Source organism: Enterobacter sp. KB-221C9, from assembly GCF_041320715.1.
Classification (GTDB): Bacteria; Pseudomonadota; Gammaproteobacteria; order Enterobacterales; family Enterobacteriaceae; genus Enterobacter; species Enterobacter asburiae_D.
This window is the reverse complement of the sequence record NZ_JBGIWG010000007.1, coordinates 57,672-113,955: the sequence shown is the minus strand read 5'-3', so window position 1 is coordinate 113,955 and position 56,284 is coordinate 57,672. Positions and strand designations below refer to the sequence as shown.

The window sequence follows — 56,284 nt, the reverse complement described above, 5'->3', positions numbered from 1 at the left end:
ATTGGCGCTGTGGGCTAAAGGGCGATTACCGATGGAATCGGGCCAATTTAAGCAACCCGTTTTCCGTCAGAACGTTTACCAGCCCGGCACCGCCCCGCCGTTAAAGATCGTCTCAGCCGCTTTTGCTACTTCAGGTGACTGATACGACTGGACAAACGCCTTCACGTTCTCCGCGTCCTTGTTGTCCTCACGCGTCACCACGATGTTCACGTACGGCGAGTTTTTGTCTTCAATAAAGACGCTGTCATGCACCGGCGAAAGCCCGGTTTGCTGAATATAGGTAGTGCTGATGATGGCGACATCCACTTTCGGGTCGTCCAGCACGCGCGGCAGCTGCGCCCCTTCCAGCTCCATGATTTTCAGGTGTTTCGGGTTGGCGGTAATATCCAGCGCCGTTGGCAGCAGCCCGGTGTCCGGCTTCAGGGTAATAAGCTTCTCTTTTTGCAGCAGCAACAGCGCGCGGCCAAGGTTGGTCGGATCGTTTGGAATGGCAATGGTTGCTCCGTCCTTCAGGTCAGACACGGATTTGATTTTGCGGGAATAGCCGGCCATCGGGAAGACGAAGGTGTTCGCCACGGCCACCAGCTTGTACCCATGCGCCTTGTTATCTTCTGCGAGGAACGGGCGATGCTGGAAGACGTTGGCATCCAGTTCTCCCTGGTTGGTGGCATCGTTGGGCAATAGCGAGCCGCTGAAGCCGACCAGCTCCACGTCCAGACCATATTTCTCTTTTGCCACCTTTTTGGCGACTTCCGCCACGTCCTGTTCAGCGCCGTTGATGACGCCGACCTTAATGTGTTTGGCATCGCTGCCACTTTGATCGCATCCCGCCAGCAGCAGACCCGCGAGAACCAGAGCACCCAATCGACGTTTCACAAGACAGTTCCTTTTGATAAATGGTGTAGTGACTATATCGACAACGAGACGCTGAAATAAAAACCGAAAAAGAATCAATAAGAAGGATACGTTATATGCGGCCTATTGTCGGGTGGCGCTACGCTTACCCGACCTACGCGCGGAGGTGTTGTAGGCCCGGTAAGCAAAGCGCCACCGGGCGATGGAGTCACGCCTGCCGACGCAGCGGCGCCTCACGTAAAAACCACGACAGCGCAAACGCCAGCACCATAATCCCCGCCGCCAGCAGGAACACCGCGTGAATGGCCGAGCCAAACGCATCGAGATAGTCCAGCCTCAGGGCGTCTGGCAAATGATGAATGGCGGTCGGGTTCAGCTCGCGCGGCAGTTCCGCCCCTTCAGGCAGCCTGTCGACCAGCCCTGACTGCAGAACGTTCGTGAACACCGCGCCAAACAGCGCGACGCCAATGGCCCCGCCAATGGAACGGAAGAGCGTGACGCCAGAGGTGGCTACGCCGTATTGATCCGCCGACACGCTGTTTTGCACCGCCAGCACCAGCACCTGCATCACCAGGCCCAGCCCCATGCCCAGCACGCTGGTAAACAGGTACAGCTGCCAGGTCGGAGACGCGATAGAAATGCGGGTCAGTAAAAACATTCCCACCACGCCGAGCAGCGTGCCGAGGATCGGGAACAGACGGTATTTCCCGGTACGGCTGATGATCCGCCCGCTGATAATGGAGGTCAGCAGCAGCCCGCCCATGAGCGGGATCAGCTGCAAACCGGCCTGCGTCGGGGTCGCATCTTTGACGACCTGCAAATAGAGCGGCAGGAAGGTCACCGAGCCAAACAGCGACATGCCGATGATAAAGCCAATCAGGCTGCAGAGCAGGAAGCTGCGGTCGCGGAACAACGACAGCGGGATGATCGGCTCCCACGCCAGCCGCTCCTCATAGATAAACCCGGCAATGCCCGTCAGGCCAAAGGCCAGAATGCACCACAGCTGCGGGTCGCTCCACTGGCGAACGGTGCCGCCTTCGGTGGTAAACAGGATGATGCACAGCAGTGCCATGCTGAGGTAAATCGCCCCCAGATAGTCAATCTCATGCTTGCTGCGCCGCGCGCTGCCGTGGAACACCGCACCAATCACCAGCAGGGCAAACAGCCCCAGCGGCAGGTTGATGTAGAAAATCCAGCGCCAGGAGACGTGCTGGACGATAAACCCGCCGATCAGCGGCCCAATGACCGTCGCCAGCCCGAATACGCCGCCAAACAGCCCCTGATAGCGCCCGCGATCGGCAGGCGGGATTACGTCCGCCACGGCGGCCATGCTGATGACCATCAGGCCGCCGCCGCCCAGCCCCTGCAGGGCGCGCATCAGCACCAGCTGGGTCATGTTTTGCGCCAGCCCGCACAGCGCGGAGCCCACCAGGAACAACACAATCGCGATTTGCAGGACGATTTTACGCCCAAACAGATCGCCGAACTTGCCGTACAGCGGCACCACGATGGTGGAGCTGAGAATATAGGCCGTCACCACCCAGGAGAGCTTATCCAGCCCCCCAAGCTCGCCGACGATGGTCGGCAGCGCGGTAGAGACAATGGTCTGATCCAGCGCCGAAAGCAGCATCACCAGCAGCAGCGCGCTGAACAGCAGCTTAATCGACGGCGCTTTTTGCGCGGTTGGGGTCATGACGTCGGATTCCATAAGAGATCGCTTGAAATTAATTAATCGCATAATTAATATTTGTGGAAGTGATGAATAAGATCAAGAGGCACCGTGGTCATGCCAGCATTAAAAGACAATTCTGAACCGCGCCGCCCCGGCCGCCCTCGCGGGGGTAAACGCGTCACCGCCAGCCGCGAACAGCTGCTGGATATCGCCCTGAACCTCTTTTCCCGTCAGGGGATCGCCAACACCTCACTCAACGCCATTGCCAAAGAGGCGGGCGTCACGCCCGCGATGCTGCACTATTACTTCAACTCCCGAGAGCAGCTGCTGGATGCGATGATTGAGGAGCGTTTTCTGCCGTTACGCGAGAGGATCGGATCGATTTTCGCCGATAACCGGGATTGGCCGGTGAACGCCCTGACGGAAATGGTTAAGGTGCTGGCCGAACTGGCGGAACAGCATCACTGGTTTGCCCCGCTGTGGATGCAGGAAGTGATTGGCGAAATGCCGGTACTGCGCACCCATCTCCAGGCGCGGTTTGGCGATGAAAAATATCAGGCGACGCTCGCCACCATCAAAGGCTGGCAGCAGGAAGGGAAGCTGAATAATGAACTGGCACCGGAACTGCTGTTCACCACGCTGCTGAGCCTGGTGCTGGTGCCGTTCTCACGCATGCGCAATGACGAGAGGCTAAAATCCCTCTCGCCGGAAATCATTGTCCGTCATGCGCTTGCCGTAATCGGCACCGGGATAGGCGGTTAAAGCGCTTTTGCCAGATAGTGGCGCTGCATGCCCGCAAAAGGGTAATCCTGCAAAGACATTTGCAGCTGGTACCCCTGTTTTTCATAGAACGGGCGCGCCTGGAAGCTGGCCGTATCCACCAGCGCGTGCCTGCAGCCTTTGCGTCGGGCTTCGTCTTCGGCCGTTCTGATGAGCTGGCTGCCAACGCCGGATCCGCGCACGGTCTCGCTGACCCACAGAAAATCAATATTCAGCCAGTCGCCTTTACGCACCCCAATTAGCCCGCCGAGCATGATGCCTTTTTCGTCCCGCACGTAAACGCCAATATCCCCGCTGAAGGTCGCCAGATCTAAAAACTGCCCGTTATACGATCTCAGCCCCGTTAATAACTCTTCTTTTTCTTCCGGCGTAACTTTTTCAGTGATGCTCAACTGCATTTTGTTCTCCTTATTTTGAGCGCAATCTGAATATCTCACAGCTTCACCTTCATAAAAACTCCTTATTTCCTCCATTGTTTAACCCTGGAAATATTCATTCAATATGTAAATAAAAAAAGCCTTTCCAATACGCACCCAAAACGTATACTGAGAACGATCATTCTCACTTTTACACGGTAGCCGACGATGAGTACGAAACTGGAAGAAAGACAAAAACAACGTCAGGACGAAATCATCACCGCCGCGCGCCGCTGCTTTCGCGCCAGCGGATTTCATGCCGCCAGCATGTCGCAGATCGCCAGCGAGGCGAAGCTTAGCGTCGGGCAAATTTACCGTTATTTCAGCAACAAAGACGCGATTATCGAAGAGATGATCCGCCGAATCATCGACTCGCGCATCGAGGAAATGCAGGGTAAAACCCTGGTAGAAGGGATGCCGCAGGCGCTCGCCTGGCGACAGACCCTCAACGAAGATGACGATGCGCTGATGCTGGAAATGTCCGCTGAGGCCACGCGCAATCCGCAGGTGGCAACGATGCTGATAGAAGCCGAATCGCGCATGTTCGCCAACGCCTGCGCGCATCTGAAAAAACAGTTTCCCCACCTGAGCGACGAGCATATTCGCTGCTGCGTGGAGATTACCGCCGTGATGATTGAGGGGACGATTTATCGTCGACTCACGCCATTAAAAGTACCGTCAGAACAATTAGAGCCTCTTTATCAGGATATTTTAAATATGCTTTTCTCTGCGAAGTAATCGCATATGAATAATTAGCGGGAATAAGTAATTCCCCATTTTTACATTTCTGGCTCAGCCAGAGATGCGGTATCGCTGTGCCTTTAAATAGCCCTCCTCCCTGTTAAGCGATTAACGGGGCAGGCATCGTTCACCCTGGAAAAAGATTATGAAAACCATAACAACCTCCATCGCGGCATTACTCCTCCTGACAGGGTGCGATAATGCGCAAACATCTGCTCCCCAGCGTCCTCTTCCGGACGTGGGGATTGTCACCCTCATGAGCCAGCCGGTGTCCGTCGTCAGCGAGCTGACGGGCCGCACCACCGCCGCCATGAGCGCCGAAGTGCGCCCGCAGGTGGGCGGCATTATTCAGAAGCGGCTGTTCACCGAAGGCGATACCGTTAAAGCCGGACAGGCGCTGTATCAAATTGACCCTTCCAGCTACCGCGCCGCCTACGATGAAGCCGCCGCGGCGCTGAAGCAGGCCCAGGCGCTGGTAGCGGCCGATTGCCAGAAGGCCCAGCGCTACGCGCAGCTGGTGAAAGACGACGGCGTGTCGCGTCAGGACGCAGAGGACGCGAAGTCCACCTGCGCGCAGGACAAGGCCAGCGTTGAGTCAAAGAAGGCCGCGCAGGAGAGCGCGCGCATTAACCTCAACTGGACCACCGTCACCGCGCCGATTGCCGGACGCATCGGCATCTCCTCCGTCACGCCCGGCGCGCTGGTGACCGCCCAGCAGGATACCGCGCTCGCCACCGTTCGCGGACTGGACAGCATGTACGTCGATCTCACGCGTTCCAGCGCCGATCTGCTGCGTTTACGCAAGCAAACCCTTGCCACCAATAGCGATACGCTAAGCGTGTCGTTAATCCTTGAAGACGGCAGCACCTACAGCGAGAAAGGCCGTCTGGCGTTAACCGAAGTGGCGGTGGATGAATCGACCGGCTCGGTCACGCTGCGCGCCGTCTTCCCGAACCCGCAGCATCAGCTCCTGCCGGGCATGTTCGTTCGAGCCAGGGTGGATGAGGGCATCATGAACGACGCAATCCTCGCTCCGCAGCAGGGCATCACCCGCGATGCCAAAGGCGCCGCCACCGCGCTGGTGGTCAATGCCAGCAACAAGGTCGAGCAGCGTCAGCTGGAGACGGGCGACACCTACGGCGACAAATGGCTGGTGCTGAGCGGCCTGAAGGCGGGCGATAAGCTGATTGTGGAAGGCACCGACAAAGTGACCGCCGGGCAGGAAGTGAAAGCCGAAGAGATGAAAGCCAGTGGAGGAAACGCCTGATGTTTTCCCGCTTCTTCGTGCGTCGCCCGGTCTTTGCCTGGGTCATCGCCATTCTTATCATGCTCGCCGGGATGCTGGCGATCCGCACGCTGCCGGTGGCGCAGTACCCGGACGTCGCCCCGCCGTCGATCAAAATCTCCGCCACCTACACCGGCGCCTCCGCGCAGACGCTGGAAAACAGCGTGACGCAGGTGATCGAGCAGCAGCTCACCGGGCTGGATAACCTGCTCTACTTCACCTCCACCAGCAGCTCGGACGGGTCGGTGAGTATTAACGTCACCTTCGAGCAGGGAACCGATCCGGACACCGCGCAGGTGCAGGTGCAGAACAAGGTCCAGCAGGCGGAATCGCGCCTGCCGACCGAGGTGCAGCAGTCCGGCATTACCGTCGAGAAATCGCAGAGCAACTTCCTGCTGATCATGGGCGTGTACGACAAAACCGACGCCGCCAGCAGCTCGGATATCGCCGACTGGCTGGTGAGCAATATGCAGGACCCGCTGGCGCGCGTGGAGGGCGTCGGCAGCCTGCAGGTGTTCGGGGCGGAATACGCGATGCGCATCTGGCTCGACCCGGCGAAGCTGGCGTCGTACTCGCTGATGCCGTCCGACGTGCAGAGCGCGATTGAAGCGCAGAACGTACAGGTTTCCGCCGGTAAAATCGGCGCGCTGCCCTCGTCGAACGCCCAGCAGCTGACCGCCACCGTGCGCGCCCAGTCGCGCCTGCAGACGGTGGATCAGTTTAAAAACATCATCGTGAAGAGCCAGTCCAGCGGCGCGGTCGTGCACATCAGCGACGTCGCCCGCGTGGAGATGGGCAGCGAAGATTATACCGCCACCGCGAAGCTCAACGGCCACCCGGCGGCGGGTATGGCAGTCATGCTTTCACCGGGCGCGAACGCGCTCAACACCGCCACGGCGGTGAAAGATAAAATCGCCGAGTTTAAAAAGTCGATGCCGGAAGGCTACGACGTGGCCTACCCGAAAGACAGTACCGAGTTCATCAAGATCTCCGTTGAGGACGTGATTCAGACCCTGTTCGAAGCCATTATCCTCGTGGTGGTGGTGATGTACCTGTTCCTGCAAAACATCCGCGCGACGCTGATCCCGGCGCTGGCGGTGCCGGTGGTGCTGCTGGGCACCTTCGGCGTGCTGGCGCTGTTCGGCTACTCCATTAACACCCTGACGCTGTTTGCGATGGTGCTGGCGATTGGGCTTTTGGTGGATGACGCCATCGTAGTGGTGGAAAACGTCGAGCGTATTATGCGCGACGAGGGGCTGCCCGCGCGGGAAGCCACCGAGAAATCAATGGGAGAAATCTCCGGCGCGCTGGTCGCCATTGCGCTGGTGCTCTCTGCGGTATTCCTGCCGATGGCCTTCTTCGGCGGCTCCACCGGGGTGATTTACCGCCAGTTCTCGGTCACCATTATCTCGGCGATGCTCCTCTCCGTAGTGGTAGCGTTGACCCTGACGCCCGCGCTGTGCGGTTCGATTCTGAGCCACACGGCGCCGCATAAAAAGGGCTTCTTCGGCGCGTTTAACCGCTTCTACAGCAGGACCGAGCGCGGCTATCAGAACAAGGTGCTTCGCGCTCTGCGCCGTTCCGGCGGTATGCTGGTTATCTACGCCCTGCTCTGCGGCGCGATGGGCTTCGCCATGCTTAAGCTGCCGGGCAGCTTCCTGCCGACGGAAGATCAGGGCGAAATCATGGTGCAGTACACCCTGCCGGCCGGTGCGACGACGGTACGTACCGCCGAAGTCAGCCGCCAGGTGCGCGAGTGGTTCCTCACGAAAGAGAAAGCCAACACTAACGTGATCTTCACCATTGAAGGCTTCAGCTTCAGCGGCAGCGGCCAGAACGCCGGAATGGCGTTTGTCTCCCTGAAAAACTGGTCAGAGCGTAAAGGCGATGAGAATACCGCTCAGGCCATTGCCCTGCGCGCCACGCAGGAGCTGAGCACTATCCGCGATGCGACCATCTTTGCCATGACGCCGCCTGCGGTGGACGGTCTGGGCCAGAGCAACGGCTTTACCTTTGAGCTGATGGCCAGCGGCGGCACCGACCGCGACGCGCTGCTGAAGCTGCGTAACCAGCTGATTGGTCAAGCCAACCAGGACAGCTCACTGCACGCCGTGCGCGCTAACGATCTGCCGCAGATGCCGCAGCTTCAGGTGGATATCGACAACAACAAGGCCGTGTCGCTGGGGCTGTCCCTGAGCGACGTGACCGACACCCTCTCCAGCGCCTGGGGCGGGACCTACGTGAACGATTTTATCGACCGCGGCCGCGTGAAAAAGGTCTACATCCAGGGCGACAGCGACTATCGCGCCGTGCCGTCGGATCTCAACAAATGGTATGTGCGCGGCAGCGACAGCACCATGACCCCGTTCTCCGCCTTCGCCACCACCCGCTGGGAGTATGGCCCGGAAAGCCTGGTGCGCTACAACGGCTCGGCGGCGTATGAGATTCAGGGCGAAAACGCCAGCGGCGCGAGCTCCGGCACGGCGATGAGCACAATGGAGCAGCTGGCGAATAATCTGCCGTCCGGCAGCACCTGGGCGTGGAGCGGTTTGTCGCTGCAGGAAAAACTGGCGAGCGGTCAGGCGATGAGCCTCTATGCCCTCTCCATCCTGGTCGTGTTCCTGTGCCTGGCGGCGCTGTATGAGAGCTGGTCGGTACCGATTTCGGTCATCCTGGTGATCCCGCTTGGCGTGCTGGGCGCGGCCGTCGCCGCCTCCCTGCGTGGCCTGAACAACGACGTCTATTTCCAGGTGGCGCTGTTGACCACCATTGGCCTGTCGTCGAAGAACGCCATCCTGATTGTCGAGTTTGCCGAAGCCAAAGTCGCCGAAGGGTACTCCCTGACCCGCGCCGCCCTGCGAGCCGCTCAGACGCGCCTGCGACCAATCATCATGACCTCGCTGGCGTTTATCGCAGGGGTGACGCCGCTGGCCGTGGCAACCGGTGCTGGTGCCAACAGCCGCGTGGCAATTGGTACCGGCATTATCGGCGGGACGCTGGCCGCGACGCTGCTGGCGATTTTCTTCGTCCCCTTATTCTTTGTACTGGTGAAACGTCTGTTCTCCGGTAAGCACGCGAACCGGAGGTCATAATGTTTCGTGTCTCTGTTTTAGTCTTAGCCCTGCTGAGCGCAGGCTGTGTGTCGTTAGATCCAACCTGGCAACGCCCGGACGCCCCCGTCCCGGCAACCTTACCCGGCGCCCACGGCGAAGCCACCGCCGTGGTGAGCCAGTGGCAGCAGGTGATGAACGACGCGCGGCTGAAAAGCGTGGTGACGATGGCGCTGAACAGCAACCGCGACGTGCAAAAAGCGATTGCGGATATCGACGCCGCCCGCGCCCAGTACGGTGAAACGCGCTCGTCCCTGTTCCCGACGGTGGACGCGGAGCTGAGCCACACCCGCAGCCGCACGCTGGCGAGCGGCGTGACCACCAGCGACGAAGCCAACGGCGCGGTCTCCAGCTTCGAGCTGGATCTGTTTGGCCGCAACCAGAGCCTCTCCCGCGCCGCGCGTGAAACCTGGCTTGCCAGCGAGTTCACCGCGCAGAACACGCGCCTGACGATGGTTAGCGAGCTGACCACGGCCTGGGTGACGCTGGCGGCGGATAACAGCAACCTGGCGCTGGCGAAATCCACGATGGAGAGCGCGGCGAATTCGCTGAAGATTGTGAAGCGCCAGCAGGAAGTGGGCGTCGCGGCGGCGACGGACGTCAGCGAAGCGATGGCGGTTTACCAGCAGGCGCGCGCCAGCGTGGCGAGCTACCGGACGCTGGTGATGCAGGACAAAAACGCCCTTAATCTGCTGGCGGGCGATACGGTGCCGGAGAACCTGCTGCCCGGCACGCTGGAGAGCCTGAACGATAACGCCATCACGCTGATCCCGGCGGGCGTCAGCTCCAGCGCGCTGCTGCGTCGCCCGGATATTCAGGAGGCCGAGCATAACCTGCTGAGCGCCAACGCCAATATCGGTGCGGCGCGGGCCAACTTCTTCCCGACCATTTCGCTGACCGCCAGCGCGGGCGTCGGCAGCGATTCGCTCTCCTCCCTGTTCAGCCACGGGATGAAGGTCTGGTCGTTTGCACCGTCCATCACCCTGCCGCTGTTTAGCGGCGGGAACAACCTGGCACAGCTGCGCTACGCGGAAGCGGAGAAGAAGGGACTGATCGCCACCTACGAGAAAGCCATCCAGAGCGCGTTTAAGGACGTGGCCGACGCGCTGGCGCGACGTGAAACCCTGAGCGAGCAGCTCGATGCCCAGCGCGAATACGTCGCGGCGGAGCAAAAAACGCTGGACGTGGCAACGCGCAGCTATAAGGCGGGCGCGGGGGATTATCTGACGGTGCTGACCGCGCAGCGGTCGCTGTGGTCGGCGCAGGAATCGCTGATCGCGCTGCAGCAAACCGACCTGGAAAACCGCATCACGCTGTGGCAGTCGCTGGGCGGGGGGATCCAGTAACCTTATCGGTGGGCGATTCTCATGCGCAAAAAAGAGAAAATCATACTTTCGGCTGGAATCGCTACACTGAATGTAACGATATATTTCATGGGAAGCATGTGACTTCTAAAGGGGGTTGTTGATGAAAGCTGCGCACCTGGTCTGCCTGCTGGTTTGTCTGCTCTTCGCCGCGTTTGTCCATGCTCAGGAAAAGGAGGATCCGGCGAAAGAGGCGCAAATAAAGCAGCAGGTCCTGAAAGATATTAAGAAAACCTGTACGCCACAGAAAAAGCAGAGCGATAAGGCCTGGCAGGAGATGATTTTGTCCTCCGAGGCCAATCAGCTGCTGATCAAAAACGCCATCACCGCCGTCAAGCGCGACAACCTGGACGCCTACTGGGCCGCAATTGGCCAGGTGGATTGTATGGAAGATTATTGAGGGCTGGAAACGTGCTTCTCGCCGGGTGGCGGCTGCGCCTTACCCGGCCTACACAATATTTTTAACGCTTACGCATGTCCGGAATGATCAAATCCCCACGCAGAACGTAGGACCCGAGCATCTGCGTTTTCTCCGTCAGCCAGCTGACAATGCGCGCCGCCATGGCGTCCATGGAATATTCAATCGCCGGGATCACCGGAATACCCGGCAGGTGCAGCGATCCGGCAAGGCTGAAGACCATAATGTCGTCCGGTACCGATTTGTTAAACGCCTGCAGCTGCGGGATCACCCGCTGGGCTTCCTGCTCGTCCGCCACCAGCAGCGCGTTGAAATTCAGGGTGCTGGCGTTGTTAAGCAGCTCCTGCAGCGCAACGGATGAGGAGGTGGCGTCCATAAAGACCAGGCTGCGATTGAAGGGCAGGAAATTTTTCTCCAGCGCATGCTTGTAGCCGAGCAGCACCTGGTCGGCAAAACCGCTGCCGTGCGGGTGGATGAGCGCAATCTGGCGTCGCCCCTGGCTGGTGAGGTAGTTACAGGCGGTTTCGGCGGCAAAGGCGTGATCGAACTGGATGCTGTTGGCGTTATCAGACTCCATACAGTCGACCAGAATGACGTTTTCCATATCCACGTCCAGCGGAAAACGGGCGCCAATCACCAGGATATCATCACAGAGCCCGCAGGAGAGTTCTTCAAGGGCGTGCATCACTTCCGCTTTGCTGTGCGCGAAGCGCAGCAGGAGGTGTTTTTGATGCTGGCTGAGCTGTTTTTCCAGCGCGTAGAGATAACCGGTGGTCTGGTTAATGTTTTCCTGCGCGCAAATGACCCCGATACAGCCCGTCGACTGGCTCAGCAGCGACTGGGCGATCACGTTAGGCCGGTAGTTCAGCTCATCCACCGCTTTCAGTACGGCCTGACGGCTGGCTTCCTTTACGCCACGCGACCCGCTCAACACTCGCGATACCGTGGCTTTAGACACCCCGGCAAGACGTGATACATCATTGATTGTCGACATCTCTTTCCCCTGACAGGCTTACCTCGCGCCTGCAAATTCCATGACCGCTTCGGCTCACATTATAGCCAGAACGGAGTATATCCGTTTCCGTTTTCCATGGAAACCGATTTTCCGTTTCCACTCAAAATGATGTCAAAACAGCCAAATTATGTGATGCGCATCCGGTTAATTAGCCTCATAAGCAAGGGATCTTGATGGGTATCACACTTCTGTCTTTTATGAATGGAAACCGGTTTCCGTATAATGTCCAATCATCCTCGCAATAACTTTTTACATTTAGAGGATGGTTGTCGATGTTCAAGATTATGCTGTGCTGCTCTGCCGGGATGTCCACCAGCCTGCTGGTCAGCAAAATGGTCGATGTCGCGAAAGAACGTGGTTTGCCGGTGAAGATTGATGCGTACGGTGTTTCCGAATTTGATACGCAGTTTCCGCAATACCAGGTTGTCCTTCTCGGACCGCAAGTGAAATACATGTTACAGACGCTCTCAGACAAGGCGGCAACGCAAGGCATTCCGGTACAGCCCATCGACATGATGGACTACGGCATGCAGCGTGGCGATAAAGTACTGGACTATGCTCTGTCGCTCATCGAAGCGGCACACTAAAAGGTGTTCACATGAGTTCGTTATATCAATCCATGGTCGCGGTAATTGAGCAGTCAATTACCCCGCTGGCCGCCAAGCTCGGCCAGCAAAAGTATGTGATTGCCATCCGCGACGGCTTTACCGCCGCGCTGCCGTTTATGATCATCGGCTCGTTTATGCTGGTGTTCATCTTCCCGCCGTTCTCGGCGGATACCACCAACAGCTTCGCCCGCGGCTGGCTGGATTTCTCCCAGACCTACCGCGAGCAGCTGATGCTGCCGTTTAACCTCAGCATGGGCGTGATGACCTTCTTCATCTCGGTGGGGATTGGGGCGAGCCTGGGGCGTCAGTTTAACCTCGACCCGGTGATGTCCGGCCTGCTGGCCTTTATGGCCTTCCTGCTGGTCGCCGCGCCGTATGCCGATGGCAAAATCTCGACCCAGTATCTCTCCGGCCAGGGCATCTTCACCGCGCTTATCACCGCCATCTACTCTACCCGCGTGTATGCGTGGCTGAAGCAGAACAACGTGACCATCCGCCTGCCGAAAGAAGTGCCCACCGGCGTGGCGCGTTCGTTCGAGATCCTGATCCCGGTGATGGTGGTGATCGGGACGCTGCACCCGCTGAACCTGTTCATTGAAGCGCAGACCGGGATGATCATCCCGCAGGCGATCATGCACCTGCTGGAGCCGCTGGTGTCCGCCTCTGACTCCCTGCCCGCCATTCTGCTCTCCGTGCTGCTGTGCCAGATCTTCTGGTTCGCCGGTATTCACGGCTCGCTGATTGTCACCGGCATCATGAACCCGTTCTGGATGGCGAACCTCTCCGCAAACCAGGCGGCGCTGGCTGCAGGCGCGGCGCTGCCGCACGTTTACCTGCAGGGTTTCTGGGATCACTACCTGCTGATTGGCGGCGTAGGCTCCACGCTGCCGCTGGCGTTCCTGCTGCTGCGCAGCCGCGTTACCCACCTGCGCACCATCGGCAAAATGGGCGTGGTGCCAAGCTTCTTTAACATCAACGAACCGATTCTGTTCGGCGCGCCGATCATCATGAACCCGATGCTGTTTATCCCGTTCGTGTTCGTTCCGCTGGTCAACGCCTGCCTGGCGTACGGCGCAACCAAACTCGGCTGGCTGGCACAGGTTGTGTCGTTGACCCCGTGGACCACCCCTGCACCGATTGGCGCCTCGTGGGCGGCGAACTGGGCGCTGAGCCCGGTGGTGATGTGCCTGGTCTGTATGGTGATGTCCGCGCTGATGTACCTGCCGTTCCTGCGCGCCTATGAGCGTACGCTCATCAAAAACGAAGAGCAGAAAGCCCAGGCAACCGTCGGCGCCGCCGAAACCGCCAGCAATTAAGTCAAAGAGGAAGAGTCATGAAATACGCATTTCCCGATAATTTCTGGTGGGGCAGCGCAAGCTCCGCTCTCCAGACGGAAGGGGCAAGAGAAGGGGAAACCACGTGGGATTACTGGTTTGCCCGCGAGCCGAACCGTTTTCACAACGGCGTGGGGCCGCAGCAGACCTCCACGTTCTATCAGCACTGGAAAACGGATATTCAGCTGTTAAAGCAGCTGAACCACAACAGCTTTCGCACCTCGATTAGCTGGGCGCGCCTGATCCCCGACGGCATCGGTGAAGTGAACCCGGAAGCGGTCGATTTTTACAATCAGGTCATTGATGAGCTGAATGAACAGGGCATCACGCCGTTTATCACCCTGTTCCACTTCGACATGCCGATGGCGATGCAGGACATCGGCGGCTGGGAAAACCGCGACGTGGTGGACGCCTACGCCCGCTATGCGCAGATCTGCTTCGAGCTGTTTGGCGATCGCGTGCTGCACTGGTTTACCTTCAACGAGCCGATCGTGCCGGTGGAAGGCGGTTATCTGTACGACTTCCACTATCCGAACGTGGTGGATTTCCAGCGGGCAGCCACCGTGGCGTATCACACCGTGCTGGCCCACGCGAAGGCGGTTCAGGCCTACCGCGCCGGGCATTACGCGGGGGAGATTGGCATCGTGCTGAACCTGACGCCGTCGTATCCGCGCTCGCAGAACCCGGCAGACGTGAAGGCGGCGCACATTGCGGACCTGATGTTTAACCGCAGCTTCCTTGACCCGGTCCTGCGAGGGGAATACCCGGCAGACCTGGTCGCGCTGCTGAAATCCTACGATCAATTACCCGCCTGTAAACCGGAAGACGGCTTCCTGATTGCGGAAGGGAAAATCGACCTGCTCGGCGTGAACTACTATCAGCCGCGTCGCGTGAAGTGTCGCGACAGCGCGGTGAACCCGCAGGCGCCGTTTATGCCGGAGTGGTTCTTTGATAGCTACGAGATGCCGGGCCGCAAGATGAACCCGTACCGCGGCTGGGAAATCTACGAGCCGGGTATTTACGATATTCTGGTTAACCTGCGCGACAATTACGGCAACCCTCGCTGCTTTATTTCTGAAAACGGCATGGGCGTCGAAAATGAGCAGCGCTTTATTGAAAACGGCCAGATTAACGATCGGTACCGCATTGATTTTATTTCCGAACATTTATCCTGGCTGCATAAGGGTATTAGCGAAGGGTGCAATTGTCTTGGCTATCATATGTGGACGTTTATTGATAACTGGTCGTGGTGCAACGCGTATAAAAATCGCTACGGATTTATCCAGCTCGATTTAAAGACGCAGCAGCGCACCATCAAGAAAAGCGGAGAGTGGTTTGCCGCCACCGCCTTAAATAATAGTTTTGATAAAGAGTAATGATGATGATCGCACTAGAAGAAGCCGTAATGGAAATTATCGTCAATGCCGGACAGTCCCGCAGCCTGTGCTTTGAGGCACTGCACGCGGCGCGTCAGGGCAACATAGACGAAGCTAAAAGCCTGCTGCGCGAAGCCGACGGCTACGCGCGCCAGGCGCACAAGATGCAGACCAAACTGATCGAGCAGGATGCGGGCGAAGGCCGCCAGCCGATGACGTTAATCATGGTGCACGCGCAGGATCATTTAATGAATTCTTTATTAGCGCGTGAATTATCCGAAGAAATTATTCATTTATATCAGAGATAGTCTATGGCGAAATAATTACTGTAATGCCTCTGTACCCTAAATAGAATTCCACTTGTTCTGATGATAGCGACATACTCTGTCAGATCGGAGCGGGATGGTTATTGTCTGAATAAAATTAAACTATATTGAGATAACCATGAATACGATTAAAAAACTTCCATTAACCATGGCGGTTATCGCCGCGCTTTGCCCAATTTCCGTGCTCGCGCAGGAATTCACGCAGGAGCAAATCGACGCCATTGTGGCGAAAGCGGTGGATAAAGCCCTGGCCGAGCGTCAGGCCAAAATGGATGCGGCGGTCGCCAAAAAAGCGGACGTGGTGACCGAGCCGCAAAGCGCGGCGCAGTCCCCGGATATGGCGATCCCGTTCGGCATTAAATTTACCGGCTACGCCCGCTACGGCGCGCACTTCCAGGCCGCCGATCAGAAATACGTGGCGGTGGACGGCTCCTACAACGGCGCGTCCGCGATCGGTCGTCTGGGCAACGAAGGCAACGGCGGGGAATTCCAGCTCTCCAAGGCCTTCAAGGGTGAAAACGGCGCCATCTGGGACATCAACGTGATGATCGACCACTGGGGCGACGAAGTTAACCTGAAAAAAGCCTACGCGGGGGTGACCAACATTATGGCCTCTAACCCGAACGCCTATTTCTGGGCCGGTCGTGACTTCCACCAGCGTCCGCAGCAGGGCATCAACGACTACTTCTGGATGAACCACGACGGCCAGGGCGCCGGGGTGAAAAACTTCGACATCGGCGGCGTGCAGTTCGACGTGGCCGCCGTCGCGGCGGTGGAATCCTGTAGCCCGGAAGTGATGGAAGACGAAGCGAACCCGTCGCGCATCACCTGTACCGGCGGTTCCGGCACGGGCGACAAAGGCAACTACGCCGCGACCTCAAAAATCCACGGCATGAAGCTCGGCCCGATCGACGTGGAGCTGTACGCCAACTACGGCTTTGACTCCAAGGCGGTGGAGAGCGATGAGCGTCTGAACGCCTGGCAGGGCGGCGTGGTGCTGAGCCACACCAACGACAGCGGCGTGAACAAGGTGATTGCCCGCTACTCCGATAACGCGGACAACAGCGTGTTCAACAAAACCGAGGATCTGACCACGGTCTACGCCAGCTTCGAAGGGCTGTACAAATTCACCCAGGCGACGCAGGTGGAGTACATCCTCGCCTTCCACGACTACGACAACAGCCGCGATAAGACCGACAACCGTAAGAACTACAACGCCATCGTGCGTCCGATGCACTGGTGGAACGACGTTCACTCCACCTGGCTTGAAGCGGGCTGGCAGCACGTTGATTACGACAACGGCGGCGACAACAAGGGCTGGAAGCTGACACTGTCGCAGAACATGTCTATCGCCATGGGGCCGGAGTTCCGCCCGATGCTGCGCTTCTACGTGACCGGCGGCAAGGTGGATAACGCACGCACCGCGCGCGTAAACGGCACCAAAGACGAAACCCTCGACGACTTCAACGTCGGCGCGATGTGGGAGGCGTGGTTCTAGTACAGCGACGTTTGTTTCGCCCGGCGGCGCTGCGCTTGCACGGGCCTACAAAACCTTGTAGGCCGGGTAAGCGCAGCGCCACCCGGCAAGATCCCATGTTATGCTACAAAAAAACCAACATAGCAGGGGAGAACATGGGTTCCACACGTAAAGGGATGCTGAACGTCCTGATCGCCGCCGTTTTATGGGGCAGTTCCGGCGTTTGCGCGCAGTACATCATGGAGAAAAGCCACATTTCTTCGCCTTACCTGACCATGGTTCGCCTGCTGTTTACCGGCGTGATCCTGCTGACGCTTTCTTTCGTTCACGGCGACAAGATTTTCTCGGTCATCAAGCATCGCAAAGACGCCCTCAGCCTGCTGATTTTCTCACTCGTCGGCGCGCTCACCGTACAGCTCACCTTCCTGCTGACGATTGAAAAATCCAATGCCGCCACAGCCACCGTGCTGCAGTTTCTGTCGCCGACCATCATTGTGGCGTGGTTCGCCCTGGCGCGGAAAAAGCGTCTCGGCGTGTTTGTGCTGTCGGCCATTTTGACGTCGCTTGTCGGTACGTTTCTGCTGGTCACCCACGGCGACCCAACCTCGCTCTCCATCTCGCCTGCCGCGCTGTTCTTCGGCATCGCCTCGGCGTTTGCCGCCGCGTTTTACACCACCTATCCGTCAACGCTTATCGCCCGCTACGGCACGCTGCCGATTGTTGGCTGGAGCATGTTGATTGCCGGATTGATGCTGACGCCGTTCTACGCCGGACGCGGCACCACCTTTGTGATTGACGGCAGCCTGCTGCTGGCGTTTTTCTACCTGGTGGTGATTGGCACGGCGCTGACGTTCAGCCTGTATCTGAAAGGCGCGCAGATGATCGGCGGGCCGAAGGCGAGCATTCTGAGCTGCGCCGAGCCGCTGAGCAGTGCGCTGTTGTCGGTGATTTTGCTGGGCGTGGCGTTCACCCTGCCGGACTGGCTGGGAACGCTGCTGATTGTGTCGTCGGTAGTGTTGATTTCGATGGATTCGAGAAGACGGGTTCAGACATCGGCGTAGCCTGATGCCCCCACCCAAACCCTCTCCCACGGGAGAGGGAGAAAGCACTACTTCGCCTTAACCTTCCCCGCCACCAGCAGCGCCGTCAGCAGCATCAGCGTGCCGGAAATCACCAGCGGTGACGTCAGCCCCAGATGGTCGAGCGCCACGCCGCCAATGGCCGCACCGCAGGTATTCGCCAGCTGGATCACCGCCACCTGAATCGACCCGGCTTTCTCCGCCTGATCGGCCAGCGTTCGGGTGATCCACGTCGACCAGCCGACCGGGATCAGCGCAAAGGCAAAGCCCCAGATAATTGCAATCGCAGAGGCCACCCACTTATCGCTACCCCACAGCACCAGCACCGCTGCACTGACAGCCAGTACCAGCGGCGCACCCGCCAGCGCCACCTTCAGGGAGCGCTTCAGGAACTGGGACGACAGCGAGGTGCCGACAAAGCTGGCGATACCGAAGCTCAGCAGCACCAGCGTCAGGCCGTCGACGTCAAAGCCCGCCATGGTCATAAACACCGGGCGGATGTAGGTGAAGAAGGCAAACTGCCCGGCAAAGGCCATAAAGATGGCGGTCATCCCCGCCAGCACGCCGGGGCGCTTCAGCAGCACAAACATGTTCTGCTTGTGGTGCGCCGCTTCGCCCGGCAATGACGGCAGCGCTTTCCACACCCAGATAATGCACAGCAGCCCCATCACCGCCGCGGCGTTAAAGACGTTACGCCAGCCGATAATCCCGCCGAGGAAACTGCCGAGCGGTGCAGCGATCACCAGCGCGATAGAGACCGCACCGAAGATAACGGACAGGGCTTTTGGCACCGTACGCGCGGGCACCAGGCGCATGGTCAGCGAGGCCGACATCGCCCAGAAGCCGCCGAGCCCGAGCCCCAGACAGGCGCGACCGAGCAGCAGCAGGGTGAAGCTTTCCGCGAAGGAGACCAGCAGGCAGGAGAGCGTCAGCAGCACGCTGAACAAAATGACCACCTTGCGGCGGTCGATGGTGCCAATCACCTGGGTGATAAACAGGCTGGCGAACATCGCCACGAAGGCGGTGACGGTAACGGACTGCCCCGCCACGCCTTCAGAAATACCCAGGTCCTGCGCCATCGGCGTCAGCAGGCTCACCGGCAGAAACTCAACGGTAATCAGGCAGGCGACGCAGAACGCCACGGCGAAAACGGCCGACCAGTTGGGGCGAGAAACCTCTTTGGTCTGCGGTCTGGTCGTGGGCTGGATATGTTCTGTCATGGCGTCACCTGAAGATAAAAACGTGCGGAAAAGTCGCGCAGTTTATCATCAAAAGTGTGACGGATTTAACGATTTGACAACTTTTGTCGTTTTTAATGGGCCTGGAGGGAGATCGTCACCGACTGATACCTTTTCAGCATAACGAAAATGAAAATTCAGTATCCACATTTGAGGTGAAACAATCATAGCGTCTGAAAAGGAGAAACTATGAAAACACGTACTTTATCTCAAAATCTTACCGTCAGTGCTGTCGGCTATGGTGCCATGGGCCTGAGTGAATTTTATGGCCAGACTAATGACAAAGCCTCACTGCAGGTATTGCATAGCCTCATCGATCTGAACGTGACGTTTATTGATACCGCAAATTTATATGGCCGTGGTCATAATGAAAGACTAATCGGTCATTTTCTTGCCGGGCTGGATAAAAGCACTCGCGAGCAGTTCAAAATAGCCACGAAGTGCGGCATCGATCGCTCGCCTGACGAGTCTTACGCCCGCACCATCAACAATACGCCTGACTATATCATCCGCTGCTGTAATGAGTCCCTCAAGCGGCTTGGCGTTGAACGCATCGATCTCTTTTACCTTCACAGATTGAGCAACGAAACGCCGGTCGAAGAAAGCATGGATTGCCTGAGTGCGCTCGTTAAAGAGGGCAAGATTAACCACATCGGCCTTTGCGAAGTGTCGGCTGCAACGCTGCAACGCGCCCATGAAGTCCATCCGGTCACCGCGCTGCAAACGGAATATTCTCTGTGGACACGCGATATCGAGGAAAGCATTCTGCCGGTCGTTAAAGAGTTAGGTATTGGTCTGGTGCCCTACTCGCCTCTTGGCAGAGGCTTCCTGACGGGAAAATACCTCAACAATAGCGAGTTTGCAGAAGGTGATTTCCGTAGAAATAACGAACGTTTTGTTCAGTCCAGCCTCGATCATAATCGCCAGCTGCTTGATATCATCCACCCGCTGGCGGCGAAGTACGGCTGTACCGCAGGTCAGATTGCCCTTGCCTGGCTGTTAGCGCAATACGATCGGCTGGTTCCCATTCCTGGCACTAAGCACCTCAACTATCTGACCGAGAATGCGCAAGCAGCCGACATTGTGCTTGATATGAACGACATTGAATCATTGAACAACCTTCATCGTCGGATAGCGATCAAAGGCGAGCGCTATTCCGCCGAGGGTATGAAGGGCGTGAACGCCTGATACCTCATCATGAAATAAAAAAACCGGGTTAACCCGGTTTTTTTATGTCTACAGATACGCCGTGCCGTTAGCGATAAACGCTCAACGCGACGCCTTCCCCACCGCCTACGCACAGTGCGGCGACGCCACGCTTGCCGTCGTTACGGACCAGGGAATGAACCAGCGTCACCAAAATCCGGCAGCCAGATGCGCCTATCGCATGCCCAAGCGCGATGGCCCCGCCGTAAGGATTGATACGATCCGGGGAAATCCCAGCCTGCTGAATCACCGCCAGCGCCTGGGCGGCAAACGCTTCGTTGGATTCAAGGTGATCGACATCCTCAGGCTTCCATCCCGAGCGGGAAAGACAGTCGGCAATGGCTTGAATCGGAGCTGCGCCCATTAATGCCGGCTGGATACCGGAATTGGTAAACACGCCCAGCGAAGCCAGAACCGGCAAGCCACGCGCTTCGGCGGTATCACGCGTACAAAGCAGCACCGCAGCGGCACCGTCATTCAGCGATGACGCATTTCCCGCCGTCACCGTTCCCTCTTTTCGGAAGACAGGCCTCAGCTTCGTCAATTTTTCAATACTGGTTGCACGCGGCCCTTCATCCCTCTCCACGCAAATCGTTTCGCCTTTTCGCGTCAGCCACTCAACCGGCACAATTTCGCGCTCAAAAATGCCGCGCGCCTGCGCTTCAAGCGCATTGTGGTGAGAGATAAGGGCATACTCATCCTGCATTTCGCGGCTGATACCAAACTCCGTCGCAACATTCTCAGCGGTGATACCCATATGATAATCGTTGAAGGCATCCCAGAGCCCGTCAGAAACCAGGCTATCTTTGAGAGTGATATCACCCAGCCGCGTTCCGCTACGTGACGTCATGGCGATATGCGGCGCGTTGGACATACTCTCCTGACCGCCGGCGATAACAAACTCAGCCTCACCCGTCTGAAGCGCCTGCATGCCTAGATGGACCGCCTTTAGCCCGGAACCACAAACCTTATTGATTGTCAGACATTGCGTTTCTACCGGTAATCCGGCATTCAGGGCCGACTGCCGGGCCGGATTCTGACCGCAACCCGCAGTAAGTACCTGCCCCATAATGACCTGAGAGATATCACCGGCCTCTACGCCAGATTCTTTCAGGAGCGCCTGAATGACCCGACTTCCCAGGTCAGAGGCGGAATGCTCCGCAAGCGCGCCCTGAAATGCGCCCGTCGCCGTGCGGCGGGCTGCAATAATGACAACCTCGCTCATGCGCCTTCCCCTTTCAGTCCTGGCAAGGTATGACCCGTCGCGGCCATTGCCGCCCGGTATGCAGTAAGACCATTCATACAGGCGGGAACGCCAGCATACACCGCCATCTGTATCACGATTTCAAGCAGCTCTTCCGGCGTCACGCCTGTGTTGAGCGCGCCTCTCATATGCAGTTCCAGCTGCGGCATGGCATTACCCAGCGTCACAAGCGAGGCGACGGTCAGCATTTCGCGCGTTTTGAGATCCAGTCCCGGACGCCCCACCACATCCCCGAACGCATAGTCGGTAATCAGGGCGGGCAGCCCCGGGTCCAGCTCGCTCAGGCGACGGGTGACTTTATCCGCGAGTCCCGCTTCAAGACGGTCCATAATCTCTCTGCCATAGCGCGTGCGGTCATTAATTTGACTCATAAGATTTCTCCAGAGGGGACTGTTTTGCGGTCAACGTTGCAGGAATAACCGCGACAAGCAGAACGGACAGGCCGATGGCCGTGCCGGCGACGATATACAGGAGCGGCATTGAAAATGCTGAAACCATCCAGGCACCGACCGACGCGCCGATACCAATGGCGGTATTGAAAAACGAAACGTAGATTGCGGAGGCCGGGAAAGCTTTATCCTCGGCCATACGTAAAACCCACGTCTGGAAGCCGACAAATATTCCTGACACGGCAACGCCCCAGAGAATCATGCTGATGAATATCAACGCAGCAGAGAGCGAAGAACCTGATAGACCCAGGAACAGCAGCACCGCACAGATCAGCAGTACAGACAAAGAGACCGTCAGCTTGAGATACTTATCAATCAACACGCCGGTCAGGAAATTACCGGCCAGACCTGCAATGCCGTAAACAAAAAGCACAGCGGGAATAAACGCGGTGGACAGTAAACTCTGCGTGTGCAGCCAAGGTTCAATGTACGTAAAGGCGGCAAAGTGGGCCGTAACGGCCAGCAGGGTAGCGGAGTAAATTTTCCACAAGGTAGACGATTTCAGCACGCCTTTAAGTGCATCCAGGCCAAGCGCACTTTTGCTGGTGATCTGGGGAACAAGCACGCTAATACCCACAAAGGCAATTACGCTCAGCGCGGCCATCAGCCAAAATGCCTGCCGCCAGCCGAAGTGAATACCAATGTAGTTGGATACCGGCACGCCAAAAACGCTTGCTGCGGAGACGCCACCAAATACGATTGACGTTGCCGCCCCAATATATCTGGCAGGAACGATAGCAACCGCCGTTGCACCGATCATCGCCCAGAATGCACCGTGAGCAAGCGCACCCAGCACTCGGGCGCTAAGCAGCGTGCTGTAGGTGTTTACCGTCGCGGCCATGATGTTGGAGATCAGAAGCACCACGGTGAGCACGAGTAAAAGGCGTTTCTTGGCCACATTGCCTAAAAAGACTGAGGCAAACAGCGCACTCAACGCCCCTACCCAGGCATAAAGCGACACGGTCATGCCCACGGCGGATTCCGAAGACTGTAGCCCCTCTGCGATTGGCGTTAATAATCCGACCGGCGCCAGTTCGGTAGTGACAATAGTAAACGTTGAAATAGCCAGAATGAATAAAGCAAGCCATGACCTTAACGTCATATTTTGCAAAGAGAGTTCTGAAGTCATACTACTTACCTCAATGATGGTTTAAATAATGTGCCAATTTTTTTCTGTTGCATATCTGGTAAGCGCGGAATGCTCTCCCACACACACGGGATGCCCGATGGCTTCGAGCATTGGAATATCCGAAACATCGTCACCGTAGGCATAACAATCCGCCGGGTTAATCTCCTTATCCCGGCAAAACGTCATAAGCGCGTCTTTTTTACCCGATCCAATTGTTTGCGGCAGGCCGATTTCACCTGTTAACTCACCTGCTTCATTTATTATGACCGGCGCACAGAGTACATCCGTTACCCCAAGGTATTTCGCAATGGGTGAAAGAATCGGAAGCATAGAGCCCGATATAAATACAGTGTACATGTTCTGGCTCTGATGTTTTTTAAGTGCTGCAACGGCGCTATCAATAAAAAACTCATTTTCCAGCTTACGCCTGAACCATTCCTCGCCCATTTCGTCCAGATAACGACAAGATACACCTTTAAACTGGCGATAATACTCTCGGTTCAGCGTCTCCCTTGGCACACCGTTTTTTACGTCGGCACGAAAGCGAGACATAAAGCGTTGAAGACGATCGTGTTGATTATTTTCCCTGCACCAGAAATCATAGAAATCAAACATACTTTTAATATTTATAAGCGTCTCATCAACGTCAAAAAATGCGGCGTGTTTACGCAAGGCCTATTCCTCGTAGTTTTTTCTTCGACTCTTAACCGGGAAATCTTTATCCGTACCAGGCACGCCTGCATCCGCCCAGCGGGAAGGCGGAATTTCAGAAACTACCACGGAAATTTTATCCAGCGGTGCACCTGTATTTTTGTGAACGGCAAACGTAATATCTTCCTGAAGCCTGATGATTTGATTTTCATCTTTCGTCGGCCAGGTCATCACATGAACAAACGGCATACTTTTCTCACTCTATAGTTGTAAATTCATCGAAGGAACGGCCTTTGAGTTTTAAATGGGCATGGATATCGCCTCCAAGACCGTAAAAACCAATTGCACCGCCGTAGCTCTGACGCGAGCTCATATAAAGTACGACTACGTTAATAATTCTGTTTCCTTTCCTCTCCGGTGCCGGAAAAGGATCGGTTAACTCAGCCCAATATTCGGCATTACCTTCACTATCGGTTATAAATACGTTGGGTATGCCCAGCGGGCCAGGCCTGCTCGGCGCCTCAGAGGCTAAATCGTTTTCCCTGAGACTCATCACGGTATAAACGCTATCCGGAACAAGACTCCGGAACGAAAACGTGAACCGTGCTCGTTTTTTATCTTCGGACAACGTGACGTCAAAAGTTCCCTCTGCCTCAAGCCAGGCAGCGAGGGTGACAGGCTGGATGTCTCGCTTTCCATCGCTGCGGCGATAATCTGCGATATAGCCGTCATGAAGCGGCACGCTCGGCCTCTTTTCTTTGTTGGCGTGCGGCCGCTGTTCCGGTGCGAAAATCATCCGATAGTTGTTCATCGGAATGGGTAAAGGAAGAGTATGAAGAATGATGTCCTTCAGCGCGTCCTGAGGCATTTTCTCTATATCACACAGAATGTTATAGGGTGCTATTTCCCCAAATGCCGGGAGCACGCTGTCCGGTGAGACAATGACGCTTCGCCACTGCAGACCGTTATCCCCGGGCACCATGCCAACCACGACAAAATTACCCTTCCCGTCCATGACCTCCGCAGGGGGGTAAAGCGGCCCCTGCGTGGTCGCAGCCAGACGGTATTTCTGGCTACGTAATTCAGGCATGCGTTACCCCCTGAACCACCCCTTGCTGCTGAACGATGGCCGCCTGCATGGCAACCTCAGCCAGAGATTTTTCTTTCTCTGTAATCAGGGCGGAAGGATAGACGGTGAACGACACATCCATTGTTGCGCAAAGCGTTTGGTGCTGAGTGACGCGTACCTGTGCCTTGAAACGCCCCCGGCGGTCGTTAATATCTTTTTCCAGAAATTCAAAATGGACCAGCGCCGGTAAAGGGAACAGAAAACTGGCAAAATTGATTGCCATGCTATTAATGACGTAATAGCGCCCGCTTTCCTGCTGGTAAATAAACTCTTCGGTGACGCCGATAAAGGCCTGTCGGCTGGCTTCAACCAGCAGCATTCCCTGAATATGCTGGCCCGTCTGGTGATCCGCCATCAATTCGCAACGCTCGTCGATCAACAAAGGCATAGCATAAAGGTCGGGATTATGCTCAGCCTGTTCCGCAGGCCCTATAAGTACGTTCTGTTCCAGCTTTTTATGGCAATGTGCATTTTTTTTGTCGCTAACCAGTTTTTCCAGAGAGCACATTTTAAGTTTATTACCATGAACTGCGTTTCTTGCCTGGTTTGAAATTACTTTTCCGGCAAAATCCTTGCGCACGCCCTGACCAACAATAATTTCGTGTTCTTTATCAATGATATTCGCAGGGATCTGAGTCAATAATTCAAGCTGAGATATAGTCAGTACATCTTTACCGTTGGCAAATTCATTAAATTTATCGCCAACCACAACCAACTTTTTACAGTTCATTCAGTGTTCCTCAACAACAGCAAGCACGGTAGATGCGCGTATAAAGGCCGTCATTGCCGCCAGTGATAAAGTTGTCGCCGGCCTGCTGGATGATTTCCTGGTAACGTGCATTGGTAAATGCTTCTTTATATGCTGCTTTATCACCGTTGAATGAGGAGATAAACATTACGCCCGGAACGCCACTGATCAGAGAATGAAATGCTTCGAAACTTTCAATCTTATCTTTGTTATCTCTTACCACATTAAAAATGGTTTCATCGCGCCACTGACGGTACTGCTGATAGTTATGCGCAGGCACTTCAACGTGACGAAGCTGGATATAATTTGATTCTGGTAAGTTCTTTTTATTATCGATAGGGGATTCAACAAACTTAAGTAATTCGCGACGAATATCGGCAGAAAGAACATCAGAGAAACGATGGAACATGGAGTCCATTTCACTCTCAACCCACGCAATTTCTTTAATATCGTTGAACGCGCGCAGTTCCAGCAATTCATTAACACCGTTTTCTTCACAGGAATAGTAGCGAACGTTTTCATTGCTTTTTAATGAAGTGAATTCTTTTTCAGAAAAAGCATTTTTTAATGGGAAGCGTGATACCAGTACATATTTAGACGACATAATTACTCCGAATATTGATTGAGTGAGGATTCGGATAGAAATTTATCAATACAGGAAACAATTGGAATTGTTAAATTTGTAATATATTTTTGGTATTACTGTTAAAACGGGTTTTGCTGCCCGCATTTAGCGTGTAATATCGAAATCGAAAAAAGACTAAATACCTTTTCGCATTCAGGACTCACGTATGGCCACAGCAGAACATTTAATCAGCAATAACCTGCCCAGTATCAAACAATTACAATGCTTTCTCGCTGTTGCACATGAACTAAACTTTCGTAAGGCTGCCGAACGCCTGCGGATGACTCAACCACCGTTGACGCGTCAGATAAAGTGCCTTGAAGCGGTTCTGAAACGTCAGTTGTTCAGCCGCAGCACGCATGACGTTAGCCTCACTGAAGCAGGTCGTGCGCTGGTTGTTCAGGCTGAAAAAATACTTAAAGACATCAGCAATCTAAAAGAAGACCCGCTCTCTTCTGAAACGAGCCTGCGTATCGGACTCACGCGGACGCTTAATTTTGAATATATTGAACCCGTGAATACCCAGCTTCAAAAAATGAACGCGGGAGATGATGTCGAAACGCCGGACCTGACGTCAGCCCAACTGCTGCAAAGCTTGTCTAAAAATATGCTGGATCTGGTGCTGACCGGTGAAAAAGGAACGGGTCATGAAGACATTGTTCAATACCGCTGGGTCTGCCAGGAACCGTTGCTCATCGCAATGCCCTCTTTACATCCTGCCAGCCTGAAAGAGAAAGTCGCGCTGGAGGATATTAGCGATCTTCCCATTTTCTGGTTTTCGCGAAGCGCTAACCCGTCATTTTACGACAAATGCGAAAGCTACTTTGATACGCTGAAAACGCCGCTGAAGCGGATAAAAGAGCCGGATGATACCCTCGTGATGCTAAGCCGTATCGCAAGAGGGAAAGGATTTGCGCTGCTGCCTCAGTCGAAATGCACCTTTAATCAGGAAGGACTTTGCTACCGTGAACTCACGGACGCGGAGGCAAAAAGGTTAAACATAGATATCTATGCCGCCACCCGCCTCAATGAAAACAGAGAAGAGATTCTTAACGCTCAAAATATCCTGTGCGGAAAAACGGCTTAATGCAGGTAAAACACACCCTCTTCCGGCAGGAAGAGCTGGTTATAGCGTAGCTGGAAGGCGTTCAGCTCCTGCGGATCGGGCTCCATTTCGCGCATAAAGCCAAGCGCCAGACGAATTTGCGCATCGGTAATGGGTGCCGCCAGGCGGGCTTTACGCAGCATACGGTGCCATGTATGCAGATTCTCTTCACTGCCATCGACAATGCAGACCTGCCAGATCAACAGCACCTGCGCGGCGTTTTGCAGATGCGCCTCGTCGGGGCGTTCAAGATAACGGATAAACTCATTGCCCGACGTTTTGCCAAACTGGTCAATCATCGACTCGACCGGCATTGGGGTGATCCCCAGCCGTTCGCTTAATCGTTTGATGGCGCGGCGAGAATCCGAAGTCAGGACGCGAAATCCCACCACAAACACCACGGCAAGCGTTGCCAGCATTATCCAGACCATGCGTTCTCCTTAGAATAGCCGCTCATCATAGCGGGAAACGCAGGGCGTCAACAGCGGGCAGAACCATAATAGTGAACGGAAAAGATGTTGAAGAATGGGATATGAGGAATTAACGCCTTCGGCGTAAATGTAAAAAAGCCCGGCATCACACACCGGGCAAAGAAGTTACCTGCACACTCAGGCTGCTTTTAATTTCTGCGCACGATTCTCACGGCGAATCTTACGTTCTTCCAGCACCGCGACCATCGCCATCAGGACGATACAGCCGATGGCTGCGGCATCCAGCGCGGCGAAGGTGCCCGCCCAGCCGGTGAGGCCGAAAATTGGCGTGCCGTCGGCGATCATCCCCAGGCCCAGCTTGGCGAAGCTGTCGCCAATCAGGTAGGCGAAGGTGCCTTTAATCCCATCGGCGGCGCCGATCGCTTTTTTCGGTACGAAGCCGACTGCCGCCACGCCGATCAGCAACTGCGGGCCAAACACCAGGAAGCCGAGCGCGAACAGGGAGGCCAGGTAAACGTACTGGTTGCTGGCGTGCTGGTAGACGCCGAGCGTGGCGATAATCAGCGCCAGCGCGACGCAGGCCACCAGCGCACGACGGCCGTTGGCGAGGTCGGAGAGCCAGCCCCACAGCAGCGTACCGACCAGCGCGCCCACTTCGAACAGGGTGAAGCCCTGAATCGCCACTTCTTTAGAGAGCTTCAGCTCCTGGAAGGCATACACGGTCGACCACTGGTCGATACCGATGCGCACCACGTAGAGGAAGATGTTTGAGAAGCACAGCAGCCAGATCACCTTGTTTTTCAGCACGTACTCAACAAAGATCTGCCATTTGGTCATCTCGTTCTCTTCGGTCTCTTTGTCCTCTTCGCTGATCTCCTCGCCGAACAGCTCTTCAGCTTTGCCGAGGCCGTAAGATTCCGGGGAGTCGCTGCCGAAGCGCAGGCCGATAAAGCCGACGATCAGGGCGATAATCGACGGGAAGATAAACATGCCGATCACGTGGCCGTCGAACAGGACGTTTGCGCCGAACAGCGCTACGCCAGCCGCACCCGCCCCGCCGAGGTTGTGGGAGATGTTCCACATGCCGAGGTACGAACCACGCTTGCGGCGCGGGGTCCATTTGGTGATGGTGGAGTAGCTGCACGACCCGCCGGTACTCTGGAAGAAACCGCTCAGGGCGTAGAAGGCGATCATCAGGAACAGGCTAACGGAGCCGGTGCCCATGCTGGCGCTGAAGCCAAGCATACAGATAGCGGAGAGGATCAGCATAAACGGCAGGAACTGCTTGGTGTTTTTGCCGTCCGCGTAGTAGGAAACGACGGTTTTACCCACGCCGTAGGTGATGGAGAAGCCCAGGCCAATCATCCCCAGCTGCGTCATGCTCAGCCCGTAGGTTGAGATCATGTCGTTCTGCGCAATGTTAAAGTTTTTGCGGATCAGGTACATGGTCAGGTAGCCGATGAAGACCACCAGATAAGACTGCATGAACGGTTTGAACCACATTTTGCGCCGCACGTCGAGCGGCAGGTCCAGGGTCGGCTTGCGCACCTGATTTAAGAAGGCCAGCATGACTGAGTTACTCCTGAGCTGATTTTTGCAGCATTGTAAAAATCAGCCGGGAGAGATGCCTGAGACAGCGTCCAGGTAAAACCGGGAAAATTTCCTAGTTTTGCGCCATTCGGGGTGAAAAGGTGAGACACATCACGCTTCGCTCACCTCGCGCGGCGCCTGCGCGTTCAAAAACGGCAGCAGCAGCAGGGCGGAGATCCCCGCCGCGATGGCGATCACCGCAAAGAATCCGCTCCAGTGCCAGACGTCGATCACCCGCGCCAGCGGCCAGCCGGAGAGCGATGCGCCAAGGTAGGCAAACAGCCCGACAAAGCCCGTCGCCGCGCCTGCCGCCTCTTTGTGGGAACACTCCGCCGCCGCCATGCCGATCAGCATCTGCGGGCCAAAGACGAAGAAGCCGGTGGTGAAGAAGCACGCCGCCTGCATCACGTAGCTGGCGAACGGCATCAGCCACAGCGAGCCGACGGAGAGCAAAATCCCGGCGGCGAAGATCAGGTTCATCGGGCCACGGTTGCCGTTGAACAGCTTGTCCGACCCCCAGCCCGCCACCAGCGCGCCGATAAACCCGCCCAGCTCGAACATGGTCACCGCCGAGTTAGCGGTCACCAGGTCCACGCCGAGCGTCTCGGACATGTACAGGTTGCCCCAGTCGTTGATCGCCGCGCGCACCACGTAGACCAGCACGTAGCAGAGCGACAGCAGCCAGATGTACGGGTTTTTCAGCACGTATTTGGTAAGGATCTCCCTGCGGGTCAGCCCCGCGCCCTCCTGCTGCTGGGCAATCTCCATCTCGTCGTGCCGCCAGTCGCCCACCGGCGGCAGGCCGACGGTTTGCGGCCTGTCGCGCAGGCGCCAGCAGAGGAACAGCCCGGCGACAATCGCGAGGCCTCCGGCAATCATCATCCCCGCGCGCCAGCCGTAGTGCAGCGCTGCCGCCCCCACCACCATCGGGATCAGCGCCCCGCCGACGTTATGCGCGGTGTTCCAGATTGCCCACCAGCCGCCGCGCTCGTTGCGCGAGTACCAGGCCGTGAGCAGGCGAGCGCAGACCGGCGCGCCCCATCCCTGGAAAAAGGCGTTCAGCGCCCACAGCAGGGCAAAGGCCCACAGCGAGGTGGAGAAGCCAAACAGGATGTTCACCACCCCGGTGGCGATCAGCCCAACACCCATGAAATAGCGGGCGTTGGAGCGGTCGCTGACGATGCCGGAGAAGAACTTCGACAGGCCGTAGGTGATGTAAAACAGCGTCGCCAGCAGGCCGATATCGGTGCGGGCCATCACGCCGCTGGCGAGGATTTCCGGCGCAGCGGCGTTGAAGCTTTTGCGGGTGAAGTAGAACAGCGCGTAGCCGAGCCAGATGGTCATCAGGATATGGCGACGCCAGTAGCGGTAGCGGGCGTCGATTACCGCTTTATCGCCTATCGGCGCGGCGCTGGCAGGGGTTTTAAACATGGTGCGTCCTTAACGGCAAACTGACGCTGACGCGCGTCCCGTGGGTGCAGGAAATGTTCAGCGTGCCGCCGAGCGCCTTCACGCGCTCGCGCATGCCCGCCAGGCCAAAGCCCTGCTGGCCGGAGCCCGGCGGCAGGCCGCAGCCGTCGTCTTCAATCACCAGCTTCAGGCTATCATCCTGCTGCCAGCCCTGGATCGTGACCGCGCTGGCGCTGGCGTGCTTGACGATATTGTTCAGCCCCTCCTGACAAACGCGGAACAGCGTCACGCGCTGGCCTTCGCTGAGCGCAGGCTCGTTAATGCGCCAGTCGAGATGGCTGACTATTCCGCGGCTTTCCAGCTCCATCTCGCGCATCAGGGAACGCACCGCCTGCTCAAGCGTAAGGTCGTCGAGCTGGCGCGGGCGCAGCCGTCCTAACAGGCGACGAACGGAATCATAGACGCCCAGCGAAAGCTGTTCGATATGCGCCCCGCCCTGCTTCACGCCCGCGTTTTCTGCCGCCAGTCGCTGGACAATGCCCGCCTGGGTGCGGATGGCGGTGATCGTCTGGCCGATATCGTCGTGCAGCTCGCGGGCCACCTCCTGCCGCACGCTCTCTTCCGTCTCCAGCAGACGCTCAGCCAGACGGCGGTTGCGCGCCAGCTCGGTCTGCAGGGACTGGTTCAGCTCGCGCAGGCGCTGAATGCCCGCGCCGAGCAGCAGCCCGGTCAGGCTCTGGGCCAGCAGGGAAAGCAGCAGGTCCACCGGATGATCGTGCCAGGTCTGGCTGGCAATCAGCGCGATGGCGTTCATCAGCGTCGCTATTAGCGCCCCCTGCCAGCCGTAGTGCCAGGCCAGGGCGATGATTGGGAGCGCAAGGCAAAACGGCGTGAAGCGTGAAAGCTCGGCGGGCAGGCCAAGCTGTAGCCACAGGCTCACCACAAACAGCAGCAAATACCAGATGAGGTGCCGGGCGCGCCAGTTCACCGGTTGGGAAACCAGCGCCGGACCGAGCGGCTGCCAGACGGTACTGGTGAGGTAGTGCCAGATCACGAGGCAGGTTGGGGCCAGCGTCAGGCCGCCGGTGAGGGTCAGCAGCAGGGCGTTGAGCATCTCCTTCTCGCCGACCCACGGAAGCGACTGCAGCAGCGCGGCGGCAATCAGCGCCGCCCCCTGACGCAGCAGCGTGCGCCAGTCACGCTGGTGGCGGTAGCGGGAAATGAGCGCAACCGGGAGAAGCGTGAGCAGGCTTCCGGTCATCAATAAGGGCAGATGCGCGAGGGCCACTTCCTGCGCCAGCCAGACTAGCATCAGCCACTCTGCGCCGAGCAAAACCGGCCAGTAGGCGCGCGGGCACTGGAGCATTAACCCCAGACGCAGGCCGAAGGGAAACAGCAGCACCGCCAGCTCGGGGCGTTCAACCAGGTGCAGGCTGATGCTCCACAGGCAGAACCAGGCGGCGGAGAAGATAAAAAAGCTGGCGACGACGGCGATCAGCCGCGAAAAGACGGGACTCATTGCCAGCTGTCGAACATGCGGCGCGCCAGCTCCACGTCGTTGCTGACGTCGAGTTTTTCCATCAGGTTGGCGCGATGAACGTGTACGGTTTTCGGGGACAGATCCAGCTCGGCGGCAATCTCTTTCACCGACATCCCCTGCGCGAGCTTCTCTGCCACCTGGCGTTCGCGCTTGGTGAGCGGGTCCTGCCTTCCGGCCGCCAGCTTGATGGCGATATCCGGCGTTAAATAGCAGCCGCCGGTGGAGACGGTGCGCACCGCGGCGATCAGCTCGTCGGGGCTACAGCGTTTAGAGAGGAAGCCGCGCGCGCCCGCGTTGAGCGCCTGCTCGACCAGCGCCGGGCTGTCGTGGACCGAGAGCATAATCGTCGCCATCCCTTTTGGCAGCTGGCTTAACAGCTCCAGCCCGGAGAGATCGGGCATCGATATATCGCAGATACAGACCTGCACCCCGCGCCCCGGCAGGCCCGCCAGCGCCTCGCGGCCGGAACCAAACTCGGCCACGACCTGAAAATCCGGTTCGAGGTTCAGAAGCTGGGCAAAGCCGGAGCGGACGATAAGGTGGTCGTCGATGAGAGCGATGGTGGTCATGGGTTGATCCTGATGCGTGAACACGCCGGATGGCGGCGTAAACGCCTTATCCGGCCTACGTGTAAAGTCCTTGTAGGCCGGATAAGCGCAGCGCCATCCGGCAAAAGCCTCTTACCTTAAGTGATTTACTCGAAAAACACCGCAATTTTGTTAAACATGGTGGGATCGGACTGGTTGCGCGCCACTTTGGTGACGTCTTCCAGCTTGTCGATCTGCGCCATCATCTGCTCCAGACGCTGATCGTCGTTGACCAGTAGCCAGATGCGGCTGTGCTCGCTGCCCTGAATCGGCAGACAGAGAATGCCTTCCACGTTAAACGCCCGCCGGGCAAAGAGCCCGCAGACGTGAGTCATGACGCCAGGGTGGTTGCGGACGGTGAGTTCCAGAATGACGTTATCATGTTGTTTCTGCATGGCTTATTCTCCCACCATCTCAGTATTTGCCGCACCCGGCGGCACCATCGGATACACTTTTTGTTCAGGGTCGATACGCACGTGGATCAGCGCCGGGCCTGGGCGAGAAATCGCCGCCTGCAGCGCCGCGTGGGCATCCTCTTCCGCGTTCAGGTCGCAGGTATGCAGGCCAAAACCGGCGGCAATCTGCATAAAGTTAATCATCCCCGGATAGGTCGCCGCAAACACCCCCTGCTTGTAGAACAGGCTCTGCTGCTGGTGCACCAGCCCCAGCGCTTCGTTGTTCATCAGGATGATTTTCACGTCTAACTGGTTTTCGGCCGCGGTCGCCATTTCCTGAATGTTCATCATCAGGCTGCCGTCGCCGGAGAAGCAGATGACCTTGCGGTCCGGATTCGCCAGCGCCGCACCAACCGCCGCGGGCAGGCCGAAGCCCATGGTGCCGAGACCGCCGGAGGTCAGCCACTGGCGCGGACGGTTCAGCGGGTAGGCCTGGGCGGTCCACATCTGGTGCTGGCCCACGTCGGTGGTGATAATCGCGCTGTCGTCCACGCAGGCGGCCACGGCGTTGATCAGCCCGTAGTGGCTCAGCGGGTCACCCTCGGTTGGGATGGCGCCCGGGAACTCGCGCTGCAGATCGGCCACCAGCTGACGCCAGTCGGCGCGGTCGGTTGCGTCGGTTTGCGGGATCAGCTGCGCCAGCACCTCGGCCACGTCACCCTGAATCGCCACGTGCGGCTGCTTGATTTTACCCAGCTCGGCGCGGTCGATATCCACGTGAATGATTTTCGCGTTCGGGCAGAACTGCTCGGTTTTGCCAATCGCCCGGTCATCAAAACGGGCGCCCATAACAATCAGCAAATCCGCCTCTTGCAGGATGTAGTTGGTGCTGCGCGCGCCGTGCATGCCCAGCATGCCGAGAGAGAGCGGGTGCGCTTTAGGCAGCATGCCCAGCGCCATCAGGGTCATGGTGGTCGGCAGATTAGCTTTTTCCGCAAACTCGCGGATTTCATCCGCGGCGTTAATCGCTCCGCCCCCCAGATAAAGCACCGGACGTTTGGCGGCGTTAATCATGGCGGCGGCGTCGCGCACGCTCTCAGCGCTGAATTCCGGCGCGGGGGCACGCTCGCCCGGCTCCGGCAGGACGTCGATCTCGATCTCTGCGGTCTGGACATCCTTAGGAATGTCTATCCACACCGGGCCCGGACGGCCAGACTGCGCAATGCGGAACGCATCGCTGATAACCTGAGGCAGCTCGCTGATATCGCGAACTAAATAGTTATGTTTGGTGATGGGGATAGAGATGCCGTAGGTGTCCACTTCCTGGAACGCATCGGTACCGATCATTGAGGACGGTACCTGGCCGGTAATGCAGATCAGCGGAATGGAGTCGAGGCGCGCGTCGGCGATGGCGGTGACCAGGTTGGTTGCGCCCGGGCCGCTGCAGGCCATACAGACCGCCGGTTTACCCTGCGTACGCGCCATGCCCTGAGCGATAAAGCCGGCCCCCTGCTCGTGGCGCGCCAGCACGTGGCGGATCTGCGTGCTTTGGCTTAACGCATCGTACAGCGGCAGCACCGTGCCGCCAGGGATGCCCGCAACGGTGGTGATGCCCTGTCGTTCCAGCAGATGAACGATCAGCTGCGCGCCAGTAAAACGCGTCTTGGTGGATGTTGTGCCCGAACTTGCCATGCTCCAGTCCTTTTCTTCTGGGCCGACGTTACGCGTCGTATTTCAGGTTGCAGATGCGTTGGCTGCGTTCACTCACCCCAGTCACGTACCTGTGTACGCTCCCGGGGATTCGCTCACTTGCCGCCTTCCTGCAACCCGAACTACTTAGCGTATCCGGGAGGGGTCCTAAACGAAAAACCCCGCCCGGTTTGCGCCGGCGGGGTTTTGGATTCGTGTGTTGATCCAGTCCCTACGGCGCATTGCCGACGACCACCACCACACGCACGACGACCACTGCGGCAGGTTGCGCAGTTTTTAGTAGGGTCGAAGTGAAGATGGATGAAGTCATTGGGGACCTGTGTTTGGAATCATTGATTGAATTTATACAAACACAGGTTTTCAGGCGTGACAATGGAAATATTTTCATCTGCGCAAAAATGCGTCAGGGATCACGTTTCAGTACGTTGCTCGCTCATTCCAGGAATCACTATAGATGACATTGCCGTCGCAATGCTTCCAGGTAATTTTCTCGTAGCGCATGAGAATCGTTTCAAGGTGTGTTCCGGTGCTTGCGCCGGGATACAGGTCTGGTGTGATTGAAGTTATTTTCACATTCTCCAGGAGGATATTAAAATATTCCTGTTCTAAACCCGCCTCATTAATCTGATACATCTTAATGGTGGCTGACTGGAGCGTTCTTCCCGTACTCAGTGCGCGAAAGAGAAGCGGAGTTACACGATCAAATTCTTTCTGGAACATGATGGGCATGTGTATACGCGTGCCCGTCAATTTCCCGGTATTCCCGTCGACTGGGATGTTGACATTATGAGTGAATGATTTGAGTTCAATTGCACCTTCACGCCCTAACACAAGGCAAGGACCAACCATGGGAGAACCATTTTCATCTGTTAAAAATAAATAAGCTGGATTTGACATATAAAGTCCTTTTTATAAAATTCAATCGTACTTATCAAAGCGACCAAAAATTATCGGATGAACAATAATAAATACAATGATAGAAATGAATGTTAGTAATACCCAGTGGTTAGGCACCAACCACAGAAAGAAAGAGGCGCACGCAAAAATATAAACAGGGAATAAAATATCCGCGAATAGAATTGATAACAGACTCTTAAACATGCCCCTTGTCCTTTAAGTCGTTATAAATTGCATCGAAATCCTTATAGAATCCCATTTGAACCTTCTTAATGAATTCAGACAGGAAAGGCTCAAAAAAGTAGTAAAGCATCTCCAGTTGTGCGGCATACAGGGTCGCGTAATACTTAGGGTCCAACGTTTTCAGGCGACGTGCAGCAAGAGCGCACTTCTGTTCCGTTCCAATCAATTGAAGCGCCATGACAACGTTAGGTACGCGGCGTGCAAGCCGTTCGACGACAATTTCAGACAGCAAGCCTGATTCGGAAAGGGATTTGGCCAGCCCCCATGCTATCGCTAAACGCGCGGCCTTGCTGGTCGGTATGTTATTAACAAGCCCGGTTACTTTTGAATCCATCTTACGAACGCGATTATGTTCATTTCCATTTTCAGAATCGGTAATAACACTTTCAAAATAAAGATAGAGCATGTGTGCTATTACATCGCGATAACGGTAAAGCGAGAGAATTGAGAGATACATCCTCTTTTCTTCTGAGAGAAGCTCATCACACACATCGTGATAGCTGGGGATTAAGCATGATGAGTACCAGCTCACACGTTCCATTCCTGAGTAAATATCAGAGCCGATCCCCTTTAATGCTCTCCAAGTCCCTGCAACACCTTGCTGTCCATAAAGAGCTAACTGCCTGTCACTCTGGAACTTCATCTTTAAATATTCAGATGCTTGCATAATGTATCCATACAGTATTTGCGGCTCTAGAAATATACAATGAAAATCTCTGTAACTCAAACCAGCCATATTATTTAAACTAAACATTCACGTAAATAATGAGTTAGCTCGATTTTATTTGTTATTATTATAGGCGAAGCAATTTAATTACCTGAGGACTATTAGTAGTTATATTAATTTATAAATTTAGTGGTGTTATCTTACAAAATGAGTCTAATACCTCTAATTTAAATAGAGTTGCTTAAGCGATCATGGCCAGTTCACAGCGAAGCCAAATAGCAGAACCCTCGCTTATCCAGCAGTTTTTAGGGGCAGACCAGAAAACAAAAAACCCCGCCTAAGCGAGGTTTTTATCAGGGTTTTGCGGTTGGTCGCCGCAGAACACACTGTGTTACGTCAACGCAAGAAGTATACGCGATCGAAGACGAACGCGCAATTCCGGCACGGATTTTGACGTTTTTGAGTATGAATCGCCTTCCTGATTTTGTCCAAAAAATACTGTTCATACATACAGTATTTATCTATACTGAGGGTGTTCGCAGTGAGCGAGGGGGCCGCAGTTCTACCGGCGCAACGAAGTCCTGGCTGAAACGGGTGGTGCCGTCAGTGCCTTAACCCCCTGAAGTGAGCACACTGTGTTACGTCAATCCAGGTGCTGGCAACAGGCGGCGGAAAGGTACGCCAGCATCGTGCTCCTTTTAACCAAAAGGAGACGCGTATGAGCGTAGTGGATATGGTGATACTTATCCTCAAACTCATTGTTGCTGTACTGCAACTGCTTGATGCTGTCCTGAAATTCATTCGCTGATTCAGGTTCAAGTCGCACCTGAGAGGGGCGGGCAACCGCCCCTCTTTAATAACGAGGGAATGCTATGTCGCGTCTGTTAATTGAGCCTGTCACACCGGATGAACCGGGGTATATCGCCCTGAAGGCTGAAAGTATCGCACTGAATTTCAACATGCTGCGCAGGCTGGAAGAGAACTGGCAGCGTGGTGAGAACCGCTTTAACGCGCCGGGTGAAAAGCTGCTGGGTGCGTTTCTCAACGGCAAGCTGGTGGGCGTGTGTGGTCTGAATCGCGATCCATTCAGCCTGCAGCCGCGTGCCGGGCGCATTCGCCATCTCTACGTCAGCGAGAAGTGCCGCGGGCTGGGCATTGGCAAACAGCTTTTGACCGTGGTCATGGCCGATGCCAGCATCTGGTTTGATTTCCTGAATACCCACGCGCCGGACAGCGCCTACGGGTTTTATCATCAAGCGGGTTTTACGCTGGTCTCAGACGAACCGCGGGTGACGCACCGCCTTTTTTGTGCGGTGTAACCGGCTGGCAGCCTCAGGATGTGAATGTTACAGTTGAGTGACAATTCATCACCCGATACGCCATGACCATCACCGTATTCTGCATTTTGCTTTTCGCCGCGCTGCTGCATGCCAGCTGGAACGCCATCGTTAAAGCCGGAACGGACAAGCTCTATTCCGCAATAAGCGTCAGCGGCTCCGCCACGGTTATCGCTCTGGTCTTACTGCCGTTTTCCCCACAGCCATCTGCTGCAAGCTGGCCGTTTTTGATTGTTTCCTGCGCATTGCAGGTGGTGTACACCGTGCTGGTGGCGAAGACCTATCAGGTCTCCGATATGAGCCAGACCTACCCGTTGATGCGCGGCACCGCCCCGCTGCTGGTGGCGCTGATCAGCGTTCTGGCGCTCGGGGATAGCCTCTCCTGGCTCGCCTGGTCCGGCATTGGGGTAATCTGCCTGTCGATTCTCATTATGGCGATGAATGGCCGTATGCAGTCACGCAAAGGGGTCTGGCTGGCGCTGCTGAACGCCTGTTTCATCGCAGGCTACACGCTGGTGGACGGCACCGGCGTGCGGTTATCAGACACCGCGCTGGGCTATACGCTGTGGACCTTCTTTATGAACGGCTTTTGCCTGCTGAGCTGGGCGATGGTGGCGCGTCGGCGCGAGGCGTCCGGATACCTGCGCCTGCACTGGAAAAAGGGGCTGCTCGGCGGCGTTGGCACCATGGGCTCTTACGGTCTGGCGCTCTGGGCCATGACGCAGGCACCGCTGGCGGTGGTTGCGGCGCTGCGTGAAACCTCCATACTCTTTGGTGCGCTGATCGCGTTTGTCCTTTTAAAAGAGAAGGTTGCGGGTCTGCGTATCGCGGCGGCGCTGGGGATTGCCGGCGGCGCTATTCTGCTGCGCCTGGCGTAAATCACTGGCAACATTAGTTGCCGTTCTTGTTTACAAATCCTGCCTTTCCCGGTTTTTTCATTCACCACGACAATGCTTAAATTGTCATCTCTCTGTGGTAGATTCCTCGCGCATTTATGGGAATGCGTAGTCACTTATTCTTCATTTTTCTCTTTTGGCAAAAGTATTCAGCGACATGAAAAAACAAAGGAACGTTAACTTATTGTTGATGCTGGTGTTACTGGTGGCCGTCGGTCAGATGGCGCAAACCATCTACATTCCGGCGATTGCCGACATGGCAAAGGAATTGAACGTCCGCGAGGGCGCGGTGCAGAGCGTGATGGCAGCCTACCTGCTGACCTATGGCGTTTCGCAGCTCTTCTACGGCCCGCTCTCCGACCGCGTTGGGCGTCGCCCGGTGATCCTGGTGGGCATGAGCATTTTCATGGTGGCGACCGTCATTGCGATAACCACCCATAGCCTGACCGTACTGATTGCCGCCAGCGCCCTGCAGGGCGTCGGGACAGGCGTCGGCGGGGTGATGGCGCGTACCTTACCGCGCGATATGTATCAGGGCACCCAGCTCCGTCATGCCAACAGCCTGTTGAATATGGGTATTCTGGTCAGCCCGCTGCTGGCCCCGCTGATTGGCGGCCTGCTGGACACGATGTGGTCCTGGCGCGCCTGTTACGCCTTCCTGCTGGTGCTGTGCATCATCGTCACCTTCAGCATGGCGCGCTGGATGCCGGAAACGCGCCCGCAGGACGCGCCGCGCACGAAGCTCATCACCAGCTATAAGACGCTGTTCGGTAACGGATCGTTTACCTGCTACCTGCTGATGCTGATCGGCGGCCTGGCGGGCATTGCGGTGTTCGAAGCCTGTTCCGGCGTGCTGCTGGGCGCGGGGCTGGGTCTGAGCAGCATGGTCGTGAGTATTCTGTTTATTCTGCCGATCCCGGCGGCGTTCTTCGGCGCGTGGTTTGCCGGACGCCCGAACAAACGCTTCTCAACCCTGATGTGGCAGTCGGTGATCAGCTGTCTGCTGGCGGGTCTGATGATGTGGATCCCGGGGCTGTTTGACGTGATGTCGGTCTGGACGCTGCTCATCCCGGCGGCGCTGTTCTTCTTCGGCGCGGGAATGCTGTTCCCGCTGGCGACCAGCGGCGCGATGGAGCCGTTCCCGTTCCTCGCAGGCACGGCGGGCGCGCTGGTGGGCGGTTTGCAGAATATCGGCTCCGGCGCGCTGGCCTGGCTCTCGGCCATGATGCCGCAGACCGGGCAGGCTAGTTTGGGCCTGCTGATGACGCTGATGGGGCTGCTGATTTTACTGTGCTGGCTGCCGCTGGCGTCGCGTGTCCCGCATCACGAGCAGCCGGTTTAACCGCATGATGGCCCGGCTTCTCGCCGGGCTTTTCACAGACGGGCGCAATCATCGCCTGCAATAACGGCTCCGGCGCTGGCCGCCAGGCTCCTTCTTCCCCGTCGTAAAACTGGAAATCCGCGTTAAGCGCATACGGGATTTTCGCCTTTTGCAGCTCGCAGGCCATAAAGGTGGTGAAGGCCAGCTGCGAAGCGGTTGGCGTGAGGTGGTTTGACTCCCCCACGCCCCAGCCCCCGACCCAGCTAACGTGCCCGGTTTTTTGCTGCCAGCGCAGCGCAGTAGTGATGCGATTATGGATAGCCGCTTTCTCCGCCGCCGTGCCGGACGTCCACGGGTATTTACCGCTATTTTTCAGCGGCCCCCACGGGAAAATATGCCACTCCGCCAGCAGGAAATTTTGACTGTGCGCAGGCAGCTTCAGGCTGGATAAATCCTCCGGCGCGGCACGCAGGCGCGGCGCAATAAAGATCATGCGCTGCGGGTCAATGTCGTGGATTGCTTTAATGGTTTTTTCATACACGCGGTTTAGCGATGCGAGGTTATGGTTAAGCTTGTCGGCGGGTTCGTAGATGAGATCAAAGCCCAGCAGCGGGTAGCTCTGTCCGAAATAGTGCGCCACGGCAATCCACCAGTTGATCGTCTCTTTCTCGTTATCGGCTTTAGGGTCGTTTTTATATTCATCGGCCTGATAAGCGACTATCGGGATCACGCCATACTGATTGCAGGCCTCCACCAGCTTGCGCAGGTGGATCAGCCGCGCTTCCGTCGGCTCATCGGCCACGCGGATGCGCACGTGGGTAATGCCTTTTGCACGAAAATCGCGAACCACCAGCGGGTCGAATTCGCGTATGCCGCGTTCGGTGCGCGCCCAGTCCACGTCCATCCCGACGCCCAGCTGCTGCGCATAATGGGCAGCCGTCAGCGGCGGCTCAGCGGCAATCGCCCAGCCGGAAGTGATCAGTAACGCAGAGGCAATAAAAGGCTTTAACACGGTTTACCCTGGATAAATCGAAAGCATTACCTGTATTTAGCACGCTTTTTCACATTTGGTGTAGAGCGAAAGCGTAATAATTCTTCAACCTGCCAGTTCTCTCAGCCAGCCGATAAAGGCGTCTATTTTCGGCCACTGACGGCCAGAAAGCGTCGAGATATAGTAGTGCTGATGACACTTCAGGGTCTTTTCACCAAACGGGGCGATCAGCTCGCCCCGCTCGAGCCGCTTCTGCACCAGCCGCTTTCTCCCCATCGCGACGCCTACGTGGTTAATGGCCGCAATAATCGCTAAGTCGGAACGATCGAAACCAATGCCCGACGATGGGGGCATATTCACCGCAAAGTGCTGCGCCCAGCTCAGCCACTCATCCGTACCGGAATCATTACTCCAGGCCTGACGGTCGTGCAACAGCGTGCAGTGGCTGAGGTTATCGGGGTTTTTCAGCAGTTCATGCTCGCGGGCGTACTGCGGTGAGCAGACGGGCAAAATCTCCTCGTCCATCAGGAAGTGATGAGAGAGGTGGTTTGGCGGCGTATCGTCGAAATAGAGCGCCAGATCGACGCCCGTTCGTTGCATATTAACGTAATCATTGCCGGTCAGGATGGTGAGTGAAATCGACGGATAGCGGCGGGTAAAGTCCCCCAGCATGGGCACCAGCCAGCACTGGGCAATCGACGGGCGGGAGTAAACCGTCAGCGTGCCGGAGAGCGCCTGGTTTTTGATGTCCAGGATCTCCTGATTCAAGGTGTCGAGGGACGATTTCAGCGTCCAGTAAACGCGCTTTCCCTCCTGCGTCAGCTCGACTTTACGGTGCGAGCGAACAAACAGCTGAATACCCAGCTCCTCTTCCAGCAGGTTGATGCGGTGGCTCACCGCGCTGGGGCTGAGCGACAGCTCCTCCGCCGCCAGGGCGAAGGACTCATGCCGGGCGGCTACTTCAAAGGTATACATTTTCGACAGCTGCCAGCCGTTTAGGAGCCGGTTTCTGGCTTCATTTGTATCGGTCATCACAATTCTCGCGCGTAGTTTCTGCGCTCAGCATACCGTTTAAGGGTGAATTTATGTGAACCTAATACGGATTAAGTGCGCTTTTTAGAGCGCAGTCACTCAGTTGATCCAATCTGGCTCATCTGAACGCCAATTTATATCGCTTGTCAGCCCACGCCGTTTTTTCGTCCAATACCCCCAGATGACATAAGGGTGAGGTGAGATATGGGATCTCAGGTCTGGGTTGTGGCAACGCTGCTGGTCAGCATTGTGTTGATTGTTTTAACCATCGTAAAACTGAAGTTTCACCCATTCCTCGCGCTGCTGCTGGCGAGCTTTTTCGTCGGCGCGATGATGGGGATGAGCCCGCTGGATATGGTGAACGCCATTGAGAGCGGAATTGGCGGTACGCTGGGCTTCCTGGCGGCGGTGATTGGTCTGGGCACCATTCTCGGCAAAATGATGGAAGTCTCCGGTGCGGCCGAGCGCATCGGGATCGCATTGCAGCGCTGCCGCTGGCTGTCAGCAGACGTGATTATGGTGCTGGTGGGCCTTATCTGCGGCATTACGCTGTTCGTGGAGGTGGGCGTGGTACTGCTGATCCCGCTGGCGTTTTCCATCGCCAAAAAGACCCACACGTCGCTGCTCAAGCTGGCCATTCCGCTCTGTACCGCGCTGATGGCGGTGCACTGCGTGGTGCCGCCGCATCCGGCCGCGCTGTTTGTGACCAATAAATTAGGGGCGGACGTCGGAACGGTCATTGTCTACGGTTTGATGGTAGGCCTGATGGCCTCGCTGGTCGGCGGCCCGCTGTTCCTGAAACTGCTCGGCAATCGTCTGCCGTTTAAACCGGTTCCGGCGGAATTTTCAGACCTGAAGGTGCGTGAAGAGCACACCCTGCCGTCGCTGGGCGCCACGCTGTTCACGGTGCTGCTGCCGATTGCCCTGATGCTTGTGAAAACCATCGCCGAGCTGAATATGGCAAAAGAAGGCACGCTGTATACGCTGCTGGAGTTTATCGGCAACCCGATCACCGCCATGTTTATCGCCGTGTTTGTCGCCTACTACCTGCTGGGGATCCGCCAGCATATGGGCATGGGCACGATGCTGACGCACACCGAGCACGGCTTCGGCTCTATCGCCAACATTTTGCTGATTATCGGCGCGGGCGGCGCGTTTAACGCCATCCTGAAAACCAGCGGACTGGCGGACTCGCTGGCGCATATTCTCTCGAACCTGCACATGCACCCTATCCTGCTCGCCTGGCTGGTGGCGCTGGTGCTGCATGCCGCTGTAGGCTCCGCGACGGTGGCGATGATGGGCGCCACGGCGATCGTCGCGCCGATGCTGCCGCTCTATCCGAACGTGAGCCCGGAGATCATCACCATTGCCATCGGTTCCGGCGCCATTGGCTGCACGATCGTCACCGATTCTCTCTTCTGGCTGGTGAAGCAATACTGCGGCGCGACCCTGAATGAGACCTTCAAATACTATACGACGGCGACGTTTATCGCCTCGGTGCTTGCACTTGGCGGCACATTCCTGCTTTCCTTCATTATCTGAGCGCGAAGAGACGTATTATGCAAAACGCAACTATCACTACTTTAACCGCACAGTTTCCTCTGGTTGAGGATCTGATTGCCCTGAAAGAAACCACCTGGCGTAACCCGCGCACCACAACGCTGGCAGAAGGGTTGCCCTATGTCGGGCTGACCAAAGCCGACGTGGACGACGCGCACGCGCGCCTCAACCGCTTCGCGCCGTATCTGGCGAAAGCCTTCCCGGAAACCGCGGCAACGGGCGGTATTATCGAATCCGAACTGATCGCCATTCCGGCGATGCAGGCACGGCTGGAGAAAGAGTCCGGCAAGGCCATTCCCGGCACCCTGCTGCTGAAAAAAGACAGCCATCTGCCGATTTCCGGCTCGATTAAAGCGCGCGGCGGCATCTATGAGGTGCTGACCCACGCGGAGAAACTGGCGCTGGAAGCCGGGTTGCTGAGCACCGAAGACGACTACAGCATTCTGCTGGAACCACGCTTTAAGGACTTTTTCAGCCAGTACAGCATTGCGGTGGGCTCAACCGGCAACCTCGGGATGTCCATCGGCATCATGAGCGCCCGCATCGGCTTTAAGGTCACCGTGCATATGTCTGCCGACGCCCGCGAGTGGAAGAAAGCCAAACTGCGCAGCCACGGCGTCATCGTCGTGGAATATGAGCAGGATTACGGCGTAGCGGTAGAGCAGGGACGAAAAGCGGCGGAAAGCGATCCGAACTGCTTCTTCATCGACGATGAAAACTCCCGCACCCTGTTCCTTGGCTATGCGGTGGCGGGCGAGCGCCTGAAGGCGCAGTTTGCCGAACAGGGCCGCGTGGTGGATGCCGATCATCCGCTGTACGTCTACCTGCCGTGCGGCGTCGGCGGCGGCCCCGGCGGCGTGGCGTTTGGCCTGAAGCTGGCCTTTGGCGATAACGTCCACTGCTTCTTCGCGGAGCCAACGCACTCCCCGTGCATGCTGCTGGGCGTGTACACCGGCCTGCACGATGAAATCTCGGTACAAGATCTGGGCATTGATAACGTGACGGCGGCGGACGGTCTGGCGGTAGGGCGTGCCTCCGGCTTCGTGGGCCGCGCGATGGAACGCCTGCTCGACGGGTTCTATACGCTTTCCGATCAGAGCATGTACGACATGCTCGGCTGGCTGGCGCAGGAGGAAGGCATTCGTCTGGAACCGTCCGCGCTGGCGGGGATGGCCGGGCCGGTGCGCGTTCATTCGCATACCAAAGTTACCCATCTGGTGTGGGCGACCGGCGGCGGGATGGTGCCGGAAGACGAGATGGCGAAGTATCTGGCGAAAGGGAAGTAATTATGCCGGGTGGCGGCTGCGCCTTACCCGGCCTACAACTGCAAAATTTGTTGAATGTGGGTGACCGCAAACAACAATGACAACGAGAGAACAGCGAGCGCGATCAGGAACTTATCGCGCACCGCTTTCGGCTGGACAAAATCGTTCTGCGCCACGTCCATCAGGTTACGGTTGCGGGTATAGCGCCATAAAATAATCGCCACCAGCGCCAGCACAACCAGCGAAACCCAGAATGGCACCCCCGTGCGGTGCCAGTTGTGCTTAATCGCCAGGGCGATCAGCGCGCCATACCCCAGCAGCGTGCGCAGCCAGGCGAGTGACGTCCGCTCCGGCTGCAGGCCGGGGTCCGCTTCGCGCCGCGCTTTGCGGCTATCCGCCATAGAACACCAGCACCATTACCACGCCCGCCACCGTCAGCAGAATCGTGCTGATGATGAGTAACCCACGCGTATAGGGCAGATCCTGCTTCAGACGCATCGCCTTCTCATTGCGCAACCAGCGCAGATAGCCGTAAATCGCCAGCACGCCCGCGAACAGGCACAGCAGCAGCGCCAGCACTTCACGGATCGGCGGCGTGGCGAAATCCGGCGCGAGCTGATCGAGGCCCACCCCTGCGGCAAGAAAGCCCAACGCGGTGCGGATCCACGCTAAGAACGTGCGTTCATTAGCCAGAGAGAAGCGGTAGTCCGGCGCTTCGCCGAGGCGGGAAATTTTCATGGAGGTTCCTTGTCGTGCTGCGGGCAGGCTTCAGCATAGCGTAAATCGACAAGGACAAGGAGACCGGCATCGGGCGATGCCGGTCAGGACGATTAATGCAGCTCTGGCCAGTACGCTTTGTTGGCCTCGATCAGGTCATCCAGAATCGCTTTCGCGACGGACGCGCTCGGCACGGTTTTCGACAGGGTGATCGCCTGCCAGAGTTTCTGGTACGAGCGCTGCTCCCAGGCATCCACCACCAGTTTTTCCACCGCCACCTGCTGGCTCATCAGCCCTTTCTGGAAGTGTGGTATATCGCCCACCGTGAGCGGTTCCGGCCCGTTATGGCCCACCAGGCACGGGATCTCCACCATCGCGTCGGCATCAAAGTTATGGATAGCCCCGTTGTTTGGCACAATCAGCAGCATCCGCTCCTGGGTGTTAAAGGCAATTGCCGTCGCCAGATCGACGATGTACGACGCATGTTCGTCAATTTCCAGCTCACCCGCAGCGGAGTTACCGGCTTCGATAATCGCCCGGCAGGAACTGAACACGTGCTTCTCACGGTGATCCATGACCTCATTGGCGCGGGTACGTTCCGGGTTGGAGTGCGCGACCACGTAGTCCGGGAACAGGTAATACTTCAGGTAGGTGTTCGGCATGGTGTCCGGATCCAGCGCCTGCACGTCTTTTGCTTTAGCAAAGGTATCGTTCCAGCTCGCTTCGGTATGCGCGTCGTCAGAAGGGGGGACATAGCCGTTTTTCGCCACGTATTCGCGCAGCTTCGGCATCAGATCGTTGCCGTTCAGGTCTTCAATCGACGTCCACCAGCCGAAGTGGTTCAGGCCGTAGTAGCGCACGCGCATCTCTTTGCGGTCCTTGAGGCCGACAATCTGCGCCATGCGCCCTTCAATGCCGATCGGCATATCGCAGATGTTGAGGATTTTGGCGTTCGGGCGCAGGCGGCGCGTGGCTTCCGCGACAATCGCCGCCGGGTTGGAGTAGTTCAGCATCCACGCGTTCGGGGAGTACTGCTCCATATAATCCACCAGCTCCAGCACGCCGCCGATAGAGCGCATGCCGTAGGAAATCCCGCCCGGCCCGCAGGTTTCCTGGCCCAACACGCCGTGGCGCAGCGGGATTTTTTCATCTTTTTCACGCATCGGGTATTTGCCCACGCGGATATGCGCCATCACGAAATCCACATCGGTAAAGGCCGCTTTAGGATCGGTGGTGTAGCTGAATTCAATCTCCGGGGCTTGTTCCTTAAGGATGATTTTGCACGCTTCGGCGATGGTCTCCTGACGCGCGCCGTCGTTGTCATAGAACTTCAGGGCGCGCAGCGGGAAACGGTCGCGGTTGGCTAACAGCATCAGGACGATACCAGGCGTAAAGGTGCTGCCGCCGCCTGCAATGACAACTGAGAATTTTTTCATGATATAGCCTCTGTCAGGGTGGTTTGTTCATTCGTTAAAGGGGTTTTCATCAGCGATTCAAGCTGGTCGCGCACCTGGGGAACGTGCAGGCCGACAATCACCTGAATGCCGTTGCCGCGTCGCACCACGCCGTGGGCGCCGAGGGCTTTGAAGACGTCATCGCTTTGCGTTTTCGCCATATCGACCAGGGTGATACGCAAGCGGGTGGCGCAGTTGTTGATGCTTTCGACGTTGGCCGCGCCGCCGAGCGCCTGTAAGAACCCGGCGGCCTGCCCGACCTGCTGGCTGGCTGCCGCCGGGGCGGTGGTTTGCCCGCGCGCCGCCTTATAGTCGGCCTTGCTGTAGAGCTTGATTTCGCTCTCTTCCCGGCCCGGGGTTTTCAGGTTCAGACGCGCAATCAGCGTTTTGAAGACCACGAAGTAAATTCCGGTGAAGCAGACGCCGATGCCGATCTGGGTGAATACCGTCGAGGCGTGGTTATGGAACATCGGGATCCAGTTTTGCGGCAGGAACTGGTCCAGCAGGCCGCCGCCCATGTTCCCCACGACGCCGAAGGCGTACATCACCGTTGCCATGGTGGCCGCCAGCACGGCGTGCACGGCAAACAGCAGCGGCGAGATAAACAGGAAGGTGAATTCGAGGGGTTCGGTAATGCCCACCAGCACGGCGGTAAGCGTGGCCGGGATAAGCAGGCCCGCCACCTTGACGCGGTTTTCCGGCGACGCGGTGTACCAGATCGCCAGCGCAATCCCGACCGAGCCAAACACTTTAGAGTTGCCGTGCAGGGCGAATCCGCCTTCCGGGAAGAGGGTTTTCAGCGGCAGGGTACTCTGGCTGAATTCCTGCAGATGCTGCGCCCAGTAGACCTGAATCCCGCCTTCCACCGCCGCCGGGCCGAAGATAAATGGACCGTAGACGAAGTGGTGCAATCCGGTTGGGATCAGAATGCGTTCCAGGAAGGTATACACCCACACGCCCAGCGCACCGGCAGAGCGCAGGAACGCCTGCAGGGACTCAATGCCCATCTGTACTTTCGGCCAGCCCAGCAGCGTCAGCCAGGCGCAGGGGATCATGACGAAGAACGCGAGGATAACGACAAACGAGCTGCCCTGGAAAATCCCCAGAAACACCGGCAGCGGCTTGTCGAAGTAGCGGTTGTGGATGGCGGTGACGATGCCCGAAATCACGATCGCGCCGATGATGCTGGTATCAAGCGTTTTGATCCCGGCAATCATCGCCAGCCCGCTACCGGCCGTCGGTTCGGCGGAGAAGTCGACGCCAAAGAAATGGCCCCAGGTCATCCCCATCGCGTTAATGAAGTAGTTCCAGGTCAGAAAGCTAATCAGCACCGCCAGACAGGCGCGGCCCTGCGCCTGCTTTGCCAGGCCAATCGGCAGGCCAACGGCAAAAATCAGCGGCATGTTGCGGAACACCGCCCAGCCGCCTTCTTCAATGATGTGAACAATTTGCGCGAACAGATTATCAGGGGCAGTTAAGGCTTCGCCGACAAACAGCGGGTTGCGAAGCATGATGGCGATTCCCACCACGATCCCGGCGAATGGAAACAGCAACACCGGGGTAAACATGGCACCGCCAAAACGTTGTATTTGACTGAGCATTTTTAAATCCTCATGAAACAACCTGTAGGGGTAGAGGCCTTTATGGTTTTTTGCTGGCCTGAGGTGAGCATAAGAATTTACTGATGCGCGAACATGGCGTGCCGCTGCGATTCGTGATCGCATTCATGGTTTTATTTTGACCAATCAGGTCTACTTTTTGAGGTAAACATGGACATGTCAGGACGCAATCCACGCCCTGATAAGGGCATAGAGGTCTACTGGTGATCTACAAATCTATTGCCGACAGGTTGCGGCTGCGGCTGAATTCGTCGGACTACAACATCGGCAGCCCGCTGCCCGGCGAAAAAGCGCTGGCGCAGGAGTTCGGCGTGGCGCGAATGACCATCCGCAAGGCGCTGGATCTGCTGGTGAGCTGGGGGCTGGTTGAACGGCGGCACGGCAGCGGGACGTTTGTGTCACGCAAAGACGTTCACCACGAAACCACCAACCTGACCGGGCTGGTGGAGGTGCTGCGTCAGCAGGGAAAAGAGGTGCAGAGCAAGGTCTTACAGTTCGAAGTGATGCCCGCCCCACCCGCCATCGCCAGCCAGCTGCGGATTCACGTAGATGAGCGGATCTACTTTTCCCGGCGTGTGCGCTATGTGGACGGAAAACCGCTGATGCTGGAAGACAGCTTTATGCCGGTGAAGCTGTTTCGCAACCTCTCGCTGGCGCATCTTGAGGGGTCTAAGTTTGATTACATCGAGAAGGAGTGCGGGATCACCATCAGCGGCAACTACGAGAGCCTGACGCCGGTGCTGGCAGATAAAACGCTGGCCGGTTATATGAATCTTCCGGAACAGACGCCGCTGCTGCGCATTACCTCTCTCTCCTACAGCGACAGCGGCGAGTTCCTCAACTATTCCGTCATGTTCCGAAATACCAGTGATTACCAGGTGGACTACCATCTGCGGCGCATCCACCCGGACGACCTGCTAGCTCATCCCCCAGAACAGCACCGCCAGTAGCTGGGGTGTGATGATGCGCAGGAACATCACCAGCGGATAGACGGTGGCATAGGAGAGCGCGGCCGCGCCGCTGGTGGCGTGCAGGTTGTTGGCAAAGGCCAGCGCGGGCGGATCGGTCATGGAGCCCGCCAGCATGCCGCACAGGGTCAGGTAGTTCATTTTGGCGAACATCCGCGCCAGTATTCCCACCGTCAGCAGCGGAATCGCCGTGATAAAGATGCCGTAACCGACCCAGCTCATCCCTTCGCCCTTGACCAGGGTATCGACAAAATCCCCGCCGGACTTCAGCCCGACCACCGCCAGGAACAGCACGATGCCCAGCTCGCGCAGCGCCAGGTTGGCGCTCGGCGGCATAAACCAGTAGAGCTTACCGATACAGCCGATACGCCCGAGGATCAGCGCCATAATCAGCGGCCCGCCCGCCAGGCCCAGCTTGAGCGCCACCGGGAAGCCCGGCACGTACACCGGAATAGAGCCGAGCAGCACGCCGAGTCCAATACCGATAAACACCGGCAGCATCTGCACCTGCTGCAATTTTTGCTGGGCGTTACCCACCATATCCGCCACGGCGTCGATGGACGACGGGCGCCCGACCAGGTTGAGGATATCCCCGAACTGCAGGCTGGCCTCCGGGCTGGCGACCAGTTCAACACCCGCACGGTTGAGGCGGGAGATCACCACGTCGTAGCGCTCTTTTACCTGTAGATCGCGTATTTTCTTGCCCAAAACCTGCTCGTTAGTCACTACAACGCGTTCCACGCGCATATCGGTGCCGCGGGTCGAGAGCGAAGTATCCACTTCCTGACCAATCACCAGCCGCGCGTTGTTTAAATCGCCGGGCTGGCCGACCAGGTGCAGCAGATCGCCCTGCTGGATAACGGTGCCCGGCGCGGGCACCATTAGCATATCGTCACGCTTAAGGCGGGAGCAGATGATGTTGGCGCTGTTCAGGATCGGCACGTCCTGAATCGCCATATTATTCAGGTTGGGGTTATCGACCCGAATGTTGATGGTTTTGATCGGCATATGGCCGTTGGTGAGCGTGGTTTCATGGTCCTTAGCCTCTTTGTCGACGTTAATGCGAAACAGGACGCGTACCAGCCACATGGAGAGCAGAATGCCGCAAATCCCAAACGGATAGGCCATGGCGTAGCTCATCCCCATCTGGTCGACAATGCCGGGTTCAATGCCCAAATCGCGAAGGATTTGCTGCCCGGCACCGAGCGCAGGCGTGTTGGTGACCGCCCCGGAGAAAATGCCCAACGCCACGGGCAGCGGGATATCGAAGATTTTGTGCAGAATTGCGGTAACCAGCCCGCCCATCACCACAATGCCGAGGGCAAACAGGTTGAGCCGTAAACCGGAGACCCGAAGTGAGGCGAAAAAGCCCGGTCCTACCTGAATACCGATGGTATAAACGAAGAGGATCAGGCCGAACTCCTGGGTAAAGTGGAGCATTTCGGCGCTGAGAACCAGCCCGAGCTTGTCGGCGAAGTGTCCGACAAAAATGCCGCCAAACAGCACCCCACCAATCCCAAACCCGACGCCGCGGATTTTGATATTCCCTATCCACAGGCCAACAACAGCGACCAGGGCCAACACGCTTACGGTTAACGCGATATCACTCATGATCCACTTCCTTGGCATAACCTTAGTTATGATAAGGATTCTCTCAGAGCTGGATACGGTTGTATGGGCGATGGCGCACAAAAAAGCCCTGCCGGAGCAGGGCTTAGTGCAGTCTGTGAGTATTGTCGGGTGGCGGCTGCGCCTTACCCGACCTACAGGTTCGGCGGGCTTGTTAACTGTTTAACGCCGGCCGCTCGCTAATGGCGATACGCTGCGGCGCGATGGCTTCCGGCACGTTGCGGAGCAGGTCGATATGCAGCAGCCCGTTGGTAAACGTTGCGCCGGACACTTCCATATGGTCTGCCAGGGTAAAGCTCAGGCTAAACGGCTGATTAACCAGCCCCTGATGCAGCCATTTGGTCTCTGTCTCTTGTTTTTCCGGCGACCCTTTCACGGTCAGGCGCGTGCCTTCAAGCTGGATGTCCAGATCGTCCTGGCGGAAACCGGCCAGCGCAAGGGTAATGCGATAGTGGTTATCGTCGCTTTTTTCGATGTTGTACGGCGGAAACGTCTGTTGCTCGGTGGTGCTTTGCAGGGCGTTAGCCAGTTTGTCAAAACCAATCCACTGACGCAGCAGGGGGGATAAATCATAGTTACGCATACTAAATCTCCTTCTGAGAAGCGAGTTCGGCACAGTTCAATTTTGTGCGCAGTTGTTCCTGCAAATCCCGATGGATTCGCATATGCTCCCGTTACGGCAAGCAAGTCCGGGTGGGCCGCTCACGCGACCCGCGTAATTAGTTAATTTCGATACGACGCGGTTTTTTCTCTTCCGGAATCACACGTTCCAGTTCGATAAACAGCAGGCCGTTGACCAGGTTCGCGCCTTTAACGTGAATGTTCTCGGCTAACTGGAACTTGCGTTCAAAGTTGCGCTCGGCGATGCCCTGATAAAGGTAGGTACGTTCTTTCTGCTCGGCCGTATGGGAACCTTTCACCACCAGCAGGTTGTCCTGCGCGGTGATCTCCAGTTCGTTTTCTGCAAAACCGGCGACGGCAATGGCGATGCGGTAGTGGTTTTCGTCAACCAGCTCAACATTGTATGGAGGGTAGCCGTTGCTCTGGCTTTGGTTATTTTCTAAATGGTTAAACAGGCGGTCAAAACCAATTGCAGAACGGTATAGCGGAGAAAGATCGAAGTTACGCATAAATAAAACTCCTGAAATCAGCGAGAAATTGTAGCCTTCCACCATGGACAGGCCTTTGCGCCCCCGAACACCCATCAGGCGAGTTCGTTATCGGGTCACATTCTTAAAATGGGTCTGCAATCGGGCTTTTCAAGCACACCAACTGCACTTTTTTTTGCACTTTCCTGCATCTCGCTTAGACTGGGACAACAGCACAAAGGGTTAAATTGCGATGGCTGCCACAGTGCGGGGTTATCGGGCTATCCATTTTGGATAAGGCTCGCTATAACCCTGAGTTGCAGGTCTATGCAGTGCCATTAACGATGACTGAGTGATGATGAAAAATGTTCTGATAAAGCTGACGACGTTCAGCGGGGTTGTTTTACTTTGCGGGTGTTCGAGCGTGATGTCTCACACCGGCGGTAAAGAAGGAACATATCCGGGGACGCGCGCCAGCGCGGCGATGATCTCCGATGACGATACAAACTGGGGCACCAAATCCCTGGTTATCCTGGATATGCCGTTTACGGCCGTGGCGGATACGCTTCTGCTACCGTGGGATATGTTTCGTAAGGACAGCTCCGTGCGCTCACGGGTAGAAAAAAGCGAGCAGGAGAATCTGGCGACAAACGCCGTCATCCCGCCCGCAGAGATGCCTCCACGCTAGTGCTGCGCGGTTTCCGTTGCCCAAAGCTGACGGAAACCGCCCGTCTCTTCCATCCACGCAATAACGCGCCCGTCCGGGGAAAACACGACCGCATCAGCAGACGGCGGGTTACCGTGATCGGACGTTAAAAACGTCACCTCTCCGGTCTGCGCATCGCAGCAGGCGATCCGATTTTCGAGCACAAACCCCAGACGGTCGCCGGAAGGATGCCAGTTAAATGCAGACTGGATGCCGCTCTCAGTATGGGTTAACTGGTGTGGCTCGCCGCCCTCAGGAGAGATCAGCCACAGCTGCACAATGCCGTTATCATCCCGCATCAGAAACGCGATCTGCATCCCCTTCGGGTTACTGCGAACCCAGTGACGCGGCACGTTCACCAGCCCTGGATAACGGTTCTGGTGAGTGAAGGTCAATCGACGCTGCATCACGCCGTCAGGCGGCGCTGGCAGGGTCTCTGCGGTGCCCTGCAGCGGCGCATCGCCCGCACGCTTCCAGCCCTGCTCGTCTTTCGGCAGGTCGACGATAAACAGTTCGGGTACTTTTTCGCCCTGCGCAGAGAGGGTATCGCCGATAAACGCCAGCCTGTCGTTGCCCACCCAGCCCTCTTCATAAGCGCGGTTGATTTCATCGCTGCCCGGCTGTGGGTTAGGCGTCGTGCGGCTAACCAGCACGCTCCAGAAGGTTCCCGAATATTCACGGGGATGGTTCCCCTGCGGGTTCACCGGGCCGTAAGGCGCAGCCACGCCGACGTTGCGTAAATCAAGTTTAGGATCGCGCACGTGCAGGACATGGTCGTTATAGGTAAAGCTGACGAGCTGCCCGTTCGGGCTGAAGACATGGACGTGGCTGCCGCCGCGCAGCGCGCCTGGGGTGTAAGGCGCGGTGATGTCCATCGCGTCCAGGTTGCTCACCTGACCGTTTTGCGCAATCCCCCCCTGGCGATGATGAAAATCGTAGTGCCAGTCTGCGTCCGGGTTTTTCGGGCCGTGGATAAAGACATATTTCTCTTGTGCAGGATGAACGGTCACCACGCCGACGTGCGCGCCATCGGTGGCGCGATAAACCACCTCTACCTCACCCGTAACGACGTTGACCCGCTCGATGGTTTCACCGGTGAAGGACGCACCGGACGGGCGCACGTCGTAGACCAGCCACTGGCTGTCCGGCGTCCAGGTATTGATGTTAGTGAGCTGATGATGGTGGGAGGCGAAGGTGATTTGTTTCATGAGGATACCCTGATGCACGCTGAGTGCATCAGGGTAAAACATCCGCAGGGATTAGCCTACTCGTTTCACATCGCCCACCAGCAGGATGTAGGAGAGTGCCCCGATCAGCGCCACGGCAGAGATATAGACCAGCGCCGGGCCGAAGCCGTAGTCCTGCGCCAGGTAGCCGATGACCAGCGGTACGGTGATCCCGCCCAGCCCGCCGACGAAGTTGAACACGCCGCCGGTCAGGCCAATCAGCCGCATCGGCGCAAGAGACGACACCAGCGACCAGGTGATAGAGGCGAAGCCGTTACCGAAGAACGCCACCGCCATCAGGGTCATAATCCACACAGGGTCATTGGTGTAGTTGGCACCCATGATGCAGGTTGAGATCAGCAAGCCGCAGATAATCGGCGTTTTACGCGCCACGCCCAGCGAGTAGCCTTTTTTCACCAGCTTATCGGCCAGCCAGCCGGAGAGCAGTACGCCGAAAAACGCCGCGAGGAACGGCACGGTGGTCATAAAGCCCGCCTTCAGCGCCGTGATACCCTTTTCCTGGGTCAGATAGTTCGGGAACCAGGTCAGGAAGAACCACAGCGTGGAGGTCACTGCGAACTGGCCCAGATAAACGCCCACCAGCTTACGGTGGAAGACCAGCTTCCAGTCCGCTTTGGTCAGCGGCTGGCGCGCCTCTTTTTTCACCGGCGCATCGCCATCCACCAGGCCACCGCCGTCGCGGATGAAGTCCAGTTCGGCTTTGGTGATGCTTTTGGTCAGACGCGGCGGCTGGTAAACCTTGAACCAGATCAGCGACCAGATAATGCCAATCCCGCCGGTGACGATGAACACCCAGTGCCAGCTCAGCAGTTCCTGGATCCAGATCAGCAGCGGCGTCAGGAACGCCAGGCCAACGAATTGCCCGGAGGTGTAAAAGCCGACGGCAGACGCACGCTCGTGTTCCGGGAACCAGCTGGTCACCATGCGGTTGTTGGTGGGAAACGCGGGCGCTTCGAAAATTCCGGTGATGGCGCGCAGGCCAATCAGCGACATCAGCCCGGTCGCGAAGCCCTGGAACAGGGTCGCTACGGACCAGCCGAAAATGGCGATAAAGTAGGTCATACGTGAACCGACGCGGTCAAGGAACCAGCCGCCGGGGATCTGGCAGAGCGTATACAGCCAGGCAAACGCCGAGAAGACGTAGCCCATTTCCGCTTTGGTGATGCCAAACTCTTCCTGAATATGGGCCGATGCCACGGCAAGGTTGGCGCGGTCGACATAGCAAATGACCACGGTAATAAAGATCATAATCAGCGTCAGGTAGCGGCGACGCCCGGTTTTTGTAGCGGTAACAGGAATATCCATCGCAATCTGTCTCCAGATTTTGGGCATAGCGAAGCCGCTCACCATGCCCTGTAATTTACAGAGGGTTATATTTTTGTATGTACGTTTTTTTGCCCGGTGGCGCTGCGCTTACCGGGCCTACGGGATGGCGATTACCATTCCGCTACGCTGCCGTCCTCATGACGCCACAGTGGGTTACGCCAGTCCGGCGCATTTTTACTCAGCTCAATGACTTTGGCTTCGTCAATCTCTACGCCAAGGCCCGGCTTCGTTAACGGTTTAAAGAAACCGCCTTCCATG

57 protein-coding genes and 1 other annotated feature (1 of these 58 running past the window's edge) are annotated in these 56,284 nt (G+C 57.0%); of the genes, 22 read left to right on the top strand and 35 right to left on the bottom strand.

Annotated features, from left to right (window positions below; genetic code table 11):
• Positions 1-75: 75 nt before the first annotated feature.
• Positions 76-894: a lipoprotein NlpA gene (nlpA, locus tag AB8846_RS12420; RefSeq protein ID WP_173651704.1), complete on the bottom strand. Its 819-nt coding sequence runs from the start codon at positions 892-894 to the stop codon at positions 76-78.
• 169 nt (positions 895-1,063) lie between these two features.
• Positions 1,064-2,563 carry an MDR family MFS transporter gene (locus AB8846_RS12415; protein WP_063145154.1) on the bottom strand — a complete coding sequence of 500 codons (1,500 nt, stop codon included), beginning with the start codon at positions 2,561-2,563 and terminating at the stop codon, positions 1,064-1,066.
• Between the two features lie 78 nt (positions 2,564-2,641).
• On the opposite strand from AB8846_RS12415, the gene AB8846_RS12410 reads away from it, so the two are divergent.
• Positions 2,642-3,289: a TetR/AcrR family transcriptional regulator gene (locus AB8846_RS12410; RefSeq protein WP_370732804.1), complete on the top strand. Its 648-nt coding sequence runs from the start codon at positions 2,642-2,644 to the stop codon at positions 3,287-3,289.
• Here AB8846_RS12410 and AB8846_RS12405 read toward each other — a convergent pair.
• Entirely contained in the window at positions 3,286-3,705 is a 420-nt protein-coding gene (locus AB8846_RS12405) for a GNAT family N-acetyltransferase (RefSeq protein ID WP_063145152.1), read from the bottom strand. The two genes, AB8846_RS12410 and AB8846_RS12405, sit on opposite strands and share 4 nt — an antisense overlap.
• 186 nt (positions 3,706-3,891) lie before the next feature.
• On the opposite strand from AB8846_RS12405, the gene AB8846_RS12400 reads away from it, so the two are divergent.
• From AB8846_RS12400 to AB8846_RS12380, 5 genes are all read left to right on the top strand, one after another.
• A complete protein-coding gene (locus AB8846_RS12400; RefSeq protein ID WP_033144322.1) occupies positions 3,892-4,461 on the top strand; it encodes a TetR/AcrR family transcriptional regulator in 570 nt (189 codons plus the stop codon).
• Between the two features lie 148 nt (positions 4,462-4,609).
• Complete coding sequence (locus AB8846_RS12395) at positions 4,610-5,731, top strand: efflux RND transporter periplasmic adaptor subunit (RefSeq protein ID WP_370732803.1); 1,122 nt, start codon at positions 4,610-4,612, stop codon at positions 5,729-5,731.
• Positions 5,731-8,841 carry an efflux RND transporter permease subunit gene (locus AB8846_RS12390; protein ID WP_063145150.1) on the top strand — a complete coding sequence of 1,037 codons (3,111 nt, stop codon included), beginning with the start codon at positions 5,731-5,733 and terminating at the stop codon, positions 8,839-8,841. Before AB8846_RS12395 ends, AB8846_RS12390 begins: the two co-directional genes overlap by 1 nt.
• Positions 8,841-10,205 (top strand): efflux transporter outer membrane subunit, encoded by a 1,365-nt coding sequence (locus AB8846_RS12385; RefSeq protein WP_370732802.1) that lies wholly within the window; start codon positions 8,841-8,843, stop codon positions 10,203-10,205. The genes AB8846_RS12390 and AB8846_RS12385 overlap by 1 nt, the downstream gene beginning before the upstream one ends.
• 121 nt (positions 10,206-10,326) lie before the next feature.
• Complete coding sequence (locus AB8846_RS12380; protein WP_023333976.1) at positions 10,327-10,623, top strand: YicS family protein; 297 nt, start codon at positions 10,327-10,329, stop codon at positions 10,621-10,623.
• A gap of 61 nt (positions 10,624-10,684) precedes the next feature.
• On the opposite strand, the gene AB8846_RS12375 is transcribed toward AB8846_RS12380, so the two are convergent.
• Positions 10,685-11,635: a LacI family DNA-binding transcriptional regulator gene (locus AB8846_RS12375; protein WP_370732801.1), complete on the bottom strand. Its 951-nt coding sequence runs from the start codon at positions 11,633-11,635 to the stop codon at positions 10,685-10,687.
• Positions 11,636-11,928: 293 nt separating this feature from the next.
• Between AB8846_RS12375 and AB8846_RS12370 the strand changes: the two genes are divergently transcribed.
• From AB8846_RS12370 to AB8846_RS12345, 6 genes are all read left to right on the top strand, one after another.
• Positions 11,929-12,243: a PTS sugar transporter subunit IIB gene (locus tag AB8846_RS12370; RefSeq protein WP_023333974.1), complete on the top strand. Its 315-nt coding sequence runs from the start codon at positions 11,929-11,931 to the stop codon at positions 12,241-12,243.
• A gap of 11 nt (positions 12,244-12,254) precedes the next feature.
• Positions 12,255-13,580: a PTS sugar transporter subunit IIC gene (locus tag AB8846_RS12365; protein ID WP_032662003.1), complete on the top strand. Its 1,326-nt coding sequence runs from the start codon at positions 12,255-12,257 to the stop codon at positions 13,578-13,580.
• A 17-nt stretch (positions 13,581-13,597) separates the two neighbouring features.
• Positions 13,598-14,974, top strand: a complete 1,377-nt coding sequence (locus tag AB8846_RS12360) for a glycoside hydrolase family 1 protein (RefSeq protein ID WP_370732800.1) — start codon at positions 13,598-13,600, stop codon at positions 14,972-14,974.
• Between the two features lie 5 nt (positions 14,975-14,979).
• Positions 14,980-15,282 (top strand): PTS lactose/cellobiose transporter subunit IIA, encoded by a 303-nt coding sequence (locus AB8846_RS12355; RefSeq protein ID WP_029741865.1) that lies wholly within the window; start codon positions 14,980-14,982, stop codon positions 15,280-15,282.
• A gap of 136 nt (positions 15,283-15,418) precedes the next feature.
• On the top strand, positions 15,419-16,798 hold the full coding sequence (locus AB8846_RS12350) for a carbohydrate porin (RefSeq protein WP_063145146.1): 1,380 nt from the start codon (positions 15,419-15,421) through the stop codon (positions 16,796-16,798).
• Positions 16,799-16,932: 134 nt separating this feature from the next.
• On the top strand, positions 16,933-17,838 hold the full coding sequence (locus tag AB8846_RS12345) for an EamA family transporter (protein WP_370732799.1): 906 nt from the start codon (positions 16,933-16,935) through the stop codon (positions 17,836-17,838).
• A 47-nt stretch (positions 17,839-17,885) separates the two neighbouring features.
• Here AB8846_RS12345 and nepI read toward each other — a convergent pair whose 3' ends face one another.
• The gene (gene nepI, locus AB8846_RS12340) at positions 17,886-19,076 is read right to left on the bottom strand and encodes a purine ribonucleoside efflux pump NepI (protein WP_370732798.1); all 1,191 of its coding nucleotides are present in this window, start codon (positions 19,074-19,076) and stop codon (positions 17,886-17,888) included.
• Positions 19,077-19,283: 207 nt separating this feature from the next.
• On the opposite strand from nepI, the gene AB8846_RS12335 reads away from it, so the two are divergent.
• Entirely contained in the window at positions 19,284-20,282 is a 999-nt protein-coding gene (locus tag AB8846_RS12335; RefSeq protein WP_370732797.1) for an aldo/keto reductase, read from the top strand.
• A 67-nt stretch (positions 20,283-20,349) separates the two neighbouring features.
• On the opposite strand, the gene AB8846_RS12330 is transcribed toward AB8846_RS12335, so the two are convergent.
• From AB8846_RS12330 to AB8846_RS12295, 8 genes are read right to left on the bottom strand one after another with little or no spacing between them, the layout of a single operon-like run.
• Positions 20,350-21,525 (bottom strand): acetyl-CoA C-acetyltransferase, encoded by a 1,176-nt coding sequence (locus AB8846_RS12330; protein WP_370732796.1) that lies wholly within the window; start codon positions 21,523-21,525, stop codon positions 20,350-20,352.
• Positions 21,522-21,935 (bottom strand): carboxymuconolactone decarboxylase family protein, encoded by a 414-nt coding sequence (locus AB8846_RS12325; RefSeq protein ID WP_047347459.1) that lies wholly within the window; start codon positions 21,933-21,935, stop codon positions 21,522-21,524. The genes AB8846_RS12330 and AB8846_RS12325 overlap by 4 nt, the downstream gene beginning before the upstream one ends.
• On the bottom strand, positions 21,922-23,142 hold the full coding sequence (locus tag AB8846_RS12320) for an MFS transporter (protein ID WP_063145141.1): 1,221 nt from the start codon (positions 23,140-23,142) through the stop codon (positions 21,922-21,924). The genes AB8846_RS12325 and AB8846_RS12320 overlap by 14 nt, the downstream gene beginning before the upstream one ends.
• 21 nt (positions 23,143-23,163) lie before the next feature.
• Positions 23,164-23,814, bottom strand: coding sequence for an HAD-IB family hydrolase (locus AB8846_RS12315; protein ID WP_331413929.1), 651 nt, complete (start codon positions 23,812-23,814; stop codon positions 23,164-23,166).
• A 3-nt stretch (positions 23,815-23,817) separates the two neighbouring features.
• Positions 23,818-24,042, bottom strand: coding sequence for a tautomerase family protein (locus tag AB8846_RS12310; RefSeq protein WP_047347457.1), 225 nt, complete (start codon positions 24,040-24,042; stop codon positions 23,818-23,820).
• A 7-nt stretch (positions 24,043-24,049) separates the two neighbouring features.
• On the bottom strand, positions 24,050-24,883 hold the full coding sequence (locus AB8846_RS12305; RefSeq protein WP_063145139.1) for a hypothetical protein: 834 nt from the start codon (positions 24,881-24,883) through the stop codon (positions 24,050-24,052).
• Positions 24,876-25,652 carry an AfsA-related hotdog domain-containing protein gene (locus AB8846_RS12300; protein ID WP_063145138.1) on the bottom strand — a complete coding sequence of 259 codons (777 nt, stop codon included), beginning with the start codon at positions 25,650-25,652 and terminating at the stop codon, positions 24,876-24,878. Before AB8846_RS12300 ends, AB8846_RS12305 begins: the two co-directional genes overlap by 8 nt.
• A 10-nt stretch (positions 25,653-25,662) precedes the next feature.
• The gene (locus tag AB8846_RS12295) at positions 25,663-26,274 is read right to left on the bottom strand and encodes a hypothetical protein (RefSeq protein WP_063145137.1); all 612 of its coding nucleotides are present in this window, start codon (positions 26,272-26,274) and stop codon (positions 25,663-25,665) included.
• Positions 26,275-26,461: 187 nt separating this feature from the next.
• Between AB8846_RS12295 and AB8846_RS12290 the strand changes: the two genes are divergently transcribed.
• Positions 26,462-27,382 (top strand): LysR family transcriptional regulator, encoded by a 921-nt coding sequence (locus AB8846_RS12290; RefSeq protein ID WP_045285316.1) that lies wholly within the window; start codon positions 26,462-26,464, stop codon positions 27,380-27,382.
• On the opposite strand, the gene AB8846_RS12285 is transcribed toward AB8846_RS12290, so the two are convergent.
• The 10 genes from AB8846_RS12285 to AB8846_RS12240 all read right to left on the bottom strand — a co-directional run bounded on the left by AB8846_RS12285 (position 27,379) and on the right by AB8846_RS12240 (position 36,870).
• Positions 27,379-27,831, bottom strand: coding sequence for a DUF1198 domain-containing protein (locus AB8846_RS12285; protein WP_047646739.1), 453 nt, complete (start codon positions 27,829-27,831; stop codon positions 27,379-27,381). The two genes, AB8846_RS12290 and AB8846_RS12285, sit on opposite strands and share 4 nt — an antisense overlap.
• 177 nt (positions 27,832-28,008) lie before the next feature.
• On the bottom strand, positions 28,009-29,400 hold the full coding sequence (gene uhpT, locus AB8846_RS12280; RefSeq protein WP_063145136.1) for a hexose-6-phosphate:phosphate antiporter: 1,392 nt from the start codon (positions 29,398-29,400) through the stop codon (positions 28,009-28,011).
• 132 nt (positions 29,401-29,532) lie between these two features.
• Positions 29,533-30,852 carry an MFS transporter gene (locus tag AB8846_RS12275; protein WP_370732795.1) on the bottom strand — a complete coding sequence of 440 codons (1,320 nt, stop codon included), beginning with the start codon at positions 30,850-30,852 and terminating at the stop codon, positions 29,533-29,535.
• Positions 30,845-32,350, bottom strand: coding sequence for a signal transduction histidine-protein kinase/phosphatase UhpB (gene uhpB / locus AB8846_RS12270; RefSeq protein WP_331413936.1), 1,506 nt, complete (start codon positions 32,348-32,350; stop codon positions 30,845-30,847). The genes AB8846_RS12275 and uhpB overlap by 8 nt, the downstream gene beginning before the upstream one ends.
• Positions 32,347-32,940, bottom strand: coding sequence for a transcriptional regulator UhpA (gene uhpA / locus AB8846_RS12265; protein ID WP_063145133.1), 594 nt, complete (start codon positions 32,938-32,940; stop codon positions 32,347-32,349). The genes uhpB and uhpA overlap by 4 nt, the downstream gene beginning before the upstream one ends.
• 125 nt (positions 32,941-33,065) lie before the next feature.
• Positions 33,066-33,353: an acetolactate synthase small subunit gene (gene ilvN / locus AB8846_RS12260; RefSeq protein WP_010426528.1), complete on the bottom strand. Its 288-nt coding sequence runs from the start codon at positions 33,351-33,353 to the stop codon at positions 33,066-33,068.
• Between the two features lie 3 nt (positions 33,354-33,356).
• Positions 33,357-35,045 carry an acetolactate synthase large subunit gene (gene ilvB, locus AB8846_RS12255; protein WP_370732794.1) on the bottom strand — a complete coding sequence of 563 codons (1,689 nt, stop codon included), beginning with the start codon at positions 35,043-35,045 and terminating at the stop codon, positions 33,357-33,359.
• A gap of 229 nt (positions 35,046-35,274) precedes the next feature.
• Complete coding sequence (ivbL, locus tag AB8846_RS12250) at positions 35,275-35,373, bottom strand: ilvB operon leader peptide IvbL (protein ID WP_057979964.1); 99 nt, start codon at positions 35,371-35,373, stop codon at positions 35,275-35,277.
• 107 nt (positions 35,374-35,480) lie between these two features.
• Positions 35,481-35,960, bottom strand: a complete 480-nt coding sequence (locus AB8846_RS12245) for an Hcp family type VI secretion system effector (RefSeq protein ID WP_370732793.1) — start codon at positions 35,958-35,960, stop codon at positions 35,481-35,483.
• 196 nt (positions 35,961-36,156) lie between these two features.
• Positions 36,157-36,870, bottom strand: coding sequence for a hypothetical protein (locus tag AB8846_RS12240; protein WP_370732792.1), 714 nt, complete (start codon positions 36,868-36,870; stop codon positions 36,157-36,159).
• Positions 36,871-37,588: 718 nt separating this feature from the next.
• Between AB8846_RS12240 and tisB the strand changes: the two genes are divergently transcribed.
• The 4 genes from tisB to emrD all read left to right on the top strand — a co-directional run bounded on the left by tisB (position 37,589) and on the right by emrD (position 40,445).
• Complete coding sequence (tisB, locus tag AB8846_RS12235; protein WP_047347446.1) at positions 37,589-37,678, top strand: type I toxin-antitoxin system toxin TisB; 90 nt, start codon at positions 37,589-37,591, stop codon at positions 37,676-37,678.
• Positions 37,679-37,742: 64 nt separating this feature from the next.
• Entirely contained in the window at positions 37,743-38,189 is a 447-nt protein-coding gene (locus AB8846_RS12230) for a GNAT family N-acetyltransferase (protein ID WP_063145128.1), read from the top strand.
• A gap of 62 nt (positions 38,190-38,251) precedes the next feature.
• A complete protein-coding gene (locus AB8846_RS12225; RefSeq protein WP_370732791.1) occupies positions 38,252-39,085 on the top strand; it encodes an EamA family transporter in 834 nt (277 codons plus the stop codon).
• Positions 39,086-39,260: 175 nt separating this feature from the next.
• Entirely contained in the window at positions 39,261-40,445 is a 1,185-nt protein-coding gene (emrD, locus tag AB8846_RS12220) for a multidrug efflux MFS transporter EmrD (protein ID WP_032662106.1), read from the top strand.
• Here emrD and AB8846_RS12215 read toward each other — a convergent pair.
• On the bottom strand, positions 40,348-41,436 hold the full coding sequence (locus AB8846_RS12215) for a cellulase family glycosylhydrolase (RefSeq protein ID WP_370732790.1): 1,089 nt from the start codon (positions 41,434-41,436) through the stop codon (positions 40,348-40,350). The genes emrD and AB8846_RS12215 overlap by 98 nt on opposite strands.
• A gap of 84 nt (positions 41,437-41,520) precedes the next feature.
• A complete protein-coding gene (dsdC, locus tag AB8846_RS12210) occupies positions 41,521-42,447 on the bottom strand; it encodes a DNA-binding transcriptional regulator DsdC (protein WP_063145125.1) in 927 nt (308 codons plus the stop codon).
• A 204-nt stretch (positions 42,448-42,651) separates the two neighbouring features.
• Here dsdC and dsdX point away from each other — a divergent pair, with 204 nt between their 5' ends.
• Together dsdX and dsdA are read left to right on the top strand one after the other, a co-directional pair.
• On the top strand, positions 42,652-43,989 hold the full coding sequence (dsdX, locus tag AB8846_RS12205; protein WP_032662040.1) for a D-serine transporter DsdX: 1,338 nt from the start codon (positions 42,652-42,654) through the stop codon (positions 43,987-43,989).
• 17 nt (positions 43,990-44,006) lie between these two features.
• Positions 44,007-45,293 (top strand): D-serine ammonia-lyase, encoded by a 1,287-nt coding sequence (gene dsdA, locus AB8846_RS12200; protein ID WP_370732789.1) that lies wholly within the window; start codon positions 44,007-44,009, stop codon positions 45,291-45,293.
• Positions 45,294-45,325: 32 nt separating this feature from the next.
• On the opposite strand, the gene AB8846_RS12195 is transcribed toward dsdA, so the two are convergent.
• From AB8846_RS12195 to AB8846_RS12180, 4 genes are all read right to left on the bottom strand, one after another.
• Positions 45,326-45,673 (bottom strand): DUF202 domain-containing protein, encoded by a 348-nt coding sequence (locus tag AB8846_RS12195; protein WP_370732788.1) that lies wholly within the window; start codon positions 45,671-45,673, stop codon positions 45,326-45,328.
• Positions 45,663-46,010, bottom strand: coding sequence for a YidH family protein (locus tag AB8846_RS12190; RefSeq protein WP_033144345.1), 348 nt, complete (start codon positions 46,008-46,010; stop codon positions 45,663-45,665). The genes AB8846_RS12195 and AB8846_RS12190 overlap by 11 nt, the downstream gene beginning before the upstream one ends.
• Positions 46,011-46,102: 92 nt before the next feature.
• Positions 46,103-47,425 (bottom strand): 6-phospho-alpha-glucosidase, encoded by a 1,323-nt coding sequence (locus AB8846_RS12185; RefSeq protein WP_370732787.1) that lies wholly within the window; start codon positions 47,423-47,425, stop codon positions 46,103-46,105.
• Positions 47,422-49,044 carry an alpha-glucoside-specific PTS transporter subunit IIBC gene (locus AB8846_RS12180; RefSeq protein WP_370732786.1) on the bottom strand — a complete coding sequence of 541 codons (1,623 nt, stop codon included), beginning with the start codon at positions 49,042-49,044 and terminating at the stop codon, positions 47,422-47,424. The genes AB8846_RS12185 and AB8846_RS12180 overlap by 4 nt, the downstream gene beginning before the upstream one ends.
• A gap of 221 nt (positions 49,045-49,265) precedes the next feature.
• On the opposite strand from AB8846_RS12180, the gene AB8846_RS12175 reads away from it, so the two are divergent.
• Entirely contained in the window at positions 49,266-50,012 is a 747-nt protein-coding gene (locus tag AB8846_RS12175; RefSeq protein WP_370732785.1) for a GntR family transcriptional regulator, read from the top strand.
• On the opposite strand, the gene AB8846_RS12170 is transcribed toward AB8846_RS12175, so the two are convergent.
• The 3 genes from AB8846_RS12170 to ibpA all read right to left on the bottom strand — a co-directional run bounded on the left by AB8846_RS12170 (position 49,980) and on the right by ibpA (position 52,789).
• The gene (locus AB8846_RS12170; protein WP_370732784.1) at positions 49,980-51,641 is read right to left on the bottom strand and encodes a putative transporter; all 1,662 of its coding nucleotides are present in this window, start codon (positions 51,639-51,641) and stop codon (positions 49,980-49,982) included. The two genes, AB8846_RS12175 and AB8846_RS12170, sit on opposite strands and share 33 nt — an antisense overlap.
• A gap of 172 nt (positions 51,642-51,813) precedes the next feature.
• Positions 51,814-52,242: a small heat shock chaperone IbpB gene (gene ibpB / locus AB8846_RS12165; RefSeq protein ID WP_023333939.1), complete on the bottom strand. Its 429-nt coding sequence runs from the start codon at positions 52,240-52,242 to the stop codon at positions 51,814-51,816.
• A 136-nt stretch (positions 52,243-52,378) separates the two neighbouring features.
• Positions 52,379-52,789, bottom strand: coding sequence for a small heat shock chaperone IbpA (gene ibpA / locus AB8846_RS12160; protein ID WP_008500162.1), 411 nt, complete (start codon positions 52,787-52,789; stop codon positions 52,379-52,381).
• Positions 52,783-52,854, bottom strand: a sequence feature (ROSE (Repression Of Heat Shock gene Expression) occurs in the 5'-region of heat shock genes and acts as an RNA thermometer to modulate expression.). It overlaps the preceding gene by 7 nt.
• Before the next feature lie 248 nt (positions 52,855-53,102).
• Between ibpA and AB8846_RS12155 the strand changes: the two genes are divergently transcribed.
• Positions 53,103-53,435 (top strand): YceK/YidQ family lipoprotein, encoded by a 333-nt coding sequence (locus AB8846_RS12155; protein ID WP_032640291.1) that lies wholly within the window; start codon positions 53,103-53,105, stop codon positions 53,433-53,435.
• Here the strand turns inward: AB8846_RS12155 and AB8846_RS12150 are convergent.
• The 3 genes from AB8846_RS12150 to dgoD form a co-directional block, all read right to left on the bottom strand.
• Positions 53,432-54,661, bottom strand: coding sequence for a DUF3748 domain-containing protein (locus AB8846_RS12150; RefSeq protein ID WP_370732783.1), 1,230 nt, complete (start codon positions 54,659-54,661; stop codon positions 53,432-53,434). The genes AB8846_RS12155 and AB8846_RS12150 overlap by 4 nt on opposite strands.
• A gap of 51 nt (positions 54,662-54,712) precedes the next feature.
• A complete protein-coding gene (locus tag AB8846_RS12145) occupies positions 54,713-56,050 on the bottom strand; it encodes an MFS transporter (RefSeq protein WP_370732782.1) in 1,338 nt (445 codons plus the stop codon).
• 86 nt (positions 56,051-56,136) lie between these two features.
• Positions 56,137-56,284: the 3' portion of a galactonate dehydratase gene (gene dgoD / locus AB8846_RS12140; RefSeq protein WP_370732781.1), read on the bottom strand. 1,001 nt of this gene lie beyond the right edge of the window; the window shows 148 of its 1,149 coding nt (coding positions 1,002-1,149); its start codon lies off the right edge, out of view; it ends in the stop codon at positions 56,137-56,139.

Bases quoted from the DNA above. Each gene is read 5' to 3' on its own strand.
- AB8846_RS12145 (WP_370732782.1), bottom strand. From the start codon at position 56,050: ATGGTGAGCGGCTTCGCTATGCCCAAAATCTGGAGACAGATTGCGATG.
- AB8846_RS12185 (WP_370732787.1), bottom strand. From the start codon at position 47,425: ATGAAAAAATTCTCAGTTGTCATTGCAGGCGGCGGCAGCACCTTTACG.
- emrD (WP_032662106.1), top strand. From the start codon at position 39,261: ATGAAAAAACAAAGGAACGTTAACTTATTGTTGATGCTGGTGTTACTG.
- AB8846_RS12180 (WP_370732786.1), bottom strand. From the start codon at position 49,044: ATGCTCAGTCAAATACAACGTTTTGGCGGTGCCATGTTTACCCCGGTG.
- AB8846_RS12195 (WP_370732788.1), bottom strand. From the start codon at position 45,673: ATGGCGGATAGCCGCAAAGCGCGGCGCGAAGCGGACCCCGGCCTGCAG.
- AB8846_RS12155 (WP_032640291.1), top strand. From the start codon at position 53,103: ATGATGAAAAATGTTCTGATAAAGCTGACGACGTTCAGCGGGGTTGTT.
- AB8846_RS12240 (WP_370732792.1), bottom strand. From the start codon at position 36,870: ATGCAAGCATCTGAATATTTAAAGATGAAGTTCCAGAGTGACAGGCAG.
- ibpB (WP_023333939.1), bottom strand. From the start codon at position 52,242: ATGCGTAACTATGATTTATCCCCCCTGCTGCGTCAGTGGATTGGTTTT.
- dsdX (WP_032662040.1), top strand. From the start codon at position 42,652: ATGGGATCTCAGGTCTGGGTTGTGGCAACGCTGCTGGTCAGCATTGTG.
- AB8846_RS12380 (WP_023333976.1), top strand. From the start codon at position 10,327: ATGAAAGCTGCGCACCTGGTCTGCCTGCTGGTTTGTCTGCTCTTCGCC.
- AB8846_RS12335 (WP_370732797.1), top strand. From the start codon at position 19,284: ATGAAAACACGTACTTTATCTCAAAATCTTACCGTCAGTGCTGTCGGC.
- ilvN (WP_010426528.1), bottom strand. From the start codon at position 33,353: ATGCAGAAACAACATGATAACGTCATTCTGGAACTCACCGTCCGCAAC.
- uhpA (WP_063145133.1), bottom strand. From the start codon at position 32,940: ATGACCACCATCGCTCTCATCGACGACCACCTTATCGTCCGCTCCGGC.
- AB8846_RS12415 (WP_063145154.1), bottom strand. From the start codon at position 2,563: ATGGAATCCGACGTCATGACCCCAACCGCGCAAAAAGCGCCGTCGATT.
- nepI (WP_370732798.1), bottom strand. From the start codon at position 19,076: ATGACAGAACATATCCAGCCCACGACCAGACCGCAGACCAAAGAGGTT.
- AB8846_RS12405 (WP_063145152.1), bottom strand. From the start codon at position 3,705: ATGCAGTTGAGCATCACTGAAAAAGTTACGCCGGAAGAAAAAGAAGAG.
- AB8846_RS12225 (WP_370732791.1), top strand. From the start codon at position 38,252: ATGACCATCACCGTATTCTGCATTTTGCTTTTCGCCGCGCTGCTGCAT.
- AB8846_RS12350 (WP_063145146.1), top strand. From the start codon at position 15,419: ATGAATACGATTAAAAAACTTCCATTAACCATGGCGGTTATCGCCGCG.
- AB8846_RS12400 (WP_033144322.1), top strand. From the start codon at position 3,892: ATGAGTACGAAACTGGAAGAAAGACAAAAACAACGTCAGGACGAAATC.
- AB8846_RS12360 (WP_370732800.1), top strand. From the start codon at position 13,598: ATGAAATACGCATTTCCCGATAATTTCTGGTGGGGCAGCGCAAGCTCC.
- AB8846_RS12295 (WP_063145137.1), bottom strand. From the start codon at position 26,274: ATGTCGTCTAAATATGTACTGGTATCACGCTTCCCATTAAAAAATGCT.
- AB8846_RS12305 (WP_063145139.1), bottom strand. From the start codon at position 24,883: ATGCCTGAATTACGTAGCCAGAAATACCGTCTGGCTGCGACCACGCAG.
- ilvB (WP_370732794.1), bottom strand. From the start codon at position 35,045: ATGGCAAGTTCGGGCACAACATCCACCAAGACGCGTTTTACTGGCGCG.
- AB8846_RS12345 (WP_370732799.1), top strand. From the start codon at position 16,933: ATGGGTTCCACACGTAAAGGGATGCTGAACGTCCTGATCGCCGCCGTT.
- AB8846_RS12395 (WP_370732803.1), top strand. From the start codon at position 4,610: ATGAAAACCATAACAACCTCCATCGCGGCATTACTCCTCCTGACAGGG.
- dsdA (WP_370732789.1), top strand. From the start codon at position 44,007: ATGCAAAACGCAACTATCACTACTTTAACCGCACAGTTTCCTCTGGTT.
- AB8846_RS12410 (WP_370732804.1), top strand. From the start codon at position 2,642: ATGCCAGCATTAAAAGACAATTCTGAACCGCGCCGCCCCGGCCGCCCT.
- AB8846_RS12300 (WP_063145138.1), bottom strand. From the start codon at position 25,652: ATGAACTGTAAAAAGTTGGTTGTGGTTGGCGATAAATTTAATGAATTT.
- AB8846_RS12230 (WP_063145128.1), top strand. From the start codon at position 37,743: ATGTCGCGTCTGTTAATTGAGCCTGTCACACCGGATGAACCGGGGTAT.
- ivbL (WP_057979964.1), bottom strand. From the start codon at position 35,373: ATGACTTCATCCATCTTCACTTCGACCCTACTAAAAACTGCGCAACCT.
- ibpA (WP_008500162.1), bottom strand. From the start codon at position 52,789: ATGCGTAACTTCGATCTTTCTCCGCTATACCGTTCTGCAATTGGTTTT.
- AB8846_RS12170 (WP_370732784.1), bottom strand. From the start codon at position 51,641: ATGAGTGATATCGCGTTAACCGTAAGCGTGTTGGCCCTGGTCGCTGTT.
- AB8846_RS12370 (WP_023333974.1), top strand. From the start codon at position 11,929: ATGTTCAAGATTATGCTGTGCTGCTCTGCCGGGATGTCCACCAGCCTG.
- uhpT (WP_063145136.1), bottom strand. From the start codon at position 29,400: ATGCTGGCCTTCTTAAATCAGGTGCGCAAGCCGACCCTGGACCTGCCG.
- AB8846_RS12365 (WP_032662003.1), top strand. From the start codon at position 12,255: ATGAGTTCGTTATATCAATCCATGGTCGCGGTAATTGAGCAGTCAATT.
- AB8846_RS12285 (WP_047646739.1), bottom strand. From the start codon at position 27,831: ATGGTCTGGATAATGCTGGCAACGCTTGCCGTGGTGTTTGTGGTGGGA.
- uhpB (WP_331413936.1), bottom strand. From the start codon at position 32,350: ATGAGTCCCGTCTTTTCGCGGCTGATCGCCGTCGTCGCCAGCTTTTTT.
- AB8846_RS12275 (WP_370732795.1), bottom strand. From the start codon at position 30,852: ATGTTTAAAACCCCTGCCAGCGCCGCGCCGATAGGCGATAAAGCGGTA.
- AB8846_RS12310 (WP_047347457.1), bottom strand. From the start codon at position 24,042: ATGCCGTTTGTTCATGTGATGACCTGGCCGACGAAAGATGAAAATCAA.
- AB8846_RS12190 (WP_033144345.1), bottom strand. From the start codon at position 46,010: ATGAAAATTTCCCGCCTCGGCGAAGCGCCGGACTACCGCTTCTCTCTG.
- AB8846_RS12245 (WP_370732793.1), bottom strand. From the start codon at position 35,960: ATGTCAAATCCAGCTTATTTATTTTTAACAGATGAAAATGGTTCTCCC.
- AB8846_RS12385 (WP_370732802.1), top strand. From the start codon at position 8,841: ATGTTTCGTGTCTCTGTTTTAGTCTTAGCCCTGCTGAGCGCAGGCTGT.
- AB8846_RS12390 (WP_063145150.1), top strand. From the start codon at position 5,731: ATGTTTTCCCGCTTCTTCGTGCGTCGCCCGGTCTTTGCCTGGGTCATC.
- AB8846_RS12290 (WP_045285316.1), top strand. From the start codon at position 26,462: ATGGCCACAGCAGAACATTTAATCAGCAATAACCTGCCCAGTATCAAA.
- AB8846_RS12355 (WP_029741865.1), top strand. From the start codon at position 14,980: ATGATCGCACTAGAAGAAGCCGTAATGGAAATTATCGTCAATGCCGGA.
- AB8846_RS12320 (WP_063145141.1), bottom strand. From the start codon at position 23,142: ATGACTTCAGAACTCTCTTTGCAAAATATGACGTTAAGGTCATGGCTT.
- dsdC (WP_063145125.1), bottom strand. From the start codon at position 42,447: ATGACCGATACAAATGAAGCCAGAAACCGGCTCCTAAACGGCTGGCAG.
- AB8846_RS12330 (WP_370732796.1), bottom strand. From the start codon at position 21,525: ATGAGCGAGGTTGTCATTATTGCAGCCCGCCGCACGGCGACGGGCGCA.
- AB8846_RS12375 (WP_370732801.1), bottom strand. From the start codon at position 11,635: ATGTCGACAATCAATGATGTATCACGTCTTGCCGGGGTGTCTAAAGCC.
- AB8846_RS12325 (WP_047347459.1), bottom strand. From the start codon at position 21,935: ATGAGTCAAATTAATGACCGCACGCGCTATGGCAGAGAGATTATGGAC.
- AB8846_RS12150 (WP_370732783.1), bottom strand. From the start codon at position 54,661: ATGAAACAAATCACCTTCGCCTCCCACCATCATCAGCTCACTAACATC.
- tisB (WP_047347446.1), top strand. From the start codon at position 37,589: ATGAGCGTAGTGGATATGGTGATACTTATCCTCAAACTCATTGTTGCT.